Source organism: Micromonospora sp. A200, from assembly GCF_029893845.1.
In the GTDB taxonomy this organism is placed as follows: Bacteria; Actinomycetota; Actinomycetes; order Mycobacteriales; family Micromonosporaceae; genus Micromonospora; species Micromonospora purpureochromogenes.
Map to the genome: position 1 here is coordinate 169,259 of NZ_JARXXY010000005.1, position 54,263 is coordinate 223,521.

The 54,263-nt window shown below is 73.9% G+C and carries 57 protein-coding genes (1 of these 57 cut by a window edge); 24 read left to right on the forward strand and 33 right to left on the reverse strand.

The genetic code is table 11. The annotated features are described in order from the left end of the window. The 3 genes in view from M2302_RS07420 to pgsA are tightly spaced (at most 16 nt apart) and all read right to left on the reverse strand, a layout consistent with a single transcriptional unit that may run on beyond the window. Nucleotides 1-1,045: the 5' portion of a glycosyltransferase family 4 protein gene (locus tag M2302_RS07420; protein WP_280837177.1), read on the reverse strand. 125 nt of this gene lie to the left of the window's left edge; only the first 1,045 of its 1,170 coding nucleotides appear in the window; the start codon lies at nt 1,043-1,045; its stop codon lies off the left edge, out of view. Nucleotides 1,046-1,061: 16 nt separating this feature from the next. After that, on the reverse strand, nt 1,062-2,000 hold the full coding sequence (locus tag M2302_RS07425) for a phosphatidylinositol mannoside acyltransferase (protein WP_280837178.1): 939 nt from the start codon (nt 1,998-2,000) through the stop codon (nt 1,062-1,064). Beyond that, on the reverse strand, nt 1,997-2,617 hold the full coding sequence (pgsA, locus tag M2302_RS07430; RefSeq protein ID WP_280837179.1) for a phosphatidylinositol phosphate synthase: 621 nt from the start codon (nt 2,615-2,617) through the stop codon (nt 1,997-1,999). Before pgsA ends, M2302_RS07425 begins: the two co-directional genes overlap by 4 nt. A gap of 252 nt (nt 2,618-2,869) precedes the next feature. Here pgsA and M2302_RS07435 point away from each other — a divergent pair, with 252 nt between their 5' ends. Continuing rightward, nucleotides 2,870-5,032 carry an elongation factor G-like protein EF-G2 gene (locus M2302_RS07435; RefSeq protein ID WP_280837180.1) on the forward strand — a complete coding sequence of 721 codons (2,163 nt, stop codon included), beginning with the start codon at nt 2,870-2,872 and terminating at the stop codon, nt 5,030-5,032. Nucleotides 5,033-5,129: 97 nt separating this feature from the next. On the opposite strand, the gene M2302_RS07440 is transcribed toward M2302_RS07435, so the two are convergent. Continuing rightward, the gene (locus tag M2302_RS07440; RefSeq protein WP_280837181.1) at nt 5,130-6,188 is read right to left on the reverse strand and encodes an aldo/keto reductase; all 1,059 of its coding nucleotides are present in this window, start codon (nt 6,186-6,188) and stop codon (nt 5,130-5,132) included. A 55-nt stretch (nt 6,189-6,243) separates the two neighbouring features. On the opposite strand from M2302_RS07440, the gene M2302_RS07445 reads away from it, so the two are divergent. Further along, nucleotides 6,244-6,765 carry a hypothetical protein gene (locus M2302_RS07445; protein ID WP_280837182.1) on the forward strand — a complete coding sequence of 174 codons (522 nt, stop codon included), beginning with the start codon at nt 6,244-6,246 and terminating at the stop codon, nt 6,763-6,765. A gap of 161 nt (nt 6,766-6,926) precedes the next feature. On the opposite strand, the gene M2302_RS07450 is transcribed toward M2302_RS07445, so the two are convergent. From M2302_RS07450 to thrS, 3 genes are all read right to left on the reverse strand, one after another. Further along, nucleotides 6,927-7,559, reverse strand: a complete 633-nt coding sequence (locus tag M2302_RS07450; protein WP_280837183.1) for a hypothetical protein — start codon at nt 7,557-7,559, stop codon at nt 6,927-6,929. A 50-nt stretch (nt 7,560-7,609) separates the two neighbouring features. Next, the gene (locus tag M2302_RS07455) at nt 7,610-8,122 is read right to left on the reverse strand and encodes an HIT domain-containing protein (protein WP_210777880.1); all 513 of its coding nucleotides are present in this window, start codon (nt 8,120-8,122) and stop codon (nt 7,610-7,612) included. A 223-nt stretch (nt 8,123-8,345) separates the two neighbouring features. Beyond that, the gene (gene thrS / locus M2302_RS07460; RefSeq protein WP_280837184.1) at nt 8,346-10,352 is read right to left on the reverse strand and encodes a threonine--tRNA ligase; all 2,007 of its coding nucleotides are present in this window, start codon (nt 10,350-10,352) and stop codon (nt 8,346-8,348) included. A 210-nt stretch (nt 10,353-10,562) separates the two neighbouring features. Here thrS and M2302_RS07465 point away from each other — a divergent pair, with 210 nt between their 5' ends. After that, nucleotides 10,563-11,423 carry a DUF1775 domain-containing protein gene (locus M2302_RS07465; protein ID WP_280837185.1) on the forward strand — a complete coding sequence of 287 codons (861 nt, stop codon included), beginning with the start codon at nt 10,563-10,565 and terminating at the stop codon, nt 11,421-11,423. Nucleotides 11,424-11,425: 2 nt separating this feature from the next. Here the strand turns inward: M2302_RS07465 and M2302_RS07470 are convergent, their stop codons facing one another. Beyond that, nucleotides 11,426-12,343, reverse strand: a complete 918-nt coding sequence (locus M2302_RS07470; protein ID WP_280837186.1) for an ADP-ribosylglycohydrolase family protein — start codon at nt 12,341-12,343, stop codon at nt 11,426-11,428. A 73-nt stretch (nt 12,344-12,416) separates the two neighbouring features. Here M2302_RS07470 and M2302_RS07475 point away from each other — a divergent pair, with 73 nt between their 5' ends. Beyond that, complete coding sequence (locus M2302_RS07475; RefSeq protein ID WP_088962822.1) at nt 12,417-13,106, forward strand: response regulator transcription factor; 690 nt, start codon at nt 12,417-12,419, stop codon at nt 13,104-13,106. Between the two features lie 29 nt (nt 13,107-13,135). Next, on the forward strand, nt 13,136-14,539 hold the full coding sequence (locus tag M2302_RS07480) for a HAMP domain-containing sensor histidine kinase (RefSeq protein ID WP_280837187.1): 1,404 nt from the start codon (nt 13,136-13,138) through the stop codon (nt 14,537-14,539). Nucleotides 14,540-14,907: 368 nt separating this feature from the next. On the opposite strand, the gene M2302_RS07485 is transcribed toward M2302_RS07480, so the two are convergent. From M2302_RS07485 to M2302_RS07500, 4 genes are read right to left on the reverse strand one after another with little or no spacing between them, the layout of a single operon-like run. Next, nucleotides 14,908-15,933, reverse strand: a complete 1,026-nt coding sequence (locus M2302_RS07485) for an adenosine deaminase (protein WP_280837188.1) — start codon at nt 15,931-15,933, stop codon at nt 14,908-14,910. A gap of 15 nt (nt 15,934-15,948) precedes the next feature. Next, complete coding sequence (locus tag M2302_RS07490; protein WP_280837189.1) at nt 15,949-17,364, reverse strand: transposase; 1,416 nt, start codon at nt 17,362-17,364, stop codon at nt 15,949-15,951. Beyond that, on the reverse strand, nt 17,361-17,969 hold the full coding sequence (locus tag M2302_RS07495; RefSeq protein ID WP_280837190.1) for an IS607 family transposase: 609 nt from the start codon (nt 17,967-17,969) through the stop codon (nt 17,361-17,363). The genes M2302_RS07490 and M2302_RS07495 overlap by 4 nt, the downstream gene beginning before the upstream one ends. Before the next feature lie 49 nt (nt 17,970-18,018). Continuing rightward, complete coding sequence (locus M2302_RS07500) at nt 18,019-18,813, reverse strand: trans-aconitate 2-methyltransferase (protein WP_280837191.1); 795 nt, start codon at nt 18,811-18,813, stop codon at nt 18,019-18,021. Nucleotides 18,814-18,898: 85 nt separating this feature from the next. Here M2302_RS07500 and M2302_RS07505 point away from each other — a divergent pair, with 85 nt between their 5' ends. Further along, a complete protein-coding gene (locus M2302_RS07505; RefSeq protein ID WP_280837192.1) occupies nt 18,899-19,882 on the forward strand; it encodes an aldo/keto reductase in 984 nt (327 codons plus the stop codon). 88 nt (nt 19,883-19,970) lie between these two features. Continuing rightward, nucleotides 19,971-20,165 (forward strand): hypothetical protein, encoded by a 195-nt coding sequence (locus tag M2302_RS07510; protein WP_280837193.1) that lies wholly within the window; start codon nt 19,971-19,973, stop codon nt 20,163-20,165. A 150-nt stretch (nt 20,166-20,315) separates the two neighbouring features. Here the strand turns inward: M2302_RS07510 and M2302_RS07515 are convergent, their stop codons facing one another. From M2302_RS07515 to M2302_RS07545, 7 genes are all read right to left on the reverse strand, one after another. Then, on the reverse strand, nt 20,316-20,519 hold the full coding sequence (locus tag M2302_RS07515; RefSeq protein WP_007075740.1) for a cold-shock protein: 204 nt from the start codon (nt 20,517-20,519) through the stop codon (nt 20,316-20,318). A 288-nt stretch (nt 20,520-20,807) separates the two neighbouring features. Then, on the reverse strand, nt 20,808-21,080 hold the full coding sequence (locus M2302_RS07520) for a DUF4235 domain-containing protein (RefSeq protein ID WP_280837194.1): 273 nt from the start codon (nt 21,078-21,080) through the stop codon (nt 20,808-20,810). Then, nucleotides 21,077-21,418 carry a DUF3618 domain-containing protein gene (locus tag M2302_RS07525; RefSeq protein ID WP_280837195.1) on the reverse strand — a complete coding sequence of 114 codons (342 nt, stop codon included), beginning with the start codon at nt 21,416-21,418 and terminating at the stop codon, nt 21,077-21,079. The genes M2302_RS07520 and M2302_RS07525 overlap by 4 nt, the downstream gene beginning before the upstream one ends. Further along, on the reverse strand, nt 21,415-21,849 hold the full coding sequence (locus M2302_RS07530) for a phage holin family protein (protein ID WP_280837196.1): 435 nt from the start codon (nt 21,847-21,849) through the stop codon (nt 21,415-21,417). Before M2302_RS07530 ends, M2302_RS07525 begins: the two co-directional genes overlap by 4 nt. 185 nt (nt 21,850-22,034) lie before the next feature. Then, nucleotides 22,035-23,231, reverse strand: a complete 1,197-nt coding sequence (locus tag M2302_RS07535; RefSeq protein WP_154938252.1) for a mechanosensitive ion channel domain-containing protein — start codon at nt 23,229-23,231, stop codon at nt 22,035-22,037. A gap of 68 nt (nt 23,232-23,299) precedes the next feature. Further along, nucleotides 23,300-24,121 carry a DUF1206 domain-containing protein gene (locus M2302_RS07540; protein ID WP_280837197.1) on the reverse strand — a complete coding sequence of 274 codons (822 nt, stop codon included), beginning with the start codon at nt 24,119-24,121 and terminating at the stop codon, nt 23,300-23,302. A 63-nt stretch (nt 24,122-24,184) separates the two neighbouring features. Next, the gene (locus M2302_RS07545) at nt 24,185-24,550 is read right to left on the reverse strand and encodes a hypothetical protein (RefSeq protein ID WP_280837198.1); all 366 of its coding nucleotides are present in this window, start codon (nt 24,548-24,550) and stop codon (nt 24,185-24,187) included. Between the two features lie 84 nt (nt 24,551-24,634). Between M2302_RS07545 and M2302_RS07550 the strand changes: the two genes are divergently transcribed. Continuing rightward, nucleotides 24,635-25,861, forward strand: a complete 1,227-nt coding sequence (locus M2302_RS07550; RefSeq protein WP_280837199.1) for a cysteine desulfurase-like protein — start codon at nt 24,635-24,637, stop codon at nt 25,859-25,861. Next, complete coding sequence (locus M2302_RS07555; protein WP_179804228.1) at nt 25,858-26,145, forward strand: GNAT family N-acetyltransferase; 288 nt, start codon at nt 25,858-25,860, stop codon at nt 26,143-26,145. The genes M2302_RS07550 and M2302_RS07555 overlap by 4 nt, the downstream gene beginning before the upstream one ends. Before the next feature lie 59 nt (nt 26,146-26,204). On the opposite strand, the gene M2302_RS07560 is transcribed toward M2302_RS07555, so the two are convergent. Continuing rightward, nucleotides 26,205-27,689: a glycoside hydrolase family 3 N-terminal domain-containing protein gene (locus tag M2302_RS07560; RefSeq protein ID WP_280837200.1), complete on the reverse strand. Its 1,485-nt coding sequence runs from the start codon at nt 27,687-27,689 to the stop codon at nt 26,205-26,207. A gap of 141 nt (nt 27,690-27,830) precedes the next feature. Between M2302_RS07560 and M2302_RS07565 the strand changes: the two genes are divergently transcribed. Continuing rightward, entirely contained in the window at nt 27,831-27,956 is a 126-nt protein-coding gene (locus M2302_RS07565) for a hypothetical protein (protein ID WP_255541416.1), read from the forward strand. Between the two features lie 77 nt (nt 27,957-28,033). Continuing rightward, nucleotides 28,034-28,984 (forward strand): TIGR03557 family F420-dependent LLM class oxidoreductase, encoded by a 951-nt coding sequence (locus M2302_RS07570; RefSeq protein WP_280837201.1) that lies wholly within the window; start codon nt 28,034-28,036, stop codon nt 28,982-28,984. Between the two features lie 38 nt (nt 28,985-29,022). Here M2302_RS07570 and M2302_RS07575 read toward each other — a convergent pair whose 3' ends face one another. Continuing rightward, entirely contained in the window at nt 29,023-29,661 is a 639-nt protein-coding gene (locus M2302_RS07575; protein ID WP_280837202.1) for a helix-turn-helix domain-containing protein, read from the reverse strand. A gap of 56 nt (nt 29,662-29,717) precedes the next feature. After that, nucleotides 29,718-30,305, reverse strand: coding sequence for a TetR/AcrR family transcriptional regulator (locus M2302_RS07580; RefSeq protein ID WP_280837203.1), 588 nt, complete (start codon nt 30,303-30,305; stop codon nt 29,718-29,720). A gap of 116 nt (nt 30,306-30,421) precedes the next feature. Between M2302_RS07580 and M2302_RS07585 the strand changes: the two genes are divergently transcribed. The 4 genes from M2302_RS07585 (at nt 30,422) to M2302_RS07600 (ending at nt 33,439) form a co-directional block, all read left to right on the forward strand. Next, complete coding sequence (locus M2302_RS07585) at nt 30,422-31,180, forward strand: NAD(P)H-binding protein (protein ID WP_280837204.1); 759 nt, start codon at nt 30,422-30,424, stop codon at nt 31,178-31,180. Nucleotides 31,181-31,361: 181 nt separating this feature from the next. After that, nucleotides 31,362-31,832 carry an SRPBCC family protein gene (locus M2302_RS07590; RefSeq protein WP_280837205.1) on the forward strand — a complete coding sequence of 157 codons (471 nt, stop codon included), beginning with the start codon at nt 31,362-31,364 and terminating at the stop codon, nt 31,830-31,832. Nucleotides 31,833-32,091: 259 nt separating this feature from the next. Continuing rightward, nucleotides 32,092-32,964, forward strand: a complete 873-nt coding sequence (locus M2302_RS07595; RefSeq protein ID WP_280837206.1) for an N-acyl homoserine lactonase family protein — start codon at nt 32,092-32,094, stop codon at nt 32,962-32,964. Between the two features lie 64 nt (nt 32,965-33,028). Then, nucleotides 33,029-33,439, forward strand: a complete 411-nt coding sequence (locus M2302_RS07600; RefSeq protein ID WP_280837207.1) for an SRPBCC family protein — start codon at nt 33,029-33,031, stop codon at nt 33,437-33,439. A 296-nt stretch (nt 33,440-33,735) separates the two neighbouring features. Here the strand turns inward: M2302_RS07600 and M2302_RS07605 are convergent, their stop codons facing one another. Beyond that, the gene (locus M2302_RS07605; protein ID WP_280837208.1) at nt 33,736-34,575 is read right to left on the reverse strand and encodes a methyltransferase domain-containing protein; all 840 of its coding nucleotides are present in this window, start codon (nt 34,573-34,575) and stop codon (nt 33,736-33,738) included. A 112-nt stretch (nt 34,576-34,687) separates the two neighbouring features. Here M2302_RS07605 and M2302_RS07610 point away from each other — a divergent pair, with 112 nt between their 5' ends. The 3 genes from M2302_RS07610 to M2302_RS07620 all read left to right on the forward strand — a co-directional run bounded on the left by M2302_RS07610 (nt 34,688) and on the right by M2302_RS07620 (nt 38,031). Further along, nucleotides 34,688-36,319, forward strand: coding sequence for an ATP-dependent DNA helicase RecQ (locus M2302_RS07610; protein WP_280837209.1), 1,632 nt, complete (start codon nt 34,688-34,690; stop codon nt 36,317-36,319). A 49-nt stretch (nt 36,320-36,368) separates the two neighbouring features. Further along, nucleotides 36,369-36,872 (forward strand): hypothetical protein, encoded by a 504-nt coding sequence (locus M2302_RS07615; RefSeq protein ID WP_280837210.1) that lies wholly within the window; start codon nt 36,369-36,371, stop codon nt 36,870-36,872. Between the two features lie 124 nt (nt 36,873-36,996). Beyond that, the gene (locus M2302_RS07620) at nt 36,997-38,031 is read left to right on the forward strand and encodes a helix-turn-helix domain-containing protein (RefSeq protein WP_280837211.1); all 1,035 of its coding nucleotides are present in this window, start codon (nt 36,997-36,999) and stop codon (nt 38,029-38,031) included. Nucleotides 38,032-38,215: 184 nt separating this feature from the next. On the opposite strand, the gene M2302_RS07625 is transcribed toward M2302_RS07620, so the two are convergent. Genes M2302_RS07625 through M2302_RS07660 form a run of 8 tightly spaced genes read right to left on the reverse strand, consistent with a single transcriptional unit; the run spans nt 38,216 to nt 46,889 of the window. Beyond that, nucleotides 38,216-39,199 carry a DNA topoisomerase IB gene (locus M2302_RS07625; protein WP_280837212.1) on the reverse strand — a complete coding sequence of 328 codons (984 nt, stop codon included), beginning with the start codon at nt 39,197-39,199 and terminating at the stop codon, nt 38,216-38,218. Further along, nucleotides 39,183-40,124, reverse strand: coding sequence for a glycosyltransferase family 9 protein (locus M2302_RS07630; protein WP_280837213.1), 942 nt, complete (start codon nt 40,122-40,124; stop codon nt 39,183-39,185). Before M2302_RS07630 ends, M2302_RS07625 begins: the two co-directional genes overlap by 17 nt. Continuing rightward, complete coding sequence (locus M2302_RS07635; RefSeq protein ID WP_280837214.1) at nt 40,121-40,819, reverse strand: SDR family oxidoreductase; 699 nt, start codon at nt 40,817-40,819, stop codon at nt 40,121-40,123. Before M2302_RS07635 ends, M2302_RS07630 begins: the two co-directional genes overlap by 4 nt. Next, the gene (locus tag M2302_RS07640; protein WP_280837215.1) at nt 40,816-42,312 is read right to left on the reverse strand and encodes a PfkB family carbohydrate kinase; all 1,497 of its coding nucleotides are present in this window, start codon (nt 42,310-42,312) and stop codon (nt 40,816-40,818) included. Before M2302_RS07640 ends, M2302_RS07635 begins: the two co-directional genes overlap by 4 nt. Nucleotides 42,313-42,323: 11 nt before the next feature. After that, nucleotides 42,324-43,016 carry an SIS domain-containing protein gene (locus M2302_RS07645; protein WP_280837216.1) on the reverse strand — a complete coding sequence of 231 codons (693 nt, stop codon included), beginning with the start codon at nt 43,014-43,016 and terminating at the stop codon, nt 42,324-42,326. Beyond that, nucleotides 43,016-44,233: a glycosyltransferase gene (locus tag M2302_RS07650; RefSeq protein ID WP_280837217.1), complete on the reverse strand. Its 1,218-nt coding sequence runs from the start codon at nt 44,231-44,233 to the stop codon at nt 43,016-43,018. The genes M2302_RS07645 and M2302_RS07650 overlap by 1 nt, the downstream gene beginning before the upstream one ends. Next, the gene (locus M2302_RS07655) at nt 44,218-45,192 is read right to left on the reverse strand and encodes a glycosyltransferase (protein ID WP_280837218.1); all 975 of its coding nucleotides are present in this window, start codon (nt 45,190-45,192) and stop codon (nt 44,218-44,220) included. The genes M2302_RS07650 and M2302_RS07655 overlap by 16 nt, the downstream gene beginning before the upstream one ends. Then, a complete protein-coding gene (locus tag M2302_RS07660) occupies nt 45,189-46,889 on the reverse strand; it encodes an HAD-IIIA family hydrolase (protein ID WP_280837219.1) in 1,701 nt (566 codons plus the stop codon). Before M2302_RS07660 ends, M2302_RS07655 begins: the two co-directional genes overlap by 4 nt. A gap of 208 nt (nt 46,890-47,097) precedes the next feature. On the opposite strand from M2302_RS07660, the gene M2302_RS07665 reads away from it, so the two are divergent. Together M2302_RS07665 and M2302_RS07670 are read left to right on the forward strand one after the other, a co-directional pair. Further along, nucleotides 47,098-47,538, forward strand: coding sequence for an SRPBCC family protein (locus M2302_RS07665; RefSeq protein ID WP_348529407.1), 441 nt, complete (start codon nt 47,098-47,100; stop codon nt 47,536-47,538). 82 nt (nt 47,539-47,620) lie between these two features. Then, on the forward strand, nt 47,621-48,388 hold the full coding sequence (locus tag M2302_RS07670; RefSeq protein ID WP_280837221.1) for a polyprenol monophosphomannose synthase: 768 nt from the start codon (nt 47,621-47,623) through the stop codon (nt 48,386-48,388). Nucleotides 48,389-48,523: 135 nt separating this feature from the next. Here M2302_RS07670 and M2302_RS07675 read toward each other — a convergent pair whose 3' ends face one another. Next, nucleotides 48,524-50,128, reverse strand: coding sequence for an NAD(P)/FAD-dependent oxidoreductase (locus M2302_RS07675; protein ID WP_280837222.1), 1,605 nt, complete (start codon nt 50,126-50,128; stop codon nt 48,524-48,526). 72 nt (nt 50,129-50,200) lie between these two features. Here M2302_RS07675 and M2302_RS07680 point away from each other — a divergent pair, with 72 nt between their 5' ends. After that, nucleotides 50,201-51,634 (forward strand): aldehyde dehydrogenase family protein, encoded by a 1,434-nt coding sequence (locus M2302_RS07680; protein WP_280837223.1) that lies wholly within the window; start codon nt 50,201-50,203, stop codon nt 51,632-51,634. Between the two features lie 60 nt (nt 51,635-51,694). Here the strand turns inward: M2302_RS07680 and M2302_RS07685 are convergent, their stop codons facing one another. Next, nucleotides 51,695-52,117 (reverse strand): ChaB family protein, encoded by a 423-nt coding sequence (locus M2302_RS07685; protein ID WP_280837224.1) that lies wholly within the window; start codon nt 52,115-52,117, stop codon nt 51,695-51,697. Between the two features lie 147 nt (nt 52,118-52,264). Here M2302_RS07685 and M2302_RS07690 point away from each other — a divergent pair, with 147 nt between their 5' ends. Genes M2302_RS07690 through M2302_RS07700 form a run of 3 tightly spaced genes read left to right on the forward strand, consistent with a single transcriptional unit; the run spans nt 52,265 to nt 54,237 of the window. After that, nucleotides 52,265-53,248 carry a YihY/virulence factor BrkB family protein gene (locus M2302_RS07690; RefSeq protein ID WP_280837225.1) on the forward strand — a complete coding sequence of 328 codons (984 nt, stop codon included), beginning with the start codon at nt 52,265-52,267 and terminating at the stop codon, nt 53,246-53,248. A gap of 58 nt (nt 53,249-53,306) precedes the next feature. Continuing rightward, entirely contained in the window at nt 53,307-53,723 is a 417-nt protein-coding gene (locus M2302_RS07695; protein ID WP_280837251.1) for a DUF2795 domain-containing protein, read from the forward strand. Between the two features lie 52 nt (nt 53,724-53,775). Then, entirely contained in the window at nt 53,776-54,237 is a 462-nt protein-coding gene (locus tag M2302_RS07700; protein ID WP_088962856.1) for an SRPBCC family protein, read from the forward strand. Nucleotides 54,238-54,263 lie beyond the last annotated feature (26 nt).

Below are 54,263 nucleotides of genomic sequence, written 5' to 3' on the forward strand. Positions count from 1 at the left end.
CCTGGTCGCCGCAGGCGGTCAGCGCGGCCCGGCCCGGCGGGTCGTCGAGCAGCTCGGCCAGGGCGGTACGCAGCGCGGCCGCGTCCCCGGTCGGGAAGAGCCGCCCGGCCCGCCCGCCGTCGAGCACCCGACGGAACGCGTCGAGGTCGCTGGCGACCACCGTGGTGCTCGCGGCCAGCGCCTCGGTGAGGATCATCCCGAAGGACTCCCCGCCGGTGTTCGGGGCGACGTAGAGGTGCACGCTGCGCAGCATCCGGGCCTTCTCCTGCTCGGGCACCATGCCGAGGAAGGTCACCCGGTCGCGCAGCTCGGCCGGGAACCGCCCGAACAGGTCGTCCGGGTCACCGGGGCCGGCCACCAGCAGGCGCAAGCCGGGCCGGTGCGGCGCCAGCGCGACGAAGGCGTCGCGCAGGATCGGGAACCCCTTGCGGGCCTCGGTGAAGCGACCGAGGAAGCCGAGCGTGCCGCCGGTGCCCGGCGCGCACTCCCCCGGCCAGCCGGGCAGCGGCGGCACGCCGGCGAACTTGGCCACCGCCACTCCGTTGGGGATCTCCACCGCGCCGCCGTCCATGTGCTCGACCTGGACCTTGCGGGCCAGGGCGCTGACCGCGATCCGGGCGGTGATCCGCTCCAGCACGATCTGCAGGACGCCCTGCGCGGCGGCGAGCACCCGGGAACGGGTCATCGCGGTGTGGAAGGTCGCCACCACCGGCCCGCGCGCGGAGAGCACCGCCAGCATCGACAGGCTCAGGGTCAGCGGCTCGTGCACGTGCAGCACGTCGAAGTCGCCCCGGGTCAGCCAGCGGCGCACCCGGGCGGTGGAGACCGGGCCGAACGCGATCCGGGCCACCGACCCGTTGTACGGCAGCGGCACGGCCCGCCCCGCCGAGACCACGTACGGCGGCAGCGTCGACTCCTCGTCGGCCGGGGCGAGCACGCTCACCTCGTGACCGAGCCCGATCAGTGCCTCGGCGAGGTCCATGACGTGGTTCTGCACCCCACCGGGTACGTCGAACGAGTACGGGCACACGATGCCGATCCGCACGTAGGCGCCCTTCCCGTCAGGCCTGGCCGGTGACCGGCGTCGGTGTTGTCGCGCCGCTGCCCGTACTCCGCTGGTCCAGCCACATCCGCTGCAGCATGTGCCAGTCTTCCGGATGCCGAGCGATGCCCGCCGCCAGACCGTCGGCAATCCGCTGGGTCAGCAGTCGGACCCGCTGGTCCAGCGGCGCCGAATCCGGGTCCGGCAGCGGCAGCGGACCCTCGAGCGAGGCGCAGGCGGCGTCCGGTTCGTACCACAGCGACGCGACGTAGAGCGGGGCGCCGGTGCGGACGGCCAGCAGCGCGGGGCCGGCCGGCATCCGGGTCCGGCCGCCGAAGAAGTCGACCTCCACTCCCCGGGCGGAGAGGTCCCGGTCGGCCAGCAGCGGCACCACCGTGCCGGCGCGGACCCGCTCCACCAGCACGTCGAAGACGGGCCGGTCGCCCCCGTGGGTGGGCAGGATCTCCATGCCCAGGCCCTGCCGGAAGGCGAGGAACCGCTCGTAGACCGCCTCGGGCTTGAGCCGCTCGGCGACGGTGGTGATCGGCCAGCCGGTGGCGGCGACCCAGGCCCCCGCCGCGTCCCAGTTGCCGGCGTGCGGCAGGGCGACCACCGCGCCCCGGCCGGCGGCCACGTCGGCGGCGAGCAGGTCCACCCCGGCCGGGTCCAGCCGGAACCCGGCGAGGATCTGGGCACGGCTCAGCGCCGGCAGCCGGAACGCCTCCATCCAGTACCGGGCGTACGAGCGCATCCCGCGCCGGACCAGCGCGTCCAGCTCCGCCTCGGGCAGGTCGGGGCCGACCACCCGGCGCAGGTTGGCGCGCAGTCGGGCCGTACCCGGGCCGCCTCGGCGGTGGGCGCGGTCCGCGCCCGCGGCGAAGGCCGCGGCCACCACGGGCCGGGGCAGCGCGCGGGCCAGGCGCCAGCCGGCGACGTAGCCGAGCTCGGTGAGGTTCACTCCTTGCCGACCAGCTGGGCCTGCCGGTACACGTGCGCCATGCGCTGCCCCACCGTGAAGATCGAGACGGCGGCGAGCAGCCAGAGCGCGACCTCCAGGGCGTGGTCCAGGCCGAGCCCGGTGAGCAGGCCGCCCACCCCCACGATCAGCAGTCGCTCGGTGCGCTCGGCGATGCCCACGTTGCCGGTCATGCCGAGCCCCTCGGCGCGGGCCTTGACGTAGGAGACCAGGCTGCCGGCGGCCAGGCAGAGCAGCGCCGCGGCCACCCCGGAGTAGTCGTGCTCGGTGGCCAGCCAGTACGCCACCGCGCCGAAGACGGCGCTGTCGGCGATCCGGTCCATGCTCGAGTCGAGGAACGCCCCGAACCGGGTGGCACCGCCGCTCATCCGGGCCATCGTCCCGTCGAGCAGGTCGGTGAGCGCGAAGAACGTCACGATGAGGGCGCCGGCGACCAGGTCACCCCGGGCGCCGAAGCCGAGGGCGCCGACGAGCACGCCGAGGGTGCCGGTCACGGTGACCGCGTTGGGGGACACGCCGGCGCGGAGCAGGCCGCGCGCGACCGGCTCCACGACACGGGTCATCCCCGCGCGGGCCGTCACTTGGAAGATCTTCGCCATGGCGGTCCCACGATAACGGCCGGCAGCGGTCGGCGACACAGCCGGTCGTCCGACCCGCGTGGCGCAGGCTTGTGTCGGGTCGGTAACGGGTGTGAGATCGGGTGTGGGGGGTGAGCCAGCTCACCGGCCCACCCGGCTGAATACCCGACGTCCAGGAGAGCACCGGAGGATATCGCCGCGGCACCCGCCCGGGCCCGCTTCCCCGTCGCGCGCGGCGGTCGCCACCAACCACGCTGAGGGAGGTGCGCCGCGATGGCGCAGAAGAACCAGGAGAAGGGTGTCACCGGCGCGGCGCCGGTGGTGACCGAGCCCAGCAGGGTTCGCAACGTGGTGCTCGTCGGGCACTCCGGGGCGGGCAAGACGACCCTGGTCGAGGCGCTGCTCGCGGCCAGCGGCACGATCGGCCGGGCCGGCAGCGTCACCGACGGCACCACCGTCTGCGACCACGACCCGGCGGCGGTACGCCAGCAGCGCTCGGTGAGCCTGGCCTGCGCGCCGCTCATGCACCAGGGCGTCAAGGTCAACCTGCTGGACACCCCGGGGTACGGCGACTTCGTCGGCGAGCTGCGGGCCGGTCTGCGGGCCGCCGACGCCGCGCTGTTCGTGGTCTCCGCGGCCGACGGGATGGACATGGCCACCGCCGCCCTGTGGGAGGAGTGCGCCGCGGTGGACATGCCGCGGGCCGTCGCGGTCTCCCGGCTGGACCACCCGCGCGCCGACTTCGACGAGGCGGTGGCGCTGTGCCAGCGGGTGTTCGGCGACAACGTGCTCCCGCTCTACCTGCCGATGCTCGGCGACGACGGCGTGTCGGTGGCCGGCCTGATGGGCCTGATCACCCGCCGGGTCTTCGACTACTCCGCCGGGCTGCCCGCCGCCGTGCGCGAGCCGGACCCGGAGCACCTGCCGGCGATCCTGGAGTCCCGCAACGAGCTGATCGAGGGGGTCATCGCCGAGAGCGAGGACGAGACTCTGATGGACCGCTACCTCGGCGGCGAGGAGATCGACACCGAGGTGCTGATCACCGACCTGGAGGAGGCGGTCGCCCGGGGCCACTTCTACCCGGTGGTGCCGGTCTGCGCGGAGACCGGCGTCGGCCTGGACGCGCTGCTGGACGGCCTGGTCGCCGCCTTCCCGTCCCCGCTGGAGCATGACGTGCCCGCGGTCACCGGCGTGGACGGCTCGCCCCGGCCGCCGCTGAGCTGCGACCCGGACGGCCCGCTGGTCGCCGAGGTGGTCAAGACGACCGTCGACCGGCACGTCGGCCGGGTCTCACTGGTACGGGTCTTCTCCGGCACGCTCCGCCCCGACCAGGTGGTGCACGTCTCCGGGCACGGCATGGCCGAACGCGGGCATCCCGACCACGACGCCGACGAGCGGGTCGGGCACATCTACACCCCGCTGGGCGCGACGCTGCGCGAGGTGACCACCTGCGTGGCGGGCGACCTCTGCGCGATCACCAAGTCGGGCAGCGCGGAGACCGGCGACACCATCTCCGCCAAGGAGGAGCCGCTGCTCGTCGCCCCCTGGACGATGCCCGAGCCGCTGCTGCCGGTGGCGATCGTGGCGAAGAGCCGGGCCGACGAGGACGCCCTGGCCCGCAACCTGGGCCGGCTGGTCGCCGGCGACCCGACGCTGCGCCTGGAGCGCAACCCGGAGACCCACCAGCTGGTGCTCTGGTGCATGGGCGAGGCGCACGCCGACGTGGTCCTCGACCGGCTGCGCAGCGGCGGCGTGGAGCTCGAGACCGAGCCGGTACGGGTGGCGCTGCGCGAGACGCTGACCGTCGGTGGCCGGGGCCACGGCCGGCACGTCAAGCAGTCCGGCGGCCACGGCCAGTACGCCGTCTGCGACATCGAGGTGGAGCCGCTGCCGCGCGGCGCAGGCTTCGAGTTCGTCGACCGGGTGGTCGGCGGGGCGGTCCCGCACAACTACATCCCGTCGGTGGAGAAGGGCGTGCGGGGGCAGATGGAACGCGGCCTGGTGGCCGGCTACCCGGTGGTGGACCTGCGGGTCACCCTCGTCGACGGCAAGGCGCACAGCGTCGACTCCTCCGACGCGGCCTTCCAGACCGCCGGCGCGCTGGCGCTGCGCGACGCCGCCGAGAAGGGGCAGCCGGCGCTGCTGGAGCCGGTGGACGAGGTGGTCATCCGGGTGCCCGACGGCTCCGTCGGCGCGGTGCTGGGTGACCTGTCCGGCCGGCGCAGCCGGGTGCTCGGCACCGAGCCCGACCCGGAGGCCGACGGGCGCACTCTGGTCCGCGCCGAGGTGCCCGCCACCGAACTGCTCCGCTACGCGGTCGAGCTCCGCTCGATGACCCACGGCACCGGCACCTTCACCCGCGACTTCGCCCGCTACGAGCCCATGCCCACCCACCTGGCCGACCAGGCCCGCAAGGAGCACAGCACCCGCACCTGACCCACTCCCTCCCCCCGGGCCCCCTGCGCCGCGCACGTTCAGAGAAAGAGTGCCTGTTCGCCGCTGGACAGCCACGCCTTCTCTGGAAGTGCGCGGGTCAGGGGCGGGCGGCGGGGACGGGGGGCATCGGCCAGTGGGGGCGGTCGGCGTCGCGCAGGGCGGCGGTGCGCAGGGCGGCGAGCTGACGTTCGACCTCGGCGAAATGGTCCGGGGCGAGCGGGCCGAGGCGCAGGGCGGCGGCGTTCTCCTCGACCTGGGCGACCGTCCGGCAGCCGGGAATCGGCACCGTCCGGGCGCTGCGGGCCCAGATCCAGCCCAGCGCGCCCTGGCTGAGGGTGCGCCCGTCCGCGGTGAGCGCGCCACGTACCGCCGCGACCCGGCGCAGCCACTCCGGCGCCGGGCGCCCGCCGCGGAACCACTCCAGCCAGGTCGGGGCGACGCCGCGTACGTCGTCGCGGGGCAGCGTGGACGTCGCGGTGTACTTGCCGGTGAGCAGCCCCATCCCGAGCGGGCTCCGGTTGACGCTGGCCAGGTCGTGCTTGTCGCAGGCGGCCAGCATCACCGGGGTGTCCCGGAGCACGGAAAGGGTGTGCTGCACGGCGGTGGCGTGCGGGGCCGCCTCGGCGAAGGCCGCCGCCCGGTCGGCCCGGTCGGTGCTCCAGCCGTACCCGCGGACGAGTCCCTCGGCGACCAGGTCCTCCAGCGTGCCGAGCAGCGCCTCCACCCGGGGCAGCGGCAGGTCGCCCAGGTGCAGCTGGTAGAGGTCGATCCGGTCGGTGTCCAGCCGGCGCAGTGAGTCGGTGACCGCCCGGCGCAGGTACGCCGGGGACGGGTCCTCACCGGTGGCCTGGCGGGTCTGCTCGTCGAAGGTGTAGCCCCACTTGGTGGCGATCACGGCCTCGTCCCGCCGGCCGGCGAGCGCCCGGCCGAGGACCCGCTCGCCGTGCCCGGCCCCGTACGTGTCGGCGGTGTCGAAGAGGGTCACGCCGAGGTCCAGCGCACGCCGTACGGCCCGGACCGACTCCTCGTCGTCGACCCGGCCCCAACCCAGCGGCCGGGCGCCCTCGGCCCAGGGGCCACCGATCGCCCAGCACCCCATGCCGAGGGCGCTGACCTCGATGCCGCTGCGGCCCAACGTCCGCGTCGTCACTGCCATCGCCGCATCCTGCCACCTCCACCCGACAGACGGGCGGGAACATCACCTGTCGTGCATGATCGACCCCATGGGACGGCTGGGCGTGGACGTCGGCGGTGTGATCATCGAGCTGAGCGACGGAAACGAGGACACCTCGTTCTTCGGCGACAACTACCTGCGCACACCCCCGCTGGACGGGGTGTTCGGGGCGCTGGCCGCGCTGGTCCCCCGCTTCGACGAGGTGTACGTGGTGTCGAAGTGCGCCGAGCCGACCGAGCAGCGGACCCGGGACTGGCTGGCCCACCACGACTTCCACGCCCGCACGGGGATCGGCCCGGAGCGGCTGCGCTTCTGCCGTACCCGCCCGGAGAAGGCACCGATCGCCGCGCAGCTCGGGCTGACCCACTTCGTCGACGACCGGCTGGAGGTGCTCAGCTATCTCGACATGGTGCCGCACCGGTACCTGATGCGACCCCGGGAGGACGAGGTCGCCGCGTACCGCGCCCACCTGGCCGGCGTGCATCGGGTCGAGAGCTGGCCGGAGCTGGTGGCGCAGATCTCCGCGGACGCCGGGGAGGGCACCGCCGACCGGCGCTGACCCCGCGAGACCCGCCGTCCGCCGCGCACCCGACGGCGGTACGGCCCGGCGCGCGGCCGGCGGCCGTCAGCGCCGGGGCGGAAAGGAGGCAGCCGTCCGCGCCGGAGCGCGGAGACGAGTGGCAGCCGCCAGCGCTCGAACGCGGAGACGAGCGGCGGCCGTCAGCGCCGGATCGCGGAGGCGAGCGGCAACGGGGTCGACTGGCCCTCCCAGCTGCCGGTCAGCACGGCACCGGCCGGCGAGGTGCCGCGGTCGAGCCGGCGGACGACCGCCAGCTCGACGGTGTCGGTGACGATCAGCGTCGGGTCGGCGTCCACCACTCGGCGGGGCGTACCGACCTCGGGCAGCCCGGCGTCGTCGGCACCGCTGCTGTCGATGGCCATCGTCGGCGCCCGCCGCTCCTGCCCGCCGTCGACCTCGACGTACTCCTGGGCCTGGCCGGATCCGGTGAGGATCGCGGCGGCCAGCGCGGCGGCGTAGACCGGGTCGCCGCAGGCGTCGTAGACCCAGCGGCGGCCGAGTACCGAGTGCGCGGTGGTGCCGACCAGCCGGTCGTCGGCGCCGGCCAGCGGCGCGCCCCGGTAGGTGAGCGGGACCTGGTGGACCGGCCCGTCACCGGCCCGGACGAGCAGGGTCTCGATGCCGACCTCTCCGGCCGGGTCGTCGAACCGGTAGCCCGCGACGCGCACCACCTCGACCCCGGCGGGTCCGTCGTACCAGCTTCGGCCGGGCAGCCACTCGGTGAGCAGTTCCAGCTTCGTGGGGCGCAGCGTGGCGCGGTGCAGCAGGGCCATGCGCAAGATCGTATGCCCGGCCGGCCGCGCGAGCCGGCCCGGCGCGGGGGTCAGGCCGGCCAGGCCTTGGCGAACAGGTCGCGGGTGTCGGCCAGCAGCTGCGGCAGGACCTTCGTCCGGCCGATCACCGGCATGAAGTTGGCGTCGCCGCCCCAGCGCGGCACCACGTGCTGGTGCAGGTGGGCGGCGATGCCGGCGCCGGCGACGCCGCCCTGGTTCATGCCGAGGTTGAACCCGTGCGCGTTGCTGACCGTGCGGACCACCCGCATCGCGGTCTGGGTGTACACGCCCAGCTCGATGGTCTCCGCCGGGTCCAGGTCGGTGTAGTCGGCCACGTGCCGGTACGGGCAGACCAGCAGGTGCCCCGGGTTGTACGGGTAGAGGTTGAGCACCGCGAAGACGCGCTCCCCGCGCGCCACGACCAGGCTCTCCCCCTCGGGCAGCCCGGGGGCCAGGCAGAACGGGCAGCCGGTGGGCTTCTCGTAGCCGCCCTCGGGACGGTCCTCGCCGGAGATGTAGGTCATCCGGTGCGGTGTCCAGAGCCGCTCCAGCCCGTCCGCCAGGCCGGTGTCGCCGGTGAGGTCCGTGCCGTCGTCAGAGTGCCGCGCCGCCCCAGTCACACGCCGATCCTACGGTCACCGCGCCGGATCCCACCCGTCCCCACCGCCCCACCGGAACCGGGCCGCGCTCCCCCTCGCGGGCACTTTCCGAGAAGGGTGGCCATCCGTCGAGGAACAGCCACCCCTTCTCGGGAAGTGCGTGGATCTTGCGGTCGGCCCGGCGGGGTCAGCTCTTGACGGACGGGCCGGAGTTGGATCGGGAGCTCACCACGTCCAGCACGTGGGTGACCGCCTCGGCCATCGGCACGCCGTTGCGCTGCGAACCGTCCCGGTAGCGGAAGGAGACCGTGCCGGCGGCCACGTCGTCGTCGCCGGCGATCACCATGAACGGGATCTTCTGCTGCTGGGCGGTGCGGATCTTCTTCTGCATCCGGTCGTCGCCCGCGTCCACCTGGGCCCGGATCCCCTCGGCGCGCAGCGCCGCGACGAAGCCGTGCAGGTAGTCGGTGTGGTCCTCGCGGATCGGGATGCCGACCACCTGCACCGGGGCCAGCCAGGCCGGGAAGGCGCCCGCGTAGTGCTCGGTGAGCACGCCGAAGAAGCGCTCGATCGAGCCGAAGAGGGCCCGGTGGATCATCACCGGCCGCTGCCGGCTGCCGTCCGCCGCCTGGTACTCCAGGCCGAAGCGCTCCGGCTGGTTGAAGTCGACCTGGATGGTGGACATCTGCCAGGTCCGGCCGATGGCGTCCTTGGCCTGCACCGAGATCTTCGGGCCGTAGAAGGCCGCGCCGCCCGGGTCGGGCACCAGGTCCAGCCCGGAGGACTCGGCGGCGGTGCGCAGCGCCTCGGTCGCCTCCGCCCAGTCCTCGTCCGACCCGATGAACTTGGGCGAGTCGTCGCGGGTGGACAGCTCCAGGTAGAAGTCGTCCAGGCCGTAGTCGCGCAGCAGGTCTAGCACGAACGACAGCAGGGTGGACAGCTCACCGGGCATCTGCTCACGGGTGCAGTAGATGTGCGAGTCGTCCTGGGTCAGGCCGCGTACCCGGGTCAGGCCGTGCACCACGCCGGACTTCTCGTACCGGTAGACCGTGCCGAACTCGAACAGCCGCAGCGGCAGCTCCCGGTAGGACCGCCCGCGCGCCCGGAAGATCAGGTTGTGCATCGGGCAGTTCATCGCCTTGAGGTAGTAGTCCGCGCCCTCCAGCTGCATGGGCGGGAACATCGTCTCGGCGTAGTAGGGCAGGTGCCCGGAGGTCTCGAACAGATGCGCCTTGGTGATGTGCGGCGTGTTGACGAACTCGTACCCGGCCGCCTCGTGCCGGCGGCGCGAGTAGTTCTCCATCTCCCGGCGGATGATGCCGCCCTTGGGGTGGAAGACCGCCAGGCCCGAGCCGACCTCGTCGGGGAAGCTGAACAGGTCGAGGTCCGCGCCGAGCTTGCGGTGGTCGCGCCGGGCGGCCTCCTCCAGCAGCTTCAGGTACGCCTTCAGCTCGTCCCGGGTCGGCCACGCGGTGCCGTACACCCGCTGCAGCTGCGGGTTCTTCTCCGACCCCCGCCAGTACGCGGCGGCCGAGCGCATCAGCTTGAACGCGCCGATCAGCCGGGTGGTGGGCAGGTGGGGCCCCCGGCACAGGTCGGACCAGCAGACCTTGTCCTCGTTCGCGGCGAGGTTGTCGTAGATGGTCAGCTCGCCGCCGCCCACCTCCATCACCTCGGAGGAGTCCAGCCCCTCCCCCTTGACGTCGATCAGCTCCAGCTTGAACGGCTCGGCGGCCAGCTCGGCCTTCGCCTCGTCCAGGCTGTTGAAGCGGCGACGGCGGAACCGCTGGCCGGACTTGATGATCTCCTGCATGCGCTTCTCGAGCTTGCTCAGGTCGTCCGGCTGGAACGGCTTGTCGACGGCGAAGTCGTAGTAAAAGCCGTTCTCGATGGGCGGACCGATGCCGAGCTTGGCCTCCGGGAAGACGTCCTGCACGGCCTGGGCGAGCACGTGCGCCGTCGAGTGGCGCAGCACGTTGAGCCCGTCCGGCGAGTCGAGGGTGACCGGCTCGACGCTGGTCTCCTCGGCCGGCTTCCAGTCCAGGTCGCGCAGCACGCCCTGCGGGTCGCGGACCACCACGATCGCCTTCGGCCCGGCCATGGGCAGCCCGGCCGCGGCCACCGCGTCGGCCGCCGTCGTCCCGGCGGCGACGACGACGGGGTCGGCCACGACGGGGGTACGGGGTGCGGACACGGTGACTCCTCAACTGCAGACGGTACGGATGCTGCCGGTTCCGGCTCCTGCGATGCTATCGGTCGCCCGTTTCCGCCCGGTCGTCGGGAAAGGATGGGCCCGCGTGTCCCGCCCGCCGCGCAGATCGTGCCGGCGCGGATTGAACCTTTCCGACCCGCGATCCGAACTACCCGGTGTGGCCGGAAACCGGAGCCGGCCGCGTGGAGACGGATGGGGGCACAGATGGCGATCACCCGCAACGGCGGCCGGCGGGCGGGTCTCGTGCTGGCCGCCGCGGTCGCCGGGGCGCTGGCCTGGCCTGGCGCGGCGCTGGCGGCGGACGTGACGACCACGCCGACGCAGGCGAACCAGGGCGACGCGGTGGAGATGACGTTCGTGGTGCCGGAGGAGCGGCCCGGCGCGCGCACCGAGAAGATCGAGGTCAAGCTACCCCCGGACGCCCCGATCGGGGAGGTCTACCCGTTGTCGGTGGACGGCTGGGCGCCCCTGATCACCTCCCGCGACCTGGACGCCCCGGTGGCCGGCATCCACGCGCCCTCGGTGACCACGGTGACCGCCGCGGTGGTCTGGACCCGGGCCGCCGGGAAGCCGCAGCCCGGCCCGGCCCGGCTCGCCCTGGCGATGGGCCCGCTGCCGCAGACCGACCGGATGAGCTTCGAGGTGGTGCAGACGTACTCCGACGGCACGGTGGTGCGCTGGGCCGACCCGGCCGGTGGCGCCCACCCGGCCCCGACCCTGGCCCTGCTTCCGGCGGCCCCCGGGGCGGCGACCGGACACGGCCACGGCGGCCCGGACGCCGCGCCGGCCGCCGGCGGGGACGAGGCGGCGGCCGACCCGGGCGCGGCGGACGGCGGTCCGAGCGCGGACGTGCTGCTCGGCGGCGGTCTGCTGATCGGCCTCGGCGGTGGCGCCCTGGTCGGCTGGGCGGTGAGCCGGGGACGGCACCGGGCCGAGCCGGCGGACGACGTCGAGGGCGACCAGCCCGACGGCGAGCCGTCGACGGACGAACAGCCCGAGGGCGAGCGCTCGCTGACCGACCGGGCCAAGGGCGAGCCGGTGGGGTCGCGCTGAGTTCAGCGCGCCCAGTCCGGCAGCGGCTCCCGCGCCGCCAGCCAGCCGTCGGGCACGCCGCCCGGCGTACCGACCCCGGTGTGGGCGGCGACGATCGCGCCGACGATCGCGGCGGTGGTGTCGACGTCCCCGCCCGCCTCGACGCAGGCCCGGATCGCCGCCGGGTAGTCGTCGAGGTGGGTGGCGGCGACCCAGAGGGTGAAGGCCACGGTGTCCTGGGCGGTCACCCGGGAGCCGTTGCCGAGCGCCTCGACGGCCTCCGGCAGCGCCCGGCCGAGCAGCCCGACGGCGCGGCGTACCCGGCGGTGCACCTCGGCGGCCGGGTCCAGCGCGGCGGCGACCGCCGCGAGCAGCCGGGCCGGGTCGGGGCGGTCGCCGTCCAGGCGGGCCCGGGCGGCGAGCGCGGCGGCCACGGCCACCGCGACGGCGCCGGCGATCCCCTCCGGGTGGGCGTGGGTGACCTCGGCGGAGGCGCGGGCCTGCGCCGCCGCCCGGGTGGTGGAGTCGGCGAACCAGGCGCCCAGCGGCCCGACCCGCATCGCCGCGCCGTTGCCGCAGGAACCCTGCCCGTCGAACGCCGACGCGGCAGCCACCGGCCACGGCGTGCCGGCCCGGATCAGTTCGAGCAGCTCGACGGCGCCGGCGCCGTAGCGGCGGGCCGGGTCGTAGCGGGCGGCGAAGGCGGCGGCGAGGGCGTCCCGGTCGATCGTGCCGGCGTCGGCCAGGCAGCCCACCACCGAACAGGCCATCTCGGTGTCGTCACTCCACGGCCACGGCCCGGCCGGCAGGCCGTCCCGCCAGGGTGCCACGCCCCGCCCGGGCACGAAGAACATCCCGCCCAGGGCGTCGCCGACGGAGAGACCGGTGAGACTGTCCCGGGCCAGGGCCAGCCGGGTGTCGGGAAACAGGGTGAACGTCATCGTCGTGCCAGCTTGCCCGGTGCGCGGGCCCTCCGCAACGCGATCAACTTGCCACGGGCAGTACGGTGCTGACGTGGCCACCGTGCTCCTGGTCGAAGACGACCACGTCGTACGCGGCGCGATGCTGCGTTCACTCAGCGAGCGGGGGCACGCGGTGCACGCGGTCGGCACGGCGCTGGACGCGCTGCGCCGGGTCGCCGCCGAGACCCCCGACCTCGTCGTGCTCGACCTCGGCCTGCCCGACCTGGACGGCTCGGACGCGCTGCGGATGCTGCGCGGCATCACCGACGTACCGATCATCATCGCCACCGCCCGCGACGACGAGCAGTCGGTGGTCCGGTTGCTGCGGGCCGGCGCGGACGACTACATGGTCAAACCGTTCACCGGCGCGCACCTGGACGCCCGGATCACCACCGTGCTGCGCCGGGTCGGCCGGGCCAGCCGGACGGTGCAGCCGGCGGTGCACACGGTGGGCGGCCTGCGGGTGGACGTGGGCGAGCGCAGCGCGGTGCTCGACGGGGAGCCGCTGGCGCTGACCCGCAAGGAATTCGACCTGCTGGCGTATCTCGCCGCACGACCCGGCCGGGTAGTGTCCCGGCGGGAGCTCTTGGAGGAGGTATGGCGGCAGCCGTCGGTCGGCGAGGACCAGACCATCGACGTTCACCTGTACTGGCTACGCCGAAAGATGGGCGAGTCCGCGGCGAAGCCGCGCTACCTGCGCACCGTGCGGGGGGTGGGCTTCCGACTGGTGGCCCCGGACTGAGGCTGGCGCTGGCCTACCTCACGGCCGGCATGTGCGCGCTGGTCGCGCTGGCGTTCCTGATCCCGCTCGGGGTGAGCCTGCGCGACGACGTCCGCGACGAGGCGCTGGCCGACGCGGCCCGGCGCAGCGCGCTGGTCACCGGAGCGTTGGCGGTCAGCACCGAACCGGCGGCCGTGCGGCGGGCCGTGGAGGCGACCGGGGACGACCCGGCGACCCGGCCGGTGGTGCACGGGCTGGGCGGGGACGAGACGGGCGGCCGGGCCGCCGAGGCGGACCTGCAACGGGCCCGTACGGAGAAACGGTCGGTGGTCACCGACGTCTCCGGCGGGGTGCTGCGGCTGGACCCGGTGGTGCTCGACGGCCGGGTGGCCGTGGTGGAGGTGTTCGTCCCCGAGGCCGATCTCGGCGAGGGCTCCGGCGACACCTGGCTGCTGCTGAGCGCCGTCGCGGTGGCCCTGGTCGGCGCCGCCGTGATCGTGGTGGACCGGGTGGCGGCCCGCGCGGTGGACTCCACCCGGGGGCTGGTCAAGGCGGCCCTGGCCGTCGGGGACGGCGACCTGGGCGTACGCGTCGAGCCGAGCGGCCCGCGGGAGCTGGCCGAGGCCGGGTACGCGTTCAACCGGATGGCCGACCGGCTGGTTGCCTCCCGCACCGACGAACGGGAGCTGGTGGCGGACCTGTCGCACCGGCTGCGGACGCCGCTGACGGTGCTGCGGCTGGACGCCGAGGGGCTGGACTCCGACGACACCAGCGTCGGCTCGTTCACCCCGGCCGAGCTGGACCGGCGGCGCACGATCCGGCGCATCCGGCAGGCGATCGTCACCCTCGAGGGCGAGATCGACGTGCTGATCAAGACCACCCGCAAGGCGGTGGCCCACGAGGCCGGGCCGGCGGAGTGCGACGTCAGCGAGGTGGTCCGGGACCGGATGGTGTTCTGGGCGGCGCTGGCCGGCGACCAGAACCGGCCGCACCGGGTCAGCGGCGCCCAGCTGCGCATCCCCGCGCCGGTGCCGCGCGCCGAACTGGCCGCCGCGTTGGACGCGGTGATCGGCAACGTGTTCCGCTACACCCCGCAGGGGACGGCGTTCGAGGTGGCCGTCTCCCGCCGGGACGGCTACGTGGCGATCCGGATCGACGACGCCGGCCCCGGCATCGCCAATCCGGACCGGGCGCTGCGCCGGGGCGCCAGCGACCAGGGCTCCACCGGGCTGGGGCTGGACATCGCCAAGCGGGTGGCATTGCAGGCCAACGGTTCGGTGAGCATCGACCGGGCCCGGCTGGGCGGGGCCAGCGTGGTGATGCTGCTGGCCGACCCGGAGGCGACGCCCCGACAGGTCAACCGCTTCGGGCTGGTCGGCCGGATGGCCCGGGAGGCCCGGGAGCAGAAGACCGGCGGGCGCCGGTGGCCCCGGCAGCGTCCAGCCGACGACTGACCACCTGGGCCGGCAGCGCCGTTCCGGAAACGGGACGCTCCGGCGGCGAGGCGGGCGGGCGCGCGCTGGTTGTGGGGTGGCGCAAGTCTTCCTTAGATCCGGGTTAACGCGGGCGCCAGTGCGGCAAGACGCTGCCAGGATCAGGGAGAACCCATCAGCTCCACCGGTCTTGTCGCCCCTGACAACTGCCGGCCGGTGGAGCCCGAGCGCGCGGCGGGGGCACGGTCCCCCCACACCCGCCCCCGCCGCGCGCCCCACCTCTCACCGACAGTCGTGAGGTGCCCCGATGAGCCCGTCCGTGACCCGGCTGCTGCGCTGGGCCGCCGTGGCCGGCCGACCCGGCCCGGCCACGCGACGCGCCCCGAGGCTCAGCGCGTCCCGGTTGCCAACCAGGCGTCGATCTCGGCGCTGATCCGGGCCTTCTCGCCCGGTTCGAGGAACGAGGCGGTCACCCCGTCCCGGGCCAGCGCGGCCACCCCCTCGGGGCCGACGTCGAGCAGCGCGGCGGCCACCGCGTACTCGTCGTTGAGGGTGGTGCCGAACATCGGCGGGTCGTCGGAGTTGATGCTGACCAGCACGCCTGCGTCGACCAGCCGCCGCAACGGGTGCTCCGCCAGCCGCGCCACGGCCCGGGTACGGACGTTGGAGGTCGGGCAGACCTCCAACGCGATCCGGTGCTCGGCCAGGTACGCCAGCAGCTCCGGGTCCTCGGCGGCGGAGATGCCGTGCCCGATCCGCTCGGCGCCCAGATCGCGCAGGGCGTCCCAGACCGTCTGCGGGCCGGTGGTCTCCCCCGCGTGCGGCACCGAGCGCAGCCCGGCCGCCCGGGCCTGGTCGAAGTACGGCTTGAACTGCGGCCGGGGCACCCCGATCTCGGGGCCGCCGAGGCCGAAGCTGATCAGCCCGTCCGGCCGCTCCTCCAGCGCGATCCGCAGGGTCTCCTCGGCCGCCGGCAGCCCGGCCTCGCCCGGAATGTCGAAGCACCAGCGCAGGGCGATGCCGAAGTCGGCCTCGGCCCGCTTGCGGGCGTCCTCGATCGCCTCACAGAACGCCGGGGCGGGGATGCCCCGGCGCACGTGCGAGTACGGGGTGATGGTCAGCTCGGCGTACCGGACCTGCTGGCGGGCCAGCTCGCGGGCCACCTCGTGGGTGAGGATCCAGACGTCCTCCGGGTCGCGGATCAGGTCCACGACGCTGAGGTACACCTCGATGAAGTGGGCGAAGTCGCGGAACGCGAAATAGTCGACGAGCGCCGCCGGGTCCGCCGGGACCGGGCTGCGCCCCTCGTGCCGGGCGGCCAGCTCGGCGACGATGCGGGGCGAGGCGGAGCCGACGTGGTGCACGTGCAGCTCCACCTTGGGCAGTCCGGCGATGAAGGTGGGCAGGTCGATCACAGGTTCTGCTTCCTACTAGTTGCTCATTGCTGAGCAGTTCGGATAATTCGCTCTCCGCCCAGCGGGCGTTGGGCTGGAGTCCTGGACCGGCAGTCTGGTCCGGTGGCGATCGGTCCGCTCCTGCAAGATCTGCTTCACCGCGTGGTGCGGGGTGTGCAGGGCGATGTCGGGGTCGCCGGCTCGTTGCAGGATGTTGATCGCAGCGTTCACGTCGGCCTGCCACACCACGCTGCACAAGGTGCAGTGAAGCCGGTCCCCGCTGCGTCGGCCGAGCCGGCCGCAGCGGTGACAGGCTTGTGAGGTGTAGGCGGCGTTGACGTGCACGAGCGCAGAACCTCTGCGCTCCGACACGTTCGCCAACGCCTCGGCGGTGACCCCTTTGGTCCAGGCGGCGAGGCGTCTGTTCGTGTTCTTGCCCAGCCGCTTGCGCCCGGCGAAGCTCTTCGTGAGATCCTCGGCGACTACGGTGGCGGCCTTGTCGACGACCCGGTGTGCGGCGGTGAATATCTCCGTGCGGACCCGCGCCTGATGTCGGGTGGCCTGCCGGTTCCGCTTCCCCGTGCCGAGGTTGTTCACTTTGATTCTGGCCGCTTTCGCGCGGTCCCCGCGCTGGGCCGCGCTGTTGGCGATCGACCGTAGTTTCGCCCGGCGTCGGTTGCGTTCCTTCAACCGGTCCGACTCTCCGGTGAGCAGCTCGCCGAGACTGGTGCCGTGGTGTTTCCCGTCGGAGTCGGTCAACGCCTCGGTGTACCCCTTGTCCACCCCGAGTGTCCGATCGCCGCAGGGGCGTTGCGACGTCCTCATCTCCGCGGCGTCGATCTGGTAGTGCACCTCGACCCGGCCGCCGCGCAGGATCAGCCGCAGCGTGCCGGCCGGGGCGACGGTAGTCGACAGCGGAATCTTGACCGTCTTGCGGCGCTCAAGGCCGGGGACCGCCAACCACAGCCGGCCTCGGGCGTCGAGCTTGCTGTTGTGCTGATCGGCGCGGACGACAATCTGATCGTGGGTGCGGTTCTTACCGCGCTTCCAGTGCTTGCGCATCTGGCGGGCGAGGACCGGATCCCCGGCCCACTTGTCGGTCTTCAGCGCGGTGAACAGCCGCTTACGCTCGTCGGGATCAGCGGTGCGCCTGCCGACCGCCCGGCGTGCCTGGACTTTGGCCGCGGCTAGGTTCGCCGCGATGTCGGTCACCGCGTCTCGGACAGTTTCCTTCCAGGCGTTTGCCAGCACACCGAACTGGGCGTGGGTGTTTTCGGCCAGCCACTGGTCCCGGATCTGCCGGTCTTTTAGTCCGGACCCGACCCCATCTATCGAGCCGTAGCGCTGCCACACCTCGCCGCGCACCCGCCCCAGCCGGCGTGCCTGCCGCACCAGGGCGGCGTACTTACCCGCGTTCAGCTGGGCCGAGTAGGCGATCCGGGTTGCCTTCACCGGTCTTCACCCGCGGTCAGATCGGCCCCTTTGAGCTCCTTCTCGTAGCGCCGCAGACCGTACAGCCGGCACGAGAAGGTGTGCACGATCGCCAGCAGATCCTCAACCATCTCCTGCTGCGGCGACAGTGACTCCTGGTTGGCGACGATGATCTCGCATCCGTTGCGGGCGGCCACGTGTTCCAGAAAGTCGAAGCCGAACCGGGCCAGCCGGTCCTTGTGCGCCACCACGAGCGTGGCGATCTCGCCGCGGGCGATCGTGTCCATCAGCGCGAGGAACTTCTTGCGGCGCAGGTTCATCCCGCCGCCGACCTCGCTGACCCATTCGTCAACGGCAAGGCCACGCGCCAGGCAGAACTGCTGCATCGACTCGACCTGGGAGGCCAGGTCAGCCTTCTGCCCAGGTGACGAAACCCGGCAGTACACCACGACTTTGCGCCGGGTGGTGTCGAACCCTGGCTGCATCACCTTGCGCACGTCGGAATCGTCGAAGTACCGCTGGCCGGACGGCAGACGGCGGGCCGTGATCCGACCCTCAGCCTCCCATCGACGCACGGTGCTCACCGAGCGGCCTACCCGCTTGGCGAACTCCCCAATCCGATACACGTAGCCATAATAGGCAAGTATAAGCAGGTCTGATGAGGGAAGCTGTGTTCTACTCACTTCTCCTCGCCCTCGGGCCGGTACGGGCGACGGTGAAGATCCGGCGGAACGGGAAGTACACCTGACCCTGCCGCACCGGGTACGCCTCGGCGAGGCGTACCCCCAGCTCGGCCCGGAAGTCCGCCCAGCCGGCGGCGTCCAGCGCGGCCCGGACCGGTCGCAGCGCGGTCCCCTCCATCCAGGCCAGCACCGGGTGGTCGGCGGCGGGGTCGGCCGGCAGCAGGTGCACGTAGACAGTCTCCCAGGCGTCGACCGCGCAGCCGGCGGCGGTCAGCGACGCGACGTACCCGACGGCGTCGTCGACCGGGGTCTCGCGCAGCAGCGGCGCCAGCGTGGCGGCCCAGCGGTCCCGGCGGGCGACCTCGCGCAGCGCCCGGTGCGAGGGGGCGTCGAAGTTGCCGGGGACCTGGAACGCCAGCCAGGCGCCGGCGGGCAGCTCGCGGGCCCAGCGGGCGAGCAGCTCCCGGTGCTCCGGCACCCACTGGAGCACGGCGTTGCAGACGACCACGTCGACGTCGGGCGCGGGTCGCCAGTCCCGGACGTCACCGACGGCGAACTCGACCGGGGCGGCCAGGGCGGCGGCCCGGTCGATCATCTCCGGGGACGAGTCGAGGCCGCGGATCTCGGCGGCCGGCCAGCGGGCGGCGAGGGTGGCGGTCAGGGTGCCGGGCCCGCAGCCGAGGTCGACCACGGCGCGCGGCCGGTCGGCCGGGACACGGGCGACGAGGTCGTGGAACGGGCGGGACCGTTCGTCGCCGTAGCGCAGGTAGGTCGTCGGATCCCACATCGCTGTCTCCAAGCCGTACGTACGTCTTGCTATGACCCTACGGCCCCCGCTGCGGTCCGGCAAGGCGGTCACTAGGCTTCCTCCGATGGAACAGCGCAGCTTCGACCGGCTCGGCCGGCGGGTGGGTGTGGTCGGCCTCGGCGCCTGGCAGCTCGGCGCCGACTGGGGTCGGGTCAGCGAGAGCGAGGCCCTGGCCGTGCTCGCCGCCGCCGTGGACTCCGGAGTGACCTTCCTGGACACCGCCGACGTCTACGGCGACGGGCGCAGCGAGCAGCTGATCGGGCGGTTCCTGCGCGAGCGGCCCGGGCACGGCCTGACCGTGGCCACCAAGATGGGCCGCCGGGTGGAGCAGACGCCCGAGGCCTACACCCTGGACAACTTCCGGGCCTGGACCGACCGGTCCCGGGCCAACCTCGGCACAAACATCCTGGACCTGGTCCAGCTGCACTGCCCGCCCACCGCCGTCTTCGCCGACGACCGGGTCTTCGACGCCCTCGACGCGCTGGTCGCCGAAGAGCGCGTCGCCGGCTACGGGGTCAGCGTGGAGACCTGCGACCAGGCGCTCACCGCCATCGCGCGGCCCGGCGTCGCCAGCGTGCAGATCATCCTCAACGCGGTCCGACTCAAGCCCCTGGAGCGGGTGCTGCCGGCCGCCGCCGCGGCCGGGGTGGGCATCATCGCCCGGGTGCCGCTGGCCAGCGGCCTGCTCTCCGGCCGGTACGACGAACACACCACCTTCGCCGCCGACGACCACCGCACCTACAACCGGCGTGGGGAGAGCTTCGACGTCGGCGAGACCTTCTCCGGCGTCGACTACGACCTCGGCCTGGCGGTCGTGCGGCGGCTCGCCCCGCTGGTCGGCCCGGACCGCACGATGGCCCAGTTCGCGCTGCGCTGGATCATCGACCAGCCGGGCGTCACCGTGGTCATCCCCGGCGCGCGCGACGCCGCGCAGGCGCGGGGCAACGCCGCCGCGGCCGACCTGCCGCCGCTGACCGCCGCCGAGCGGGACACGGTCCGGACGGTCTACGACGAGCTGGTCCGTGCCTGGGTGCACGACCGGTGGTGAGCTGCGCCGGGGCGGTGCTCGCGCACCGGCCGGACGGGTCGCATGCTGATCGGAGGCCGGGACCACCGGCGCGGGTGAGGAGGAACCGATGAGGGGCTGGCTGACGCTCGCCCTCGGGCTGCTGGCCGTGGTGGTCGGAGCGGTGTGGACGGTGCAGGGCCTCGGGTACGTCGACGGCAGCGTGATGACCGACCACCGGATCTGGGCGGTGGTCGGCCCGGTGGTGATCCTGATCGGACTCGTGGTGCTCTGGCGGGGCCTGAAGGCCCGCCGGCGCACCTGACCCACCCGGGTGGCGAACGCGCGCCGGGCGCGCGGTGGGCCGGCACCGGGCCCGGACACGCGGAAAGCCCCGCGTCCCTGCAGGACACGGGGCTTCTCGTCGATCCGGGGGGCCGGATCACCCGGGCCGGCGGCTGCCGACCGGCACTACTCAGATGGGGCGGACCTGCTCGGCCTGCGGACCCTTCTGACCCTGGGCGATCTCGAACTCCACCCGCTGGTTCTCCTCCAGCGTGCGGTAGCCGCTGGTCTGGATGGCCGAGAAGTGGACGAACACGTCAGCACCCCCGCCGTCGACGGTGATGAAGCCGAAGCCCTTGTCAGCGTTGAACCACTTCACGGTTCCCTGCGCCATGTGTATCTCCTTCTAAAACTGGCGGCCGAGCACGCCGTGCGGCCGATTGGCCGTTTTCGAGCAGCGGCGCCTGAGGCGGCCCCCACGAAGGAAACTTCTCTCAACCCACGCCATCTCGCAACAGCCGGGCCAGCTTAACCACGTACGCAAAAACTCCGCACGGCCTACCGGACGAAATTCTCCGACATGTGACCTGACGGATGCCGAAGATCGCTGGGCGGGTGCCCGCGGGCGTGCGAAAGGCCCCCCACCCGTCGATGCGGTGGGGGGCCTTCGACCCGCTCGGACTCAGTCCGGCCAGCGGCCGGTCAGCCGTCGTACGCCGATCGCGCCGCCGCGGTCCACCGCCGCCCGGACCACCGCGAAGATGGCGCCCTGCAACGCCGCCGCGGCCAGGATCTCGCCCCAGCCACGGTCCTCGTCGGTCGCGCTCGGGGCCTCGCCGTCGCCGGCCGTCATCGTCCAGACCTGCCGGAAGATCGCCCCGGCGACCGTACCGGCGGCCAGCCCGAGCAGCACCCCGACGGGCTTGTACGTGGCCCTGCCGATGCCCCTGCTCATCTGCGCCTCCCCCGGACGATCAGCAGCACGACCACCGCCGCCACGGCGCCGGCCGCCACCGTCGCCCACGGCATCGGATTGCGCCGGACCACCGCACCCTTCTCCGACGCCTGTGCCCGCGCCACGTCCGCCTTCTGCGCCGCCTGCCCGCGCACCCGGGCGACGGTCTGCGCGGCCTGCTCGCGCATCCGCTCCTTCGCCTGGCCGGCGGACTCCCGCAGCCGGGCCTTCACGTCGGCCCTGGCGGCCAACAACTCCATCGTCTCGCCCAGCTCCACCCGGGTACGCCGGATCTCCGCGCGGAGCGCCTCGGCGTCGCCGGTACCGTTGCCCGTCATGCCCGTCCCCTGTCCTTCACCGCGGCGGTGACGACGTCCACGTCCGCCCGGAGGCTCTGCACCGTCGACGCCGGCACCGGGGGGACCGCCTGGCTGACCTGCTTCTTGCCCACCAGGGCGAGCACCCCGGCGACCAGGAAGAGCAACACCGCCACGATCAGGGCGGCCAGCCACGCCGGCATGACCAGGTCGAGCAGCAGCACCGCGGTGACGACCAGCGCGCCCAGCCCGTAGAAGGCCAGCGCCCCACCCCCGCCGAAGAGACCGATTCCGATCCCGGCGTGCTTGCCCTTCCGGGTCAACTCCGCCCGGGCCAGCGCCAACTCGTCCCGTACGAGGCGGGAGACCTGCTCGGTGGCCCGCTGCACCAGTTCGGCGGTGGACGGCTCGCTCCCGGTCCGGGACGTCTGTTGGTTCGTGACGTCAGCCATGCTGTCCTCCTTTCATCATCACCGCGCTGTATGCCCGGAGTCGCCGCCCGTCAATCCTGCGCGCAGTGACCAACCACATCTGACCGCAGGTGGACCCGCACCGTCCGGCGAAACGCGGAAGCCGGTACGACGAAGCACCCGCCGACGGCGCGCGGGCCGGTCGGCGGGTGCGGTGCGAGGGTGGTTCAGCGGCGGGAGTCGGCGTGCTCGTCGGGGCCGACGAAGGCCTCGCTGCGGGCGTCGCCGTCGTGGCTGCCGCCGAAGACGCGGGCGTCGTCGGGCACCTCCGGCTCCTGGAGCCGGCGCACCGGCCGGCGGGGCTGCGCCCACTGCCAGGGCAGGGCGCCGGAGGCGTCGCCGATCTCGGTGCGGGTCCGGGGCAGGGCGGTGGGGCGGTGGTCCCGGATCCAGCCGACCAGGTGCTCGCGGACCAGGCAGCGCAGGTCCCAGAGGCTGCCCGCGTCGGCGGCGCTGACCAGCGCCCGGACGGTGATCGTGCCACCGGTCGCGTCGGTCACCTGGAGCACGCAGACCCGGCCGTCCCACAGCTCGGTGCTCTCCACCAGGCGGCGCAGTTCCTCGCGCATCGCCTGCACCGGGACCGCCCAGTCCACCTCGAACTCGGCGGTGCCGAGGACGGCGGCCTCGGTGCGGGTCCAGTTCTGGAACGGCTTGCTGGTGAAGTACGAGGTGGGCAGGATCAGCCGGCGGTCGTCCCAGATCTGCACCACCACGTAGCTCAGGGTCAGCTCCTCGATCCGGCCCCACTCCCCCTCGACCACGACCACGTCGTCGAGGCGTACCGCGTCGCTGAAGGCGAGCTGGAGGCCGGCGATGACGTTGCCGAGCAGGCTCTGGGCGGCCAGCGCGGCGACCACACCCACCACACCGGCGGAGGTGAGCACGCCGGCGCCGATGCCGCGTACGGCGGGGAAGGTCATCAGCATCACGCCGACCGTGAGCACCACGATCACCGCGATGGTCAGCCGGCGCAGCAGCACCACCTGGGTGCGGACCCGGCGGGCGTGCCGGTTGTTCGGCACGTCCACCCGGAACCGGGCCAGGGCGGTGTCCTCGATCGCGACCAGCAGCGCGGCGACCAGCCAGGCCACGGCGGCGACCACGGCCAGCACCAGGGCGTGCAGCACCACCTGCCGCCAGGGCGTGCCGACGGCGTACCCGGTGGTGAACCGAACCGCGAACTGGACGGCGAGGACGGTGCCGGCCACCTGGAACGGGCGGTGCGCGTGCTCGGTGAGCTCGGTCATCAGCAGCGAGCCCCGGCCGAACCGCCGGATCACCCGGTGCACCACCTCGACCAGCAACAGGGCGATCGCCGCCGCGGCAGCCGCGGCGGCGATCGTCTCCAGGTAGTCCTGCACGCTCTCTCCCTCCGGCCGGGCTTCGGGCAAAGGCCCTATGGTGCCCGGTGGTTCCGGAATCGGCCAGCTCAGACCTTGCGGTACCGGGACTGGAGGAAGCAGAACGTGCCGAAGGCGGCGATGCCGAGGGCGACCAGCACCAGCAGCGCCTGGCCGTAGGACTGGTCGCGCAGGGTGTGCAGCGCGGCGTCCAGGCCCCGGGCCTTCTCCGGGTCGTACTTCAGCGCGGCGACGACGATCAGCACACCGGCGATGCCGTACGCGATGCCCTTGGCGACGTAGCCGGCGATGCCGAGCCGGCGGGCCAGGGTGTGGGCCTTCGGGCTCATCTCGCCGGTCTTGAGGTGCTTTTCGAAGCGCTTGACCAGGCCGTAGATCACCAGACCGACGCCGATCGTGGCGAGCACCAGCCCGGCCAGGCCGATCACCAGCCGGCCGCCGCCGGAGGTCATCAGCTTGCCGGTGAACGCCTCCTGCTGGTCGGCGCTGTTCGAGCCGGCGTCCTTGAAGACCTTGAAGGCGGTCCAGGCGAAGTAGAGGTAGACGATCGTCCGGCCGGCGGAGGCGAGCCGCTCCCAGACGCGCTCTTTGCCCTGCTCGACGCGGTGCCCGACGGCCGCTTCCAGGCCCTGCCAGATGGCCATGGCCAGCAGGCCGATCGCGATCAGGATGACCAGCGTCTTGCCCAGGGGCTGGGCGGCGATGGTCCGCAGCGCACCGGACTGGTCGCCGTCCTCACCGGGCTTGCCGAAGGCGATCTGCAGGGCGAGCCAGGCGAACAGCAGGTGCACGACCCCGTAGCCGATGAAGCCGGCCCGGGCGAGGAGTTCCAGCCAGCGGCTGTCCGCGGTGCGGGCGGCGGTGGCTTCGGCGTTCCGGGTGAGAGACATGGCGCCACAATCTCCGAATGCGAAGATCCCCAAACGTGCCGCGGCGCCGCCTGAGAGACGCCGTCAGCTGCTGGTGTTGCGCGCCACGCGGATCTTGACCTGCTGGTCGGTGACGCTGTCCAGGGTGACCGCGAAGCCGCCCACCTCGGTGGCCTGCTGGCCGACGGTGAGGGAGAGTTGCTCGCCGGCGACCTCGACGGTGACCTGGTCGCCCTGGGCCCCGATCAGCTTCGCCTCGACGCCGAGGATGTTCGCGCTGGCGTCGACGCCCCGGTCGAAGGTGACCGTGCAGGCGTCCAGGCCGCAGTCGGTGTCGGCTCCCTCGGAGCTGCAGCCGGCCAGCACGGCCACGCCGAGAGCCAGGCCGGCGAGCAGGCCGGCAATCCGGCGGGTGGGGGTGAGCGGGGAGGTAGCGGATCGCGTCGTCACGCGACCAAGGGTACGAGACGCCGACGACACCGGCACCGCCGCGTGATGATCAGCCGGTCCGGGGCCGCGCGTTAGGGTCCGATCATGCCGTTCGACATCGCCCGGACCCGGGCCGCCTACCCCGCGCTGACCGAGGGTTTCGCCCACTTCGACGGTGCCGGCGGCACCCAGACCCCGCAGTCGGTGATCGACGCGGTCAGCGGGGCGATGGGCACCGCGCTCGGCAACCGCACCCCCGCCTTCGCGCCCGGCCGCCGGTCGCTGGAGCTGGTCGACGCCGCCCGCGCCGCGGTGGCCGACCTGCTCGGCGCGGCGCCGCGCGGGGTGGTGCTCGGGTCGAGCGCGACCGCGCTGACGTACACGCTGGCCCGGACCCTCGGCGAGACCTGGCGCCCCGGCGACGAGGTGGTGGTCTCCCGGCTCGACCACGACGCGAACGTGCGGCCCTGGGTGCAGGCGGCCCGGCTGGCCGGCGCGACCGTGCGCTGGGCGGAGTTCGACCCGGCCACCGGTGAGCTGCCCGCCGACCAGTACGCCGACCTGGTCGGCGAGCGGACCCGGCTGGTCGCGGTGACCGCCGGCAGCAACGCCGTCGGCACGATGCCCGACGTGGCGGCGATCGCCAAGACCGCGCACGCGGCCGGGGCGCTGGTCTGCGTCGACGGGGTGCACTCCGTGCCGCACGGCCCGACCGATCTCGCCTCGACCGGCGCGGACTTCCTGGTCACCAGCGCCTACAAGTGGTCCGGCCCGCACCTGGCCGCGATGGTGGCCGACCCGGCCCGCTGGGAGTCGCTGCGCCCGGCCAAGCTGGTCCCCTCCTCCGACGCGGTGCCCGACCGGTTCGAGGCCGGCACCCCGAGCTTCCCGCTGCTGGCCGGCGTGGCCGCCGCGGTCGACCACCTGGCCGGGCTGGACCCGACCGCCACCGGCGACCGGCGGGAGCGGGTCCGGGCCGGACTGGCCGCCGCCCAGGCGTACGAGGAGTCGCTCTTCGACCGGCTGCTGGCCGGGCTGGCCGACAACCCCGCGGTGACCGTGTACGGGGCTGCCGCCCGGCGCTGCCCGACGGTGTCGTTCCGGCTCGCCGGCTGGTCGCCGGCGGGGCTGGCGGCGGCGCTGGGCGAGGCGCGGCTCTGCCTCTCCTCCGGCGACTACTACGCCTACGAGTACTTCCGGGCGATGGGGCTGCGGGAGACCGGCGGCGCGGTCCGGGCCAGCGTCTACCACTACAACATGGCCGAGGAGGTGGACCGGTTGCTCAGCGAACTGCACACCCTCGCCCGGCGGCGGGAGACAATGGCCCGGTGAGCTTCCTGGTCGAGGAGAACCCCGCCAAGCACCGCTTCGAGATCCTGGTCGACGACGCGCTGGCCGGCTTCACGGCGTACCTGCCGCGCGGCGAGGTGCGGATCTTCACCCACACCGAGGTGCGCCCGGAGTTCCAGGACATGGGGGTCGGCGCCGCGCTGGTCCGGGCCACCCTGGACCAGGTGCGCGAGCAGGGCGGCCGGTTGGTGCCGCAGTGCCCGTTCGTGCGGGCGTACATCGAACGGCACCCCGAGTACGCCGACCTGGTCTTCGAGCCGGCCTGACCGGCACCGGCCCGCCGCACCGCGCGACGATCGTCGCACGGTGCGGCGGGGCGGAGTGGTCAGCGGGGGCCGGCGAGCAGTTGCGCGGCGGCCAGCGCGCCGGCCCGGGTGGCGCCGTGGGTGGCCACGTGCACCCGGCCGACGACCAGCTCGGGCACGCCCAGCTCGACCACGACCGCGTCCGGGCGGGCGGCGAGGGCCCGCTCGACGGCGGACCGCATCCAGTCGTGCCGGTGCAGGTCGCGGACGACCAGCACGACCGGCCGGCCGCCCGCCCCGGCCGTCGGGTCCGCCGGCACCTCGAACTCGGCGAACCGGGCGGTGGTGGTGCCGGGCCGCAGCGCGGCCAGCGGGGCGGCGATGCCCCAGGGCGTCTCCGGGCCGATGGCGATGTTGCGCGGCGGGGCGAACTCCACCACGTGGGCGGGGGCGACCAGCGGCAGGGCGGCGGTGGCGCCGCTGACCCGCAGGGCCCGGCGCGCGGCGGCCAGGCCGACCGGCGAACCGTCGTGGGCCGGCACGGCCCACGCCGGACGGTCGGCGCGGGCGGCCACCGTCCACGCGGCAAGCTGACCGACCCGCTTGGCCGCCTCGGCGAGCCGTTCCTCGGGCAACTCCCCGGCCATGACGGCGGCGACGATGGCGTCGCGCAGGTGGCGGGCGGCGTCCTCGTCGGCCCGTTCCCCGCCGACGCAGACCGCGTCGGCCCCGGCGGCCAGGGCGCGCACGGCGGCGCCGGCGAAGCCGTACCGGTCGGTGACCGCCCGCATCTCCACCGCGTCGGTGATCACCACGCCGGAGAAGCCCAGCTCCTCGCGGAGCAGGTCGCCGAGGATGCGGGGGCTGAGGGTGGCGGGCAGTTCCTCGTCGAGGGCGGGCACGAGCAGGTGCCCGGTCATCACGGCCTGCACCCCGGCCGCCACCGCGGCCCGGAACGGCACCAGCTCACCGGCGTCGAGGCGGGCCCGGCTGGCGTTGATGCGGGGCAGGTCGTGGTGCGAGTCGACCCGGGTGTCGCCGTGGCCGGGGAAGTGCTTGGCGCAGGCGGCGACGCCGGCGGACTGCAGGCCGCTTACCCAGGCGGCGGTGTGCCGGGCGACCAACTGGGGGTCGGCGCCGAAGGACCGGACGCCGATCACCGGGTTGGCCGGGTTGTTGTTGACGTCGGCGTCCGGGGCGTAGTTGAGGGTGATGCCGAGCGCGGCGAGGTCGGCGCCGAGGTCCCGGGCCACCTCCTCGGTCAGCGCCGGGTCGTCGACCGCGCCGAGGGCGAAGTTGCCCGGGCGGGAGCTGCCCAGCGCAGACTCGATCCGGGTGACGTCGCCGGCCTCCTCGTCGATGGCCACCAGCACGTCCGGGCGTTCGGCGCGCAGGGTCGCGGTGAGCGCGGCGAGCTGGCCGGGGTCGACGACGTTGCGGGCGAACAGGACCACCGAGCCGAGCCCCTCGCCGAGCCAGCGGCAGACCCAGTCGGGCGGGGTGGTGCCGACGAAACCGGGCTGTAGGACGGCGGCCGCCAGGCCCGCCAGGTTGCGCTCGCTCATGCGGCCCCCGTACCCCCGTGTGGTCGTCCGACGGCCGGTCGCCGTCGCGGTGCTGCCATGGTCACACCGGGCCAGGAAATAGTCAATAAACCTTACTGTTACCGTCTGGCGCCCTCCGGGGCGACGTGCGACAGTGCGGGAATGGATCTGTTGCCGCTCGCCGACGCCACCTCGCCGGCCGACGTCCCCGGCGTGCGCCTGCTCGGCGTGGTGGTCGGCGGCCTGCTGCTGCTCGCCGCCATCCGGGCCATGTTCGGTCGCCGCTGACTGATCCCCCGAGTCCGGGGTAGGGCATCCCTGGTCAGCAAGGCGCGACCGGCGCCGGGCGACGGCGAGGGGGAAAGATGAAGATCGGTTACTTCCTGTCCAGTGAGGAGTTCACCCCGGCGGAACTGCTGGAGCAGGCGCGCGGCGCCGAACGGGCCGGCTTCGAGGCGCTGTGGATCTCGGACCACTACCACCCGTGGGTGGACGCGCAGGGGCAGAGTCCCTTCGTCTGGTCGACCATCGGCGCGCTCAGCCAGGTCTGCTCGCTGCCCGTCACCACCGCGGTGACCTGCCCGACCGTCCGCATCCACCCGGCGGTGCTGGCCCAGGCCGCGGCCACCAGCGCCGTTCTGCACTCCGGGCGCTTCGTGCTCGGCGTCGGCTCCGGCGAGGCGCTCAACGAGCACATCCTCGGCGACGCCTGGCCGCAGACCGACGTCCGGCTGGAGATGCTGGAGGAGGCGGTCGAGGTGATGCGCGAGCTGTGGCAGGGCGGATTCGTCAACCACCACGGCAAGCACTACACCGTCGAGCACGCCCGGATCTACACCCTGCCCGACGCGCCCCCACCGGTCTACGTCTCCGGCCTCGGTCCCAAGGCGATCGACCTGGCCGCCCGGATCGGCGACGGCTACGTCACCGTCATGCCCGACGCCGACATGGTCCGCCGGTTCCGGGAGAGCGGCGGCGGCGACAAGCCGTGCCAGGCCGGCTTCAAGGCGGCGTACGCCGACAGCGAGGAGGAGGGCGCGCGGCTGGCGTACGAGAAGTGGCCGAACGCCGGGGTGCCGGGCGAGCTGTCCCAGGTGCTCCCGTCCCCGCGCCACTTCGAGCAGGCCGCCCAGCTGGTCAAGCCGGAGATGATGAAGGCGTCGTTCGTCTGCGGCAACAGCGCCGACGCGCACCTGGAGATGATCGACAAGTACGCCAAGGCCGGCTTCGACGAGGTGTACGTGGCCAACACCGGCCCGCACACCCAGGGCCTGTTCGACCTCTACCAGCGGGAGGTGCTCCCCCGGCTGCGCTGATCACCGCCGCAACGGCACTGTCCCCGGGCGGCCGGGGGTCACGGCCGCCAGGGCGGGGCAACGCCGTGCAGGAGGGTGCGGGTCAGCTCGTCGACCAGCCGCGGTGAGGGCTCCGGCGCGGGGCCGACGGGGTCGAGCAGGTGGCTGAGGACCAGGTCGTGGCAGACGCCGACGACCAGCGCGGCGACCGCCTCGGCGCTGGCGTCGGCCGCCACCCGGCCGAGCTTCCGCTCGGCGCGCAGGTAGCCGGCCAGCTCGGTGCGGAGCCCGCGCCCGGCACTGATCGGGTTGGGCAGCTCGGCCAGCCGGGCCAGCAGCTTGGGCTGGGTCAGCACCCCGGCCATGGCTGGCAGGATCGCCGCGTGCAGCGCCAGCGCACGGGTCAGGTACGCCCGCAGGTTCGCCTCGACCGTGGCCTCGCCCGGCTGCGGCGGGGCGCCCTCCAGCCCGGCCTCGGCGGCCCGCACGTGCGCGTGCAGCGCGTACGCGAGCAACTCCTCCTTGTCGGCGAAGTGGTTGTAGAGCACGCCGTCGGCGACCCCGGCCTCCCGGGCGACGTCCCGAACGGTCAGGGCCACGGTGCCCCGCCGGGCCACCAGCCGCCGGGCCGTGGCGATCAGGTGCTCGCGCAGGCTCTGGTCGCCGTCGCGCAGCGCGGCGGCCTTCCTCGGTGACATCACCGGCATCCTAGGTGTGGAGCTGCCAGAGAGCCGCACCAACCCGGGAGGTCAGCTCAGGTATTGCCGGTTGGCCTGGGGGTCGAGCTGAGGACGGCGTCCACGACTGTGTCGGCGTAGTGCGGGGTGATCGGCTGGCCAGTGATCAGGAGCCGGTACCACAGCGGTGCGATGAGCAGGTCTTCGATCAGGTAGGGGTCGAGGCCGGCCACCTGCCCGCTCTCTTGCGCCGCGCGGATCCGTTCGCGATTGCGTCCCGAGAGCGGGATGTGGATCTTCTGGTGGAGGATGGCGGCGAGCTCGGGGTCGTGCTGGGCCGATCCGACCACCCCGGCGAGGAGCCCGCGAAACGTGTCGTCGGTGAAGATCTTGGTTGCGGATCGGATCCAGGAACGCAGGTCCGCCGCGAGGTCGCCGGTGTCGGGGATCAGGAAGTACGGCTCGCCCAGGCGTTCGGTCAGTGCGTCCAGGAACAGCGCGCCCTTCGTCGGCCACCAGCGATAGAGCGTCGGCTTGCCGACCTTCGCGCGGGCGGCGATCGCCTCCATGGTCACGGTGGCGTAGGAGCGTTCCGCGCACAGATCAAGGGCGGCCTGAAGAATCACCGCTCGCGATCGCGCACCACCGCTGGCCCGTCCAGTCACAAGGCGACCGTACCACGGGAACGTAACGTTTCGTTCTTGACACGCCAGCCGCCAGCTGCGTTAATACTCTCATTGAACGTTACGTAACGTTACGTTTTCAACGTGTAGGAGAAGCTGTGACGTCATCGATTCTGCTCACCGGCGGGACAGGCACCCTGGGGCGCCTGGTCCTGCCGCTCCTGCGCGATGCCGGCTTTGAGGTGCGGGTCCTCAGCCGGCGCGGCGGCGAGTCCCGCACCGGCGTCGAGTACGTGAGCGGCGATCTGCTCAAGGGTGACGGGATCGAGCCCGCAGTAGACGGGGCCGAGATCATCCTGCACCTGGCAGGCGCCCCCAAGGGCGACGCCGAGGCGACCGCGAACCTGGTGCGGGCCGCCTCCCGAGCGCGGGTGCGGCACCTGATCTACATCTCGGTCATCGGGGCGGACCGGATCCCGCTGAGCTGGTTCGGCTCCAAGCTGGCCGCCGAGCGCGCCGTAGCCGGCTCCGGCCTGCCGTGGACGACGCTGCGTGCCGCCCAGTTCCACGAACTGACCCTGAAGACCCTGCAGGCGATGGCGAGGCTGCCGGTCATCCCGGTCCCGGGCGGAATGCGGTTCCAGCCGGTCGACGCGCGCGACGTGGCAGCCCGCCTGGTGGAGATCACGCTCGACAAGCCGGCCGGCCTGGTGCCCGACCTGGCCGGGCCCGATGTGTACGGAATGGCTGAGCTGCTCCGCGGGTACCTGCGGGCGCGCGGCAGACGCCGGTTGATGATGCCGGTCCGGATGCCCGGAAAGGCCGGCCGCGCATACCGGGCCGGCGAGAATCTGACTCTCGAGGCGGCGGTGGGCAAGCGAACCTGGGACGACTTCCTGACCGAACGGCTGCGATAGCACACCGATCCGTCGGTCGGCAGCCGACGCGCTCAGTGGCCATCCCGCACGTCCCATCCGCGCGCCGTGGGCGGCGGGAAGGCCTCCGCGGTGAAGGGCTCATCCTCGCGCGGCCGGCTGACGCGTTCCCGCCGACCAGCGGCGCCCGGTTAGAGCTCGAAGAGCTTTGGAGGACACCTCGATGGGCGAGCCCGAGTTCGTCTACACGACCTGCATCAACACCACCCCCGAGCGCCTCTGGCAGGGGTTGACCAACCCTGCCATCACCCGGCACTGCTGGCGCGGGCTGACCTTCGACTCAGACTGGAGACCCGGCTCCACCGTGACCGTGCGCTACCCCGAGCACAACGTGACGATCGCCGACCCTGCCCGAGTCGTGCTCGAGTCCGATCCCTGCAGACGACTGTCCTACACCTGGCACACCTTCACCCCGGAATGGGCGGCGGTCAGCGGGTTCAGCGAGGAACTCCTGGCCCGCTTCTCCGCCGAGCGCCGCTCCAAGGTGGCCTTCGACATCGAAGACCTCGGCGAGACCGTCCAACTGACCGTGACCCACGACGACTTCGCACCCGGCAGCGCCGTACTGCAGGCCGTCACCAACGGCTGGCCACGCCTCCTGGCCGACCTCAAGACCTTCCTCGAAGAACCCTAGACCTACTTCGATCAGGCGGACCTGCAGCTCGCCGACGGCGTGAACGGTCCGCATCAAACAAGCAGGTGGATGGCAACCATTCCCCGCCACTCACCTCGGCGAGGCCAAGGCCCGGGCGTCCTGCGCCGGCAGTAGCGGAGCGGGTTGGCTCCCGTGCGGGCACGGCTCGCCGGCTCTTGATCCGTCCCCCAGGTGGCCGCCCAGACCGGCGTTGACCAGCGTCGGCATCCCGCATATGAATTCGATTGAGGAGACGGACGTGACGAACGACCCAAGAATCAGACAGGTGTCGATGGTCAGCACCGGATCGGTGTCGATTCACCCCGAGCACGTGTCCGCCACCCGCAAGCCGATGTACTGGTGGTTGTTCACCTCGCGTCGCTGGACACCGCCGCTGCCCATCAACGTATACGTGATCGAGCACCGCGACGGGCTGGTGCTGTTCGACACCGGACAGGACCGAGCGTCGGTGACCGCCCCCGATTACTTCCCGGGCGGCATCACCGGAGTGATGTACGGCAGGCTTGCCCGCTTCGATATCGGCCCCGAGCAGACCCTCACCGCCCAGTTGGCGGCAATCGGCTACGACATCGGCGATGTCCACACCGCTGTCATCTCCCATCTGCACCAGGACCACATCGGCGGCCTGCGAGAGCTGAGCGGCGCCGAGATCGTGGTCAGCCAACGGGAGTGGAACACCCTCGGCAAGCCGCAAGCGGAACTGCGGGGCCTGCTGACCTCCCACATCGACCTTCCCGGACTGCGCTGGCGCCACATCGCCCCCGAGCCCCTTGCCGACCCCGCCCTGGCCCCCTTTTCCACCGGCCACGACCTGTTCGGTGACGGCAGCATGGTGCTACTGCCCACCCCCGGCCACACTCCCGGGTCGCTGTCGATGCTGGTCCGCAGGCCCGGCCGGACACCGCTGCTCATGGTCGGCGACCTGACCTATGACTCGGCTCTGCTGGAGCGTGGCCAGGTGCCCGGCGTCGGCGAGCGGCGCAAGCTGGCCGATACGACACAGCTGGTCAACGAACTCCGCCTGCGGAATCCCGGCCTGACGGTTCTGGCCGCCCACGACCCGGGCGCGGCCTCGAACCTCGTCGCCGCTGACCACAGTGAACCGATATGAAGTAACCCAAACATCTAAGAATCTCAACTTGAGGCACTGCGCCTTGCGCAATGAAAGGGCGTCCATGCGAACCACGACCAATGAGCGAGCGACAAGATTGGTAGACGCGCCGCCCTCACAGGTCCGTCTGTTGCTGATCGATGCGCGGGCAATACCCGGTTGGAACCCGGCAATCCGAGCCATCGATGGGCCCGCCGAAGCTCCCACCGGGGTCCAGTACGCCATCAAGGTACGCGGCGGACTCAGTGGGACCTGGGAATACACCCGCATCGACGAACGGCACATCGACGTGACCTGGCAGGTTCCAGGGTTCCTGGAAACCGGCACCTGGCTGCTCGGGCCGCACGGAGGGGGCACGATGGTCACCCACCAATTCCAGCACCAGGGGCCCCTGGCCCACATGCTGAGCAACGCCTTTCGCGGGGTTGCCGAACTCCGCCTCGATCGCCTGGCCCAGCAGGTCACCAGTCCATGAAGTGAGAGCGGAACAGGGCGTCCTCCGAACACGTGCAACGACGCAGTGGCCGGCCGGCGCAGGTCTTGTCGGACATGGCCGTAGCTCAGGTGGGCGGTGGGCCGGCCTCGTTCGACCCGGCGGACCGCAAATCACGCGAACGAACGCCGGGTCCACGTCTTGGCCTTGCCGTCACGGCCTTGACGGGTGCGGCGCCGGCCCGCCCCGCCGGTGCCGTCGCGCGCCCCGGACGGGCGGCGTGCCCCGTCCGGGCGGAACGAGGGGTCGGAGTGGCCCGGCGGCGGGCGTTCGGCGGGTCAGGCCGGGCGGTGGGCGGTGACCAGCCAGGCGGTGCCGCGCAGGCGTACCCCGTCGGGGCCCTCGTGGGCGCGCAGCGCGTCGGTCAGCGCGGCGCGCGCCCGGCCCGCGGTGGCCGCGTCGACCCGGTCGAGCTGGTGCCGCACGGGTCCCCAGCCGGCAAGGAACTCCCCGGCGTCGACCGCGTCGCGCCCCCAGAGCTGGGACGCCTCGGCCGGGACGCAGGCCGCCCCGGTGAGACCGGCGTCGGTGAGGACCCGCTCGACGACCGCCGGGTCGGCGAGGGAGAGCGGCTCGGCGGCGCCCGTACCGTCGGTGCCCGGGTGCGGCAGGTGGGCGGCCAGCGCGGCGAACATCCGCCCCAGGTCGCTGTGGCGGATGTCGTCGAGGCAGACGAAGGCGAGCCGGCCGCCGGGGCGCAGCGCCCGGGCGAGGTTGCCGAACGCGGCGACCGGGTCGGCGAAGAACATCACCCCGAACCGGCTGAGGACCACGTCGAACGCGGCGTCCGGCAGCGGGTGCACCTGCGCGTCACCCTGGATGAACCGGACGTTGCCCACCTGCTCCGCCGCCGCGCCGGCCCGGGCCCGGTCGAGCATCGGCGCGGAGAGGTCGATCCCGACCGCGTGGCCGTCGCCGGCCCGGCGGGCGGCCAGCCGGGTCAGCTGCCCGTTGCCGCAGCCGACGTCCAGCACCCGGTCGCCGGGCCGGACGCCCGCCAGCAGCGGAGCGTTGAAGCCGGCGTTCACCGCGTCGTAGCGGTCGTGGTGCCGCGCCCAGTGCCGGCCCTCGTAGCCGTTCCACGCCTGCGCCTGGTGGCTGTTGACGACGGTCTCCATCGGGCCTCCTCATTATGAACACACGTTCATGGGCACTCGTTCATGATGGGTGGGCGGATCGGGCGGTGTCAACGGTTTCGGCGCTGATCTCCTCGGGTACCTCCGGCCCTCGATGAAGCTGTCCATGCACTCGACGACGTTGCGCCGCGCGGCGCGGAGCCTCTTCGGCTGGACCGCGCTGCGGCCCAACCAACTCGCCGCCATGCGCGCGGTGATGAAGCGACGCGACGCCCTGGTGGTCCTGCCCACCGGCGCCGGCAAGTCGGCGATCTACCAGATCCCGGCCAGCCTGATCCCCGGACCGACGGTGGTGATCTCCCCGCTGCTGGCGCTGCAGCAGGACCAGATCGCCGCTCTCAACGAACGCCAGCGCCCGGAGCTGCGGGCGGTACGGATCAGCTCCGACGAGTCCCCGGCCCAGCAGGCCCAGGCGATCGAGGAGATCCGCGACGGCTGCGCCGAGTTCCTCTTCATCACCCCGGAACAGCTCAGCAACCCCGACCGGATGGCCGAGGTCAGGGCGCTCAAGCCGGCGCTGGTGGCGATCGACGAGGCGCACTGCATCTCCGCCTGGGGGCACGACTTCCGCCCCGACTACCTGGCGCTGGGCCACCTGATCGACGGCATCGGCCGGCCGCCGGTGGTGGCCCTGACCGCCACCGCCTCACCGCCGGTGCGCGACGACATCATCGCCCGGCTGCGGCTGCGCGACCCGGAGGTGGTGGTCTCCGGGCTGGACCGGCCCAACCTCTTCCTGGAGGTGGCGCACTGCCCCACCGACGACTACCGGTGGCGGCGGCTGGTGGCGCTGCTGCGCGACGACCAACGCCCCGGCATCATCTACGTGCCGACCCGGCGGGCCGCCGAGGAGCTGGCCCAGCGGTTGACCGACGCCGGCTTCCCGTCGCAGTACTACCACGGCGGGATGGCCACCGGCGCCCGGCACGAACTGCACGAGGCGTTCCTCGCCGACCAGGTGCCGATCATGGTGGCGACGTCGGCGTTCGGCATGGGCATCGACAAGCCGAACATCGCCTGGGTGGTGCACATGGCGCTGCCCGACTCGCCGGACAGCTACTTCCAGGAGATCGGCCGCGCCGGCCGGGACGGCGCGCCGGCCCGGGTGCTGCTGCTCTGGCAGGCCGAGGACGTCGGGCTGCAACGCTACTTCAGCGGCGGCCTGCCGGACTCCACCGAGCTGCGCGACCTGGCCGCGCTGCTGCGCAAGGAGGCGCGGACCAGGAAGGAGCTGCGCGAGGTGACCGGACTCGGTCCGCGCAAGCTCGGCCAGTACCTGTCGCTGCTGGAGCAGGTCGGCGCCGCCGAGCCGCGGGCCAGGCAGCGGATCGGCTCGCCCCGCTACTCGCCCAGGCCGGTGGACGCCGCCGCGGCGGCCCTGGCCGAGGCGGAGCGGCAGCAGACCGTGACCCGGTCCCGCACCGACATGATGCGGGCCTTCGCCGAAACCACCGCCTGCCGCGGCCAGACGCTGCTGGCGTACTTCGGTGAGCAGATGTCGGAGGTCTGCGGGCACTGCGACAACTGCCACGCCGGCACCAGCACCGCCGACGACGGCGCGGTCGGGCCGTTCCCGGTGCACAGCCAGGTCCGCCACCCAGAGTGGGGGGCGGGACTGGTGCTCAACTACGAGGAGGACCGGATGACGGTGCTCTTCGACGAGGTCGGCTACAAGACGCTCTCCGTGCCTGTGGTGTCCGAGCAGGGCCTGCTCACGCTGGACTAGCCTGACCGGGCACCGGGCGCAGACGCAACGAAACGAGAGGGGCTCAGTCGTGATCGAACAGCCGGCGTACACCGGGTTCGGGTTCTCCGACGAGGAGTGGGGGCTGCTGGTCGGCCTGCCGCAGGCGGTCCTGACCGCGGCCAGCGCCGCGGAGCACGACGGCGGCCGGCGCACCCGCGCGGAGAACGCCGCCGGGCTGGAGACCATCTCCGCCGGCCGCGAGTCGGCCAACCCGCTGGTCGCGGCCGTCGCCGGGGAGATCGTGTCCCGGGTGGGCGACCCGGAGGCCGGCGAGGAACTGCCGGTCATCGAGCCGGCGGACCCGCAGGCCCTGATCGACGACGTGCTGGCCCGGGCCGGCCAGGCGTCGGCGCTGCTGGCCGCCCGGGTGGACGAGGGCGAGGCCGGGGCGTACAAGCACTGGCTGGTGGAGATCGCCGAGCAGGTGGTCGGCGCCGCCGCCAGCGGCGGCCTCCTCGGCCTCGGTGGCGACCAGGTCAGCGACTCGGAGCGGCGCTTCCGCGACCGGCTCTCGCACGTGCTCAACGACTGATCGGCACCACCCCGGATCCGCGCGCCCACCCGGTCGCGCGGATCCGTCGGATCCGCGCTCTTCCGCCGGCAGGGCCGTCATCGACAATGGGCCGGACACACGCGGAACCATGGAGGCGGGAAAGATGCTGGACCGGAACGTCATCGACACGGAGGCGCTGCCGCCGCGCGAGCGGTTCGGCATGTGGCTCGACCTGGTCGCCCGCACCGCGTCGCCACTGCAGATGCGGTCCGCGCACGCCGACGACTTCACCGCCCGCGCCGAGATCATCCCGCTCGGCCCGATCCAGCTGGTGAACTACCGCTACCCCTCGCTGGACGCGATCCGGACCGCCAAGCTGGCCCGGCAGACCGAGGTGGACTACTTCCTGCTCGCCCTGACCACCACCGGCACCGGCTCGTCGGGGCAGGCCGGCCGGCAGAGCGTGCTCGGGCCGCGTGAGTTCACCTTCTACGACGGGTCGCGCCCCCACCAGGTCAGCCACGAGGGCGCCCAGGGCGGCCAGCAGCACGCCAGCTCCGTGGTGGCCCTGATCCCGTTCGGCGCGCTGCCGCTGCCCCCCGACCGGCTGGCTCCCCTGCTCGCCGGCCGGATGTCCGGCACCGAGGGGGTGGGCGCCCTGCTGGCGCAGTACCTGGTGCAGATCACGGGTCACCCGGAGCAGTACCACGCGGCGGACGCCGAGCGGCTCGGCACGACCGGGCTCGACCTGATCGTCACCATGCTCGGCCGGCACCTGGTCGCCGAGGACGCGGTGCCCCGGGAGGTACGCCGTCGGGCGCTGCTCGCGCAGGTGCGCGGCTACATCCAGCGACACCTGGGCGACGCCACGCTGAGCCCGCAGCGGATCGCCGACGCGCACCACGTCTCCGTCCGGACCCTGCACCGGCTCTTCGAGACGGAGGAGACCACGGTGGCGTCGTACGTGCGCGACCTGCGCCTGGACCGGTGCCGCCGCGACCTCGCCGACCCGGCGCAGGCGCACCGGGCGATCCAGGCCGTCGCCGCCCGCTGGGGCTTCGGTGACAAGGCGGTCTTCAGCCGCGCCTTCCGCGCCGCCTACGGCGAGACCCCACAGGGGTACCGCGCGGCCCGGCGGGAACAGGCACGGATCGTCAACGACGCGGCATCCGTCGTCAACTCGACGTCGACATACTGAATCGGGATCGGCGGTCGGCAGGCCCGTGCCGGCCACCGATAACGGGGGACCGTGGTGGCGCCCGTGACCTCCTTGTCACGGGCGGCCGCCCCGGTACCGCCAGGACGGCCCGCCACCGCCCGCCACCCGGCCACACCGACTCCGGCCCCGTCGCTCTTCCCCCCAGGACCGACGACGGGGCCGGTCAGGCCTCCTCCAGCAACTCCAGGACCGTCCGCTCGGCCTCCGGCTTCGGGGTGTCCGGCCGGACCGGCGCCACCACCCCGTCGTGGTAGAGGTCAACCACCCGCGGATCCACGTAGGACGTGCGGGCCACCGTGGGGGTGTTGCCCAGCAGCTCGGCGACCTCCTTCATCACCCCGGCGACCGCCTTCTTCCGGGCGTTGGCGGACCGTTGCACGCCCACGGTGGCCAGCTCCGTCGCCGCGAGCACCGTCGCGTGCCAGGTGCGGAAGTCCTTGGCGGTCATCTCGCCGCCGCTGGCGTCGCGCAGGTACTCGTTGACCTCGTCACTGCGCACGTCGCGCCACTGCCGCCCGTCCCAGTAGCCGAAGAGACGGTCCTCCGCCCGCCGCCGCCGGCGCAGGTTGGTCAGCACCTGGCACAGCTCCGCATCCTCGATCCGGCGGACCTGCTCGATGCCGCCCTTGGCGGGGAACTCGAAGACCACGCACCCACCCCGGGAGCGGGCGTGCTCGGGGCGCAGGGTGGAGACCCCGAAGGTGGCGTCCTCGCCGACCGCGTACTGGTCGTTGCCGACCCGGAACATCCCCATGTCGAGCAGCCGGGCGACGGTGGCCAGCACCCGGTCCCGGTTCAGGCCCCGCCGGCCCAGGTCGTCGGCGATCCGCGCGCGCAGCACCGGCAACCGGTGGGCGACCTCCAGCACGTGGTCGAACTTCGCCTCGTCGCGCTTGCGCCGCCACTCCGGGTGGTAGAGGTACTGCTTGCGGCCGGCCGCGTCGACCCCGGTCGCCTGGATGTGCCCGTTCGGATACGGCGAGATCCAGACATCCTGCCAGGCGGGCGGGATGACCAGCTCGCGCAGTCGGGACAGCACATCGGGGTCGTGGACCGGCTCGCCCCGGGGGTCCAGGAACACCCAGCCCCGGCCGGCCCGGCGGCGACCGTACCCCGCCCGGCCCGGATCACTACGCCGCAATCGCACCGGAGATCCGCACCGCCTCTTCGGCCTCGTTCACGGCGGCCAGCACCCGGTCCACGGGCAGGGCCGCCAACGTCGGGTGGCTTCCTACCCCGGGCCGGTCGGGCCAATCCCGCGCGCCGCTCCACAGCGCCCGGTGCCGGGGCCGGTCCGGCGGCGGACCCCACTCGGCCGGCGGGACCGGGCCGAAGAGCAGCACGGACGGGGTGGCGTAGGCGGTGGCGAGGTGGCCGACCCCGGTGTCGCCGCTGACCACCAGCCGGGCGTGGGCGACCAGCGCGGCCAGCTCGCCCAGGTCGGTCCGACCGGCCAGGACGGCGGGGTCGGGCAGACCCGCCCCGGCGGCCACCCGCCGCGCCAGGTCCCGCTCGTCGGCCGAGCCGGTCACCACCACCCGGTGGCCGCGCTCGGCGAGGGTCCGGGCCAGCGCGGCGAAGCGCGCCGCCGGCCAGCGCTTCTCGGGGATCTTGCTGCCCGGGTGGACGACGGTGACCCCGGTCGGCGTCCGGTCCGCCGCCGGCCGGCGCAGGGCGAGGTCGCCGGGGTCGGCGGGGACGCCGTACCAGGCCAGCAGGCGGCACCAGCGGTGCACCTCGTGCTCCCCGGGACGCCACCGCGGGCCGTCCGGGTGGCCGGCCTCCGGGCAGCGGAACGCCAGCAGCCGGCCCGCGCCGGCCAGCATCCGGTGCGAGTCGGGCCCGCGCCCGTGCAGGTTGACCGCGACCGGCGGGGGCGGCCACGGCGGGGAGCCCAGGCCGTCGGTGGGCAGCAGCCGGTCGACGCCGCCGACCAGGTCGACCAGCGGCCCGAGCCAGGCCGGCGCCGCCAGCGCCAGCTCCCGGTCGGGGTACGCGGCCCGCAGCGCGCGCAGCGCCGGTACGGCCGTGGCCAGGTCGCCCACGCCGAGGGCGCGGAGCACGAGGATCACGGGTACGAGGTCTCCTGCTCGGCGCAGACCACCATCTCGCGTATTGCGCAACCGGGCGGCTGGGAGAGGGCGAACATCACCGCGGCGGCGGTGTCGGCCGGGTCGTTGAGCTTGGCCTCCGGGCCGGGCCGGTACTGCGGGTCACGCGCGTCGAAGAAGGCGGTGCGCATCCCGCCGGGGATCAGCAGCGTCACGTTCACCCGGCCGGCGAGTTCGGCGGCGAGCGCCCGGGTGAAGCCGACCACCCCGAACTTCGCCGCACAGTACGCGGTGGCGTCGCTGACCGCCTTCACCCCGAGGGTGGAGGCCACCGTGACGATCCCGCCCCGGGACGCCTCCAGGTACGGCAGCGCCGCGCGGACCACCGCCACCGTGGCGAGCAGATCGACCGCGACGATCCGTTCCCAGGTCTCCCGGGGCACGTCGGCGAGCTTGCCGGGCACGTCGGTGCCGGCGGCGGTGACCACCGCGTCGAGGCCGCCGGAGCGCTCGGCCAGCTGCCGGGTGGCCTCCTCCGCGGCCCGGGTGTCGGCCAGGTCGCACTCGACCCAGGGCACCCCGTCACCGGGGCGCTGCCGGTCCAGCACCAGCGGCCGCCCGCCGGCCCGGGCCACCGCGGTGACCACCGCCGCGCCGAGCCCGCTCGATCCGCCGGTGACCAGGACGGTCGGGCCGGCACCCGGTGCACTGCTCATCGCGCTCCCTCCGCCGTCGGACGCTGCGCACCGGCGGCCCTGACCGCGCCGGTGGGTGCGGCGCGGTACGCCCCGGGGCGCTCGCCGCGGGCCGCCGCGATCATGTCGGTGGTGGAGCGTCCGTCCAGGTACGGCACCACCACCGAGTGCCCGCCCCAGCGGCGCAGCGCCTCGGCCTCCGGCAGGCTCGCCGGGTCGCCGCCGCCGGTGGCGTAGTCGCCGCCCTTGACCCAGATGTCCGGGCGCAGCCAGCTCAGCACCGCGTCCGGGGTGGACTCGTCGAAGACCAGCACGGCGTCGACGCAGCTCAGCGCCGCGAGCAGCCGGCTGCGGTCGCCCTGCGGCACGACCGGGCGCTGCGGCCCCTTCAGCCCGGCGACGCTGGCGTCGGAGTTGAGGCAGACGATCAGGCAGTCGCCGAGCTGCCGGGCGGCCTGCAGGGTCGCCACGTGCCCGGCGTGCAGCAGGTCGAAGCAGCCGCCGGTGGCGACCACGGTGCCGCCGGCGGCGCGTACCTCGGCCACCACCGCACCGGCCGCGGCGGCCCCGATCCGCTCCCCGCCGCCGCCCAGTGGCACCGGCGCGGCGGCGCGGACCTCGGGCGGCAGCGCGGCCGCCACTCCCCCGCCGGCCACGTACGCCGACGCCTCCGCCACCGCCTCCTGCACCGCCTCGGAGACCAGCGCGCCCCGGGCCAGCGCGAGGCTGGCCGCCGAGGCGAACCGGTCCCCGGCCCCGCAGGTGTCCCCCTCGGCGTTCACCGGAGCGGCGACCACCAGCGGGGTGGCGCCGGCGTGGCAGAGCAGCGCGCCGTCGCCGCCCAGGGTCACCGCCACCGCGCCGGCTCGCCACCGCTCGCGCAGCCCCTGCGCGCCCCGCGAGGCGGTGGCCAGCCGGGACGAGCCCGGCGGGACCTCGGTCAGGTCGCGTACCTCCGCCTCGTTCGGGGTGGCCAGGGTGACCCCGGGCACCGCCGCCGGTCCGCGCGGGTGCGGGTCCCAGACCACCGGCGCGCGGGTCGCGGCGAGCGCCGCGCGCAGCGCGGGCTGCCGGGCGACGCCCCGGCCGTAGTCGCTGACCAGCACGGCGGACGCCTCGGCGATCAGCCGGAGCACCGCCTCGCTGGGCGGTCCGGGGTCGGCGGCCGACCCACCCCGGTCGTGGCGCAGCAGCACCCGGCCGCGGGCCCGCAGCCGGATCTTCTCGGCGGTGGCGCCGGGCAGCGGCAGCGCGTACACCTGCACGCCGGCGGCGCTGAGAAGGCAGCTGAGCCGGGCGCCGCCGGCGTCGTCGGCGAGCGCCGTCACCAACGCCACCTCGCCGGCGCCCTGGGTGGCGGCGAAGACCGCGGCCAGGCCGGCGCCGCCGGGGCGGTCGGCGTACGTCGTCTCGTCGAGCACCGGTACCGGTGAGTCCGGGCAGAGCCGGTTCACCACGCCCTCGACGTCGCGGTCCAGCAGGGTGTCGCCGATGACCACCAGGGGTCCCCGCACGGCCGGCCTCCTCATCCCGCCTCGACTTGCCGGTCGCCGCCGTCGAGCACCACCTCGACGCCCGCGCGCACCGGCGCGGTGGGCCGTTCGACGGGGGCCGCACCGGCCGTCCCGGCCACCGCCAGCGCGGCCGGCAGGGCCCGGTCGACGTACTCGCAGAGCACGTGGGTGGAGACCAGGTGCAGCTCCTGCACCACCTGGCTCTCCGGCGAGGCGATGGCGAGCGTCTCGTGGCAGGCGTCGGCGAGCGGGTTGGGCGCCGGGCCGGTGAACGCCCAGCAGCGCAGCCCGACCTCCCGGCCGGCGCGGACGGCGGCCAGCAGGTTGGCGCTGGCCCCGCTGGTGGACATCAGCAGCAGGATGTCGTTCTCCCGGCCGTGCGCGCGGACCTGGCGGGCGAAGACCTCGTCGTAGCCGTAGTCGTTGCCGATCGCGGTCATCGCGGAGGTCTCCGCGTGCAGCGCGATGGCCGACAGCGGCTGCCGGTCGTCGCGGAGCTTGCCGACCAGTTCGGCGGTGAGGTGCTGGGCCTCGGCCGCGCTGCCGCCGTTGCCGGCGACCAGCAGCCGGCCCCCGCCGGCCAGCGTGGCGGCCAGCTCGGTGCCCCAGCGGGCGAGCTGCTGCTCCGAGGACCGGTACGGCAGCAGCGCCTCGGCCAGCATGGTGAGGTGCGCGTCCAGCACCCCTTCGGCGGCCGTGGTCATCAGGCGACCACCCGGGTCGGCCGGCGCACGGCGGCCACCTCGCCGTACAGCTCGGCCAGCCGCTCGGCGGTGGTCGACCAGGAGTAGCTGCGCCGGGCCCGTTGCAGCGCCGCGGTGGCGTACCCGAAGCGGCGGATCCGGTCGTCGAGCAGGCGCTGGATCGCCGCGCCCAGGGCCTGGGGGTCCCGGGCCGGGACCAGGTCCCCGGTCACCCCGTCGACCACGGTGTCCTTGATCCCACCCACGGCGGTGCCGACCACGGGCACGCCGCAGGCCATCGCCTCCAGCGGGGTGAGCCCGAACGGCTCGTACCAGGGGGCGGCGACCAGCACGTCGGCGGAGCGGTACCAGCGCCCCATCTCCTCCCGGGGCACCGCGCCGACCAGCCTGACCCGGTCGGCCACCCCGCAGGTGGTGGCGAGGGCGCGCAGCCGGCGGGCGTACGGGTCGGTCTCCAGCAGGCCGGCCGGCGGGCCGCCCACCACCACGCACTCGGCGTCGGGCACCAGGGCCATCGCCCGGATCACCGTCTGGAAGCCCTTGCGTTCCACCAGCCGCCCGACGGTGAGGATCCGGGGCCGGTCGGGCTCCCGCTCGGCGGCCGGGCCGAGCGGGGCGAAGCTGGCGAGGTTGACCCCGGACGGCACGACGGTCATCCGCGAGCGCGGGACGCCGAGGCGAACCAGCTCGCCCACCTCGTCCTGGCACTGCGCGACCACCCGGTCGACCGCGCGGCCCAGCTCCCGCTCGTACGCGATCCGCCGCGCCGGGCTGGTGTCCTGCACGCCCTGGTAGCGCCGCTTGACGGTGCCGAGCGCGTGGTACGTCTGCACCACCGGCACCCCGGTCTGCCGGCTGGCGGCCAGCGCGGCGAGCCCGCTCATCCAGAAGTGCGCGTGGATCACCTCGGGCACCCAGTCGCCACCGCGCCACCGTTCCACCAGCCAGCCGCTGAACTCCTTCATGTGCGGCAGCAGCGCGTCCTTGGCCAACGGCTCGGCCGGGCCGGCCGGCACGTGCACCACGTCGTACCCGTCCGGGGCGCGGACGGTGACCGGCAGATCGACCGCGTCGCGGCGGGTGTAGACCCGGACGTCGTGCCCGGCGGCCGCCAGCGCGGCGGAGAGCTCCGCGACGTGGGTGTTCTGCCCACCGGCATCCTCACCGCCCAGGATGGCGAGCGGGCTGGCGTGCTCGGAGATCATCGCGATGCGCATACTTCCTCCTCCAGCAGGCGGTCCCAGTCGGCGAGGAAACGGTCCAGGCCGTAGCGGGCCCGGGCGGCGGTGCCCGCCTCGGCGCCGGCGCGGCGGGCCTCGGCGGGTTGCGTGACGAACCGCCCCGCGGCCTCCAGCAGCGCGTCCACCCGGGTGGAGAGGGCGCCGGCCCCGGGCGGCACGGCCTCGACGGCCTCGGTGGTGGCCAGCGCGACGACCGGCATGCCCATCGTCATGGCCTCGATCAGGCTCAGCCCCAGCGACGTCCACCGGCACAGGTGCAGGTACGCCCGCCGCCGCGCCAGCTCGGCGTGCATCCGGTGCTGCGGCACGTCGTCGTGGCTGGCCAGCCGGTCGGCCGGGAGGCCGAGGTGTTCCGCGAGCCCGGCGACCTTCATGCCGAACACGTCCAGCGGGGCGATCTCGGCGAAGCGGGACAGCAGGTCGGTGCCGGTGACCCGCCAGCGGCGTACCGGCTCGTTGATGACGACGGCGAGCCGGTCCAGCTCGCCGGTCCACTGCACCGCCGGCGGGACCACCCCGTGCTCGACCACGGCGGTGCGGGTGCCGCCGTTGTCCCAGAACAGCTCGTTGAAATGGGTGACGTGGGTGAGCAGCAGGTCGTCCCGGTCGGCCATCGGGTGGCGGGTGTTGGGCACGTCGCCCTTGGGGGTGTTGTGCTCGACGTAGATCGCCGGCAGGTCCCGGCCGGCCCGCCGGCCCAGCCAGTCGCAGGCCAGGTCCATCTCCTCGGGCCGCTGCAGCAGCACCACGTCGACCTCCTCCCGGCGCAGCTGCTGCGGCGTGACCTCCACCGCGCTGTCCGGCCAGGGATAGGTGCGGGCCCGACCCAGCCCGTACGGGCCGCGGTCGGGGGTGACCGGCACCAGGTAGCGGTGCTTGCCGTGCACGAACGAGGTGGTCCAGGAGCCGTGCACGTGCCACACCAGGATGTTCATCGGGCGCTCCCGCCGCCGGCGATCACCGGATCGATGCCGACGGTGGCCGGCGCCGCGCCCGGCGGGGGCGCGTCGGCGGGTACCCCGAGCAGGCGTACCGCCGCCAGGACGTGGTCCGGCTCGATATTGGACAGGCAGGGGTGGCCGGGCACCGGGCAGCGGGTGGCCCTGGTGTCCCGGCAGGGCGCGGCGGCGTCGCCGAGGCGGACCGCCGGCACCCGGTACGGCCCCCACTGTCCGAACGGGACGGTGGGGGCGAAGAGGCTCACCACCGGCACGCCCAGCGCGGCGGCCAGGTGCGCCGGGCCGGTGTTGCCGACCACCAGCGCGCCGGCGTCGGCCAGCACGGCGGCGAGATCCGCCAGACCGGTCCGCCCGCCCAGGTCGACGCCGGTGTCGCCGGCCACCCGGGCGGTCAGCTCCGTCTCGTCCGGGCCGCCGGTGACCGCCACCCGGTGGCCGGCCGCAGTGAGCACCCGGACGATCCGGGCGGCCAACTCGGGCGGGCAGGCCCGGGTCTGCACCGCCGAGCCGGGGTGCAGCACCACGTAGCCGGGCCGGCCGAGCCGGGCCGGGGCGGGCGACAGCCCGTCGGTCCGGATGCGCAGCGCCGGGTCGTCGGCGGCCGGGAGCGGGAAGCCGGCGGCCGCGGCCAGCGAGAGCGCCCGCTCGGGCTCGGGCAGCCCGTCGGGCACCCGGTGCCGGACGTCGAGCAGCGCGCCCGGGTAGTCGTCGCTGATCGCGCTGACCCGGGGCACACCGGCCATCCGCAGCAGCAGCGCGAGCGGGAGCGGTGACTGGTGGAAGGAGGTGAAGACCACCGCCTCGTCGGCGCGCACCCCGGCGAGGCGGTCGGTGAGCCGGCGGATGTCGTCCGGGTCGACCGGGGCGGGGTCGCCGTCGATCCAGGGCAGCGGCCATTCGACGAGTTCGTCGACGCCGGGCAGCAGGGCGGCGGCGTGCCGACCGCGGGGCCCGTGCAGCAGGACGACCCGGTCGGCGCCGGCGGCGACGGCGCGGACGGCCGGGCCGGTGACCAGCACGTCGCCGGCGGAGTCGCTGCGGACGACCAGCACCGTGCCGGCCCGGCGGGGCGCGCTCGGACGCAGCGCGGCCTGCCGCCGCAGGATCTCCTCGATGGCCGCCGGCAGGTCGCGGGCGACGTGCGGGGCGGCGGCCACCTCCTCGGGCCGGGTGACCGGGGTGGGGACCAGCAGGCCGGTGGCGCCGGCGGCGAGCGCGGCGGTGATGTCCCGGCCGATGTCACCGACCAGCACGCACCGGGCGGGCGTGGTGCCCAGCGCGGCGGCGGCCCGGTGGACCAGGCCGGGGGCGGGTTTGCGGCAGGCGCAGTCGTCGCCGTCGTCGTGCGGGCAGACCTGCCAGGTGTCGAACGGGCCGAGCAGGGCCTCGATCCGGGCGTGCACCGCCCGCATCTGCGCGGCGGTGAACATCCCCTTCGCCAGCCCGGACTGGTTGGTCACCACGCCGAGGCGCAGGCCGGCCGCGCGCAACCGGTCCAGCGCCGCCCGCGCGCCCGGCATCGGCCGCACCTTCTCCGGGTCACCGTTGTACGGCACGTCCTCGACCAGGGTGCCGTCCCGGTCCAGCAGCACCGCGTCGAACAGGACCGGCCGGATCACGGCCCGGTCGACGGCCGGGTCGACCTGGCCTGACCTGCGCTGATCCGGCTCCATCTGGTCCCGTCGCACGGGCGGCGGGTTCCCGGAGCCCCGGGGAGTAAACATCATCTACCCGGCGGTACGGCTCGTCGCCGTCCCGGCCGCGCAGGGCTCGCCGACCCGGCCTTACCCGTCGCGCCGGAGAAGCTAACGCCCGGTCCGCCCCGCCGGTTAGCCCTGGTCGCCGTCGGGGTACTGGACGTCAGTGGCGATTGTGGAGAAAGTGATCGACGCTCCCCCGCAGCAGGTGTTCGACGTGCTGGCGGACGGGTGGACGTACAGCGACTGGGTGGTCGGGACCGTGCACGTGCGGGACGTCGACGACACCTGGCCGCGGGTGGGCAGCCAACTGCACCACAAGGCCGGGCCGTGGCCGCTCTCGTTGCATGACTCCTCAGTCGTGCTGGCCTGCGAGCCACCGCACAAGATGGTCATCAAGGCCGGGCTCTGGCCGGCCGGTGAGGCGATCGTGGTGTTCACCCTGGAACCGGTCGGCGCCGACGCCACCCGGGTGCGGATCGGCGAGGACTTCGCCGCCGGGCCGCTGCGCTGGATCCGCAACAAGCTCAACGACCTGGTCCTGCACCAGCGCAACAAGGAGACCCTGCGGCGGCTCTCCGACATCGCCACCCGTCAGAAGGCGGACGAGGCCGCGGAGAGCTGAGGGGCGGGGAGCCTCGACGGGGCCCGACGGGGCACTGGCTACCCTTTGGGGGAAAACCGTCGGCAACCAGAGGATGTCCGTCATGATCGAACCCGTGGAGCTGCCCTCGCCGTGGCGGGAAGCACGCCTGACCGTCGTGGTCCCCACCTACAACGAGGCGGGCAACCTCCCGGCGCTGGTCGAGCGGCTCCTCGCCCTGCCGCTGCCCGGCCTCAAGGTGCTGGTGGCGGACGACAACTCCCCGGACGGCACCGGCGAGGTGGCCGACAAGCTGGCCATCGAGCACCCCGACCGGATCCAGGTCGTGCACCGGGCCGGCAAGGAGGGCCTAGGCCGGGCGTACGTCGACGGGATCGGCCGGGCGCTCGACGGCGGCGCCGACTACGTGGCGCAGATGGACGCCGACCTGTCCCACCCGCCGGAGGCGCTGCCCGGCATGCTCGGCGCGCTGCTCTCCACCCAGGCCGGCGTGGTGATCGGCTCCCGGTACGTGCCCGGTGGCGAGCTGGACGAGAACTGGCCGCTGTACCGCCGCGCGCTCAGCGGCTGGGCGAACCTCTACGTGCACACCCTGCTGCGGGTGCGGATCCGTGACCTCACCGCCGGCTTCAAGATCTGGCGGGCGGACGCGCTGCGCGACATCGGCCTGGAGCGGGTGCAGTCCAACGGGTACAGCTTCCAGGTCGAGATGCACTACCTGGCCACCAAGCTGGGGCACACCATCCTGGAGGTGCCGATCCGCTTCGAGGAGCGCCGCGACGGCGACTCGAAGATGACCACCGCCACCAAGGTGGAGAGCGCGCTGATGCCGTTCAAGCTGCGTGCCCGGCACCGCAACCTGGAGCGCTGACCCACCCGTCCGCACCCGGACCGTCACCTGGCGTGACGGGTGCGGCGGACACCGTCGTGAGCGACCCTGTCCGAGAGGCATGCGAATGCCGCTCGGGCAGGTCGCTTGTCTCCGGCAGGAGGAAGCCGCGCCGGGTCAGCGGTAGACCGCGCGATGGGCGGCGCCGATCGCCCCGGCGTACAGGCCACCGGTGAGGGCCCGGCTGCGGCTCAGCGCCGCCCGCGCCGCGTTCGCGCCCGGGGCGCCGTGCACCCCGCCGCCCGGGTTCGCCGAGGCGCTGGCCAGGTAGAGCCGGTCGACCGGGGTGTCCGGCCGACCCAGGCCGGGCACCGGGCGCAGGAAGAGCTGCTGGTACGCGGCGGCCGTGCCGCCACCCACCGCGCCGCCGACCAGGCTCGGGTTGCGCTCCTCCAGGTCGGCGGGGCCGGCCACGAAGCGGCCCCGGACGAGCCCCTTGAAGCCGGGGGCGTAGCGCTCCAGCACCGCCTCCATCCGGTCCACGTGCGCGGCCACGTCCTCGGCCCGCCAGTCCCGCCGGAACGGCAGGTGGGTGTACGACCAGAGCGACTCCGTGCCGGCCGGTGACCGGCTCGCGTCGGCGGTGGTCATCTGGCCGACCAGCAGGAACGGGTCCTCCGGCAGCTGCCCGCAGACCAGGTCCGCCGCGTAGCGGGTGAGCCCGTCGACGTCCGTGGCCAGGTGCACGGTGCCCGCCCCGGCGACCTGCGGGTTGACCCACGGCATCGGCCCGTCCAACGCCCAGTCGACCTTGACCGTCGACCCGTCCCAGCGGAAGTGGTCGAGGTCGTCGACCAGCCGGGGCGGCAGCCAGGCCGCGCCGACCAGGTCCAGGTAGAGCGCCGGCGCCGGCACGTCGGCCAGCACCGCCCGACGGGCCCGCCAGGTGGCGCCGCCCTCGGTCCGTACGCCCATCGCCCGGCCCCGGGCGACGAGCACCCGGTCCACCCGGGCGGAGTAGGTGATCCGGCCGCCCTTGGCGATCAGCCGCGCGACCAGCGCGTCGGTGATCCGCTGCGCGCCGCCCACCGGCACCGGCCAGCCGACCTCCTGACCGAGCATGGCGAGCAGCCAGCCGTAGATGCCGGAGCCGGCGTCGTCGGGCGACAGGTCGGTGTGCAGGGCGCAGCTGGCCATCAGCGCGGGCGCGCCCTCGCCCCGGAACACCTCGCGGCCGAACTGCCGGCTCGGCAGCACCAGCCGGCGGGCCAGCCGCAGCGCCCCGGCGGTGCGCAGCCGGCCCAGCAGCTCCAGCCCTTCGCGGACCGGTGGGAAAGGGGTGAACAGGGCGTTCACCAGGGGACGGGAGATCGTCCGCCAGTCGTCGTACGTGTCGAGCCAGCGCTGCCCGTCGCCGGGCGCGAACGCCTCCATCGACGCGGCGCTGCGGTCGGGGTCGCGGTTGAGCACCGCCGCCCGGCCGTCCGGCAGCACGTGCGCCAGCACGTCGGGCGCCTGCGTCCAGGCCAGCCCGTACGCGTCGAGGCCGAGCCGGCGCAGCACCGGCGAGGCGTACCCGAGGGGGTAGAAGGAGCTGTAGAGGTCACTCAGGTAGCCGGGGGCGGTCACCTCGGCGGACCGGACCGCCCCGCCGGGGGCGCCGGTGGCCTCCAGGACCAGCACGTCCCAACCGGCGTCGGCGAGCAGGTTGGCGGCCACCAGTCCGTTGTGCCCGGCGCCGATGACGACGGCGTCCGCGGTCTCGATGCCGGTCCCGGTCATCCGATCCGCCTACCCGGCCAGCAACCGGGCGAAACGCGTTTGCCTTGCCGGGACCGGGGCATCCACTGCCGCATGTACAGGGTTGAACAGCTCATCGGTGGAGTGTGGGGCGCGGGCGGCGCGGGCGGTGAACTGGTCGTGCACGATCCCGCCGACGGCACGCCGGTCAGCACCGTACCGGTGGCGACGGCGGACGAGGTGGCCAAGGCGGTCGAGGCGGCCCGGGGCGCGGCGGCGGAGTGGGCGGCGACGGCCCCGGCGGAGCGGGCGGCGGCGCTGCACCGGGCCGCGGACGCGCTGGCCGCGGCGGCGGACGAACTGGCCGAGGCGACGACGGCGGAGATGGGCAAGCCACTCGCCGACGCCCGGGGCGGCGTGGAGGCGGGCATCGGCACGCTGCGACAGTACGCCGAGTTGGGTCCGGTGCGGGGCGGACGGACACTGCACGGCGGCACGCACGCCATCGACTTCATGGCGCCGGAGCCACGCGGGGTGGTCGCCGCGATCACCCCGTGGAACGACCCGGTGGCGGTCTCCTGCGGGCTGCTCGGCGCGGCCCTGGTGACCGGCAACGTGGTGCTGTACAAGCCGAGCGAGCGGACCCCGGCCACCGGCTGGCTGCTGGCCCGGGTCCTCGACGGCGCGCTGCCGGCCGGGGTGCTGTCCCTGCTGACCGGCGGTGGCGAGGTGGGCGCGGCGCTGGCCGCGCAGGAGGTGGACGTGGTGGCCCACGTCGGCTCCACCGCCACCGGCCGGGCCATCGCGGCGGCCTGCGCCCGGACGGGCGCGAAGGCCCTGCTGGAGAACGGCGGCAGCGACCCGCTGATCGTCGACGCCGGGCTGGACCCGGTCTGGGCGGCCGGGCAGGCGGCGATCGGTTCGTTCGCCAACGCCGGCCAGATCTGCGTCGCCGTCGAGCGGATCTACGTGCACCGGGACGTGGCGGAGGACTTCGTCGACGCGCTGGTCGACCGGGCGGAGGCACTGCGGGTCGGCCCGGGCCAGGACCCGGAGACCGAGCTGGGCCCGCTGGTGGACCGGCGGCACCGCGACCACGTGCACGGCCAGGTGACCGCCGCGGTGGCCGAGGGGGCGACGCTGCGCACCGGGGGTGTGCTGCCGGAGGGGCCGGGGGCGTTCTACCCGGCGACGGTGGTCACCGGTTGCCGGCACGAGATGACGCTGGTCCGCGAGGAGACGTTCGGGCCGGTGGCGCCCGTGGTGGTGGTGGACTCGTTCAGCGAGGCGTTGCGGTGCGCCGCCGACTCCCCGTACGGGCTGGCCGGCACCGTGCTCACCGCCTCGATGAGCCACGCGCAGCGGGCCTGGCGGGAGCTGCCGGTGGGCACCGTCAAGGTGAACGCGGTGTTCGGCGGGGCGCCGGGCGGCGCCGCGCAGCCGCGTCGCGGCAGCGGCCAGGGCTTCGGGTACGGCCCGGAGCTGCTCGACGAGTTCAGCACGGTGAAGACGGTGCACCTGGAGGCCCCGGGCGGCGGCCACTGGTGAGCGGGAACGCGGGAGCCCGGGACCGTGCGGTCCCGGGCTCCCGTGCGTCGTGCCCCCGGCTCAGCGACCGCTGCGGGCCTTGGACTTCTCGCGGGCCTCCGTGGTCTGCCGAAGGTTCGCCTTCTGGATCGCCTTGACCAGTTCCGGCTTGGTCATCCGGGACCGGCCGGGTACGTCCAGCTTCCTGGCCACCTCCATCAGGTGGTCCTTCTTGGCGTTGGCGTCCACGCCGCCCGCCGTGGGAGCCCGTCGGGCCGGTCCGCCACCCTGCGCCTGGCGGTCGCTGGGTCCCTTGCGTCCCTTCGGCTCCCAGTGGTCGCCGACCTTCTCGAACTCGTGCTTGACGGCGGCGAACGCGGTGCGGTGCGCCCGCTCGCCCTCGCCGTACGTCTCCACCGCCGAGTCGTGCGTCTTCTCCCAGGTGCGCTGCGCCTTGTTCGGGGAGCGCCGCAGCGTGCTGGGCAGTACCTCGCGCCCGGGCATCTCGTCCTCCTCCGCGTCGATGTCTGCGTATGGACGGTTCCCCAGGCCCTCATCGGCAAACTCACCCGCCGGGTTTGTCGATTTCCGGCACCGGGTACCGGCGGGGCCAGCGGGTGCCGGGTGCGCCGGCGGGGACGGGAGCGGGAGATGGCAGCGAGGACGGAGCCGACCGCGGTCGCCGGGAGCCGGGACGGCCTGCGGGTCCCCAGCCGGGTACGCCAGCTGAACTGGTCCACCTGGCGCGGAGCGCTGGTGCGCAGCGGGCGCAACTTCGTCAAGGACAACTGCGCGGACTGGGCGGCAGCGCTGACCTACTACGGCGTACTCGCGCTCTTCCCCTCCACCGTGGTGGTGGTCGCCCTGGTCGGCCTGGTCTCCGACGGCGAGCGCACCGTCGACACGGTGCTGGAACTGGCCCGCGACATCGGCGCCGGCTCGGTGGTCGCCAACGACGGTTTCGTGTCGGTGGTGCGCACGGTGGTCGACCAGCAGAGCGGGGCGAAGGTGCTGCTCAGCTTCGGTCTGCTCGGCGCCCTCTGGTCGGCGTCCGGGTTCATCGGCGCGTTCACCCGGGCCTCCAACGCGATCTACGGCGTCGAGGAGGGGCGGCCGTTCTACCGGTTGCGCCCGATGCAGATCGGCCTGGCGGCCGTGTCGCTGGTCCTGCTCGCCGTGGTGGCGCTCGGCCTGATCGTCAGCGGGCCGGTGACCGACGCGGTGGGCGACCTGCTGGGCGCCGGCCGGTTGGCCCGCACGGTGTGGAGCGTGGCCAAGTGGCCGGTGCTGGCGCTGGTGATGATGACGCTGCTGTCCCTGCTGTTCTGGATCGCCCCGAACGTCCGGCAGCCGAGGTTCCGCTGGCTGACCCCCGGCGGGGCGGTGGCCCTGCTCTCCTGGATCGTCGCCTCCGCCGGTTTCGGCCTGTACGTCGCGAACTTCGGCTCCTACGACGTGACGTACGGCAGCCTGGGCGCGGTCATCGCCTTCCTGGTCTGGCTCTACCTGTCCAACTGCGCGCTGATGTTCGGCGTGCAGATCAACGCCGAGCTGCAACGGGGCCGGGTGCTCCAGGCGGGGGCGGAGGATCCGGGCGAGCCGGTCCTGCCGCCGAAGGCCCCCGCCGATTCGTGACCGCGTGCCGGGTTCGGCGTTTCCCGGGGGCCGCCAGGGGTAGCACCAAGGCATGGAACTGGAACGTGGCAGCAGCAAGCACGGACCGAGGCTCGACGAGCAGATGAGCCAGGAGGTCGCCGGCCTCGTCCAGGGCCCGGGCACCGGGGGCTCGCGCGCCGAGGAGTTCCGCGAGCCCGAGCCGGCCGGCGAGGACCAGCCGGCTGCCACCACGGCGCCGGCGGGTGAGCTGCGCAGCGGCGCCCCGAAGGGCATGAGCTCCCGGGACGTCGAGGACCGCAGCCGGCTCGGGCGGTTCATCACGATGACGGCCCTGCCGGGCGACCGCGAGAAGCTGATCGCCAACGCCCGCGAGAACCAGGCACCCGCCGACCTCATCGAGGATCTGGAGCGGCTGCCCGACGGTACGCGGTACCGCACCGTTTCCGAGGTGTGGGCCGCACTCGGTCACAAGAACGAGACGACCCGCTGGTGACCGGATCGGCCCACGATCCGGACGAACACCGGCGGCCAGAGGAGGAATCTTCATGAGCGGCGTTACCGAGCACGTGGACGTCTCCGTCCCGATCCGCACCGCGTACGACCAGTGGACCCAGTTCGAGGAGTTCCCCCACTTCATGGAGGGGGTGCAGGAGGTCCGGCAGCTCACGGACACGATGACCCACTGGACCGTCGACATCGCCGGGGTCAAGCGTGAGTTCGACGCCGAGATCACCGAGCAGCTCCCCGACGAGCGGGTGGCCTGGAAGTCGACCGGCGGCACCCAGCAGGCCGGCGTGGTCACCTTCCACCGGCTCGACGAGGGCAGGACGCGGGTCACCCTCCAGATGGACTTCGAGCCGCACGGCGTGGTGGAGAAGGCCGGCGACAAGCTGGGTGTGGTGGACCGGCGCGCCAAGGGCGACCTGGAGCGGTTCAAGCAGTTCATCGAGCGCCGCGGTCAGGAGACCGGCGCCTGGCGGGGCAAGGTGGACCGCCCGCAGCCCTGATCCTCTCCCCCGCACCTCACCCGTCC

Bases quoted from the DNA above. Each gene is read 5' to 3' on its own strand.
- M2302_RS07605 (WP_280837208.1), bottom strand. From the start codon at position 34,575: ATGGAGACCGTCGTCAACAGCCACCAGGCGCAGGCGTGGAACGGCTAC.
- M2302_RS07565 (WP_255541416.1), top strand. From the start codon at position 27,831: ATGGATCTGTTGCCGCTCGCCGACGCCACCTCGCCGGCCGACGTCCCC.
- M2302_RS07510 (WP_280837193.1), top strand. From the start codon at position 19,971: ATGAGGGGCTGGCTGACGCTCGCCCTCGGGCTGCTGGCCGTGGTGGTC.
- M2302_RS07500 (WP_280837191.1), bottom strand. From the start codon at position 18,813: ATGTGGGATCCGACGACCTACCTGCGCTACGGCGACGAACGGTCCCGC.
- M2302_RS07645 (WP_280837216.1), bottom strand. From the start codon at position 43,016: ATGACCACGGCCGCCGAAGGGGTGCTGGACGCGCACCTCACCATGCTG.
- M2302_RS07560 (WP_280837200.1), bottom strand. From the start codon at position 27,689: ATGAGCGAGCGCAACCTGGCGGGCCTGGCGGCCGCCGTCCTACAGCCC.
- M2302_RS07465 (WP_280837185.1), top strand. From the start codon at position 10,563: ATGGGGGCACAGATGGCGATCACCCGCAACGGCGGCCGGCGGGCGGGT.
- M2302_RS07445 (WP_280837182.1), top strand. From the start codon at position 6,244: ATGATCGACCCCATGGGACGGCTGGGCGTGGACGTCGGCGGTGTGATC.
- M2302_RS07575 (WP_280837202.1), bottom strand. From the start codon at position 29,661: ATGTCACCGAGGAAGGCCGCCGCGCTGCGCGACGGCGACCAGAGCCTG.
- M2302_RS07540 (WP_280837197.1), bottom strand. From the start codon at position 24,121: ATGTCTCTCACCCGGAACGCCGAAGCCACCGCCGCCCGCACCGCGGAC.
- M2302_RS07620 (WP_280837211.1), top strand. From the start codon at position 36,997: ATGCTGGACCGGAACGTCATCGACACGGAGGCGCTGCCGCCGCGCGAG.
- M2302_RS07590 (WP_280837205.1), top strand. From the start codon at position 31,362: ATGGGCGAGCCCGAGTTCGTCTACACGACCTGCATCAACACCACCCCC.
- M2302_RS07520 (WP_280837194.1), bottom strand. From the start codon at position 21,080: ATGAGCAGGGGCATCGGCAGGGCCACGTACAAGCCCGTCGGGGTGCTG.
- M2302_RS07685 (WP_280837224.1), bottom strand. From the start codon at position 52,117: ATGCCCGGGCGCGAGGTACTGCCCAGCACGCTGCGGCGCTCCCCGAAC.
- M2302_RS07660 (WP_280837219.1), bottom strand. From the start codon at position 46,889: ATGGAGCCGGATCAGCGCAGGTCAGGCCAGGTCGACCCGGCCGTCGAC.
- pgsA (WP_280837179.1), bottom strand. From the start codon at position 2,617: ATGGCGAAGATCTTCCAAGTGACGGCCCGCGCGGGGATGACCCGTGTC.
- M2302_RS07650 (WP_280837217.1), bottom strand. From the start codon at position 44,233: ATGCGCATCGCGATGATCTCCGAGCACGCCAGCCCGCTCGCCATCCTG.
- M2302_RS07690 (WP_280837225.1), top strand. From the start codon at position 52,265: ATGGCAGCGAGGACGGAGCCGACCGCGGTCGCCGGGAGCCGGGACGGC.
- M2302_RS07480 (WP_280837187.1), top strand. From the start codon at position 13,136: ATGTGCGCGCTGGTCGCGCTGGCGTTCCTGATCCCGCTCGGGGTGAGC.
- M2302_RS07440 (WP_280837181.1), bottom strand. From the start codon at position 6,188: ATGGCAGTGACGACGCGGACGTTGGGCCGCAGCGGCATCGAGGTCAGC.
- M2302_RS07450 (WP_280837183.1), bottom strand. From the start codon at position 7,559: ATGGCCCTGCTGCACCGCGCCACGCTGCGCCCCACGAAGCTGGAACTG.
- M2302_RS07550 (WP_280837199.1), top strand. From the start codon at position 24,635: ATGCCGTTCGACATCGCCCGGACCCGGGCCGCCTACCCCGCGCTGACC.
- M2302_RS07635 (WP_280837214.1), bottom strand. From the start codon at position 40,819: ATGAGCAGTGCACCGGGTGCCGGCCCGACCGTCCTGGTCACCGGCGGA.
- M2302_RS07675 (WP_280837222.1), bottom strand. From the start codon at position 50,128: ATGACCGGGACCGGCATCGAGACCGCGGACGCCGTCGTCATCGGCGCC.
- M2302_RS07435 (WP_280837180.1), top strand. From the start codon at position 2,870: ATGGCGCAGAAGAACCAGGAGAAGGGTGTCACCGGCGCGGCGCCGGTG.
- M2302_RS07700 (WP_088962856.1), top strand. From the start codon at position 53,776: ATGAGCGGCGTTACCGAGCACGTGGACGTCTCCGTCCCGATCCGCACC.
- M2302_RS07610 (WP_280837209.1), top strand. From the start codon at position 34,688: ATGAAGCTGTCCATGCACTCGACGACGTTGCGCCGCGCGGCGCGGAGC.
- M2302_RS07680 (WP_280837223.1), top strand. From the start codon at position 50,201: ATGTACAGGGTTGAACAGCTCATCGGTGGAGTGTGGGGCGCGGGCGGC.
- M2302_RS07515 (WP_007075740.1), bottom strand. From the start codon at position 20,519: ATGGCGCAGGGAACCGTGAAGTGGTTCAACGCTGACAAGGGCTTCGGC.
- M2302_RS07530 (WP_280837196.1), bottom strand. From the start codon at position 21,849: ATGGCTGACGTCACGAACCAACAGACGTCCCGGACCGGGAGCGAGCCG.
- M2302_RS07505 (WP_280837192.1), top strand. From the start codon at position 18,899: ATGGAACAGCGCAGCTTCGACCGGCTCGGCCGGCGGGTGGGTGTGGTC.
- M2302_RS07655 (WP_280837218.1), bottom strand. From the start codon at position 45,192: ATGAACATCCTGGTGTGGCACGTGCACGGCTCCTGGACCACCTCGTTC.
- M2302_RS07570 (WP_280837201.1), top strand. From the start codon at position 28,034: ATGAAGATCGGTTACTTCCTGTCCAGTGAGGAGTTCACCCCGGCGGAA.
- M2302_RS07470 (WP_280837186.1), bottom strand. From the start codon at position 12,343: ATGACGTTCACCCTGTTTCCCGACACCCGGCTGGCCCTGGCCCGGGAC.
- M2302_RS07670 (WP_280837221.1), top strand. From the start codon at position 47,621: ATGATCGAACCCGTGGAGCTGCCCTCGCCGTGGCGGGAAGCACGCCTG.
- M2302_RS07525 (WP_280837195.1), bottom strand. From the start codon at position 21,418: ATGACGGGCAACGGTACCGGCGACGCCGAGGCGCTCCGCGCGGAGATC.
- M2302_RS07600 (WP_280837207.1), top strand. From the start codon at position 33,029: ATGCGAACCACGACCAATGAGCGAGCGACAAGATTGGTAGACGCGCCG.